This window comes from Halomonas borealis, assembly GCF_004798905.1.
GTDB classification, from domain to species: domain Bacteria; phylum Pseudomonadota; class Gammaproteobacteria; order Pseudomonadales; family Halomonadaceae; genus Halomonas; species Halomonas borealis.
In genome coordinates, this window is sequence record NZ_SDMO01000007.1 from 56,374 (window position 1) to 112,866 (window position 56,493).

52 protein-coding genes (2 of these 52 cut by a window edge) are annotated in these 56,493 nt (G+C 68.4%); 10 read left to right on the forward strand and 42 right to left on the reverse strand.

Annotation, left to right across the window (positions count from 1 at the left end; genetic code table 11):
- Positions 1 to 296, reverse strand: the 5' end (the start) of a protein-coding gene (locus ETC07_RS08715; RefSeq protein ID WP_136248123.1) for a response regulator. 850 nt of this gene lie to the left of the window's left edge; only the first 296 of its 1,146 coding nucleotides appear in the window; its start codon is at positions 294 to 296; its stop codon lies off the left edge, out of view.
- Between the two features lie 109 nt (positions 297 to 405).
- On the opposite strand from ETC07_RS08715, the gene ETC07_RS08720 reads away from it, so the two are divergent.
- Positions 406 to 1,194 (forward strand): NRDE family protein, encoded by a 789-nt coding sequence (locus tag ETC07_RS08720; protein ID WP_136248124.1) that lies wholly within the window; start codon positions 406 to 408, stop codon positions 1,192 to 1,194.
- A gap of 12 nt (positions 1,195 to 1,206) precedes the next feature.
- Here the strand turns inward: ETC07_RS08720 and ptsP are convergent, their stop codons facing one another.
- Together ptsP and ETC07_RS08730 are read right to left on the reverse strand one after the other, a co-directional pair.
- A complete protein-coding gene (ptsP, locus tag ETC07_RS08725; RefSeq protein ID WP_136248249.1) occupies positions 1,207 to 3,471 on the reverse strand; it encodes a phosphoenolpyruvate--protein phosphotransferase in 2,265 nt (754 codons plus the stop codon).
- Positions 3,472 to 3,546: 75 nt separating this feature from the next.
- On the reverse strand, positions 3,547 to 4,041 hold the full coding sequence (locus tag ETC07_RS08730; RefSeq protein WP_136248125.1) for an RNA pyrophosphohydrolase: 495 nt from the start codon (positions 4,039 to 4,041) through the stop codon (positions 3,547 to 3,549).
- 150 nt (positions 4,042 to 4,191) lie between these two features.
- On the opposite strand from ETC07_RS08730, the gene ETC07_RS08735 reads away from it, so the two are divergent.
- Entirely contained in the window at positions 4,192 to 4,848 is a 657-nt protein-coding gene (locus tag ETC07_RS08735) for a histidinol-phosphatase (RefSeq protein WP_136248126.1), read from the forward strand.
- A gap of 130 nt (positions 4,849 to 4,978) precedes the next feature.
- Here the strand turns inward: ETC07_RS08735 and ETC07_RS08740 are convergent, their stop codons facing one another.
- The 10 genes from ETC07_RS08740 to yrfG all read right to left on the reverse strand — a co-directional run bounded on the left by ETC07_RS08740 (position 4,979) and on the right by yrfG (position 15,974).
- A complete protein-coding gene (locus ETC07_RS08740) occupies positions 4,979 to 5,953 on the reverse strand; it encodes a malate dehydrogenase (RefSeq protein WP_136248127.1) in 975 nt (324 codons plus the stop codon).
- Positions 5,954 to 6,109: 156 nt separating this feature from the next.
- On the reverse strand, positions 6,110 to 6,601 hold the full coding sequence (gene rsd / locus ETC07_RS08745; RefSeq protein WP_136248128.1) for a sigma D regulator: 492 nt from the start codon (positions 6,599 to 6,601) through the stop codon (positions 6,110 to 6,112).
- A gap of 90 nt (positions 6,602 to 6,691) precedes the next feature.
- Positions 6,692 to 7,243 carry a disulfide bond formation protein B gene (locus ETC07_RS08750; protein ID WP_136248129.1) on the reverse strand — a complete coding sequence of 184 codons (552 nt, stop codon included), beginning with the start codon at positions 7,241 to 7,243 and terminating at the stop codon, positions 6,692 to 6,694.
- Positions 7,240 to 8,871, reverse strand: coding sequence for a glutamate--cysteine ligase (gshA, locus tag ETC07_RS08755; RefSeq protein WP_136248130.1), 1,632 nt, complete (start codon positions 8,869 to 8,871; stop codon positions 7,240 to 7,242). The genes ETC07_RS08750 and gshA overlap by 4 nt, the downstream gene beginning before the upstream one ends.
- 126 nt (positions 8,872 to 8,997) lie before the next feature.
- Positions 8,998 to 11,358 carry a Tex family protein gene (locus tag ETC07_RS08760; protein ID WP_136248131.1) on the reverse strand — a complete coding sequence of 787 codons (2,361 nt, stop codon included), beginning with the start codon at positions 11,356 to 11,358 and terminating at the stop codon, positions 8,998 to 9,000.
- A 177-nt stretch (positions 11,359 to 11,535) separates the two neighbouring features.
- Entirely contained in the window at positions 11,536 to 12,033 is a 498-nt protein-coding gene (gene msrB, locus ETC07_RS08765) for a peptide-methionine (R)-S-oxide reductase MsrB (protein ID WP_136248132.1), read from the reverse strand.
- Between the two features lie 112 nt (positions 12,034 to 12,145).
- Entirely contained in the window at positions 12,146 to 13,699 is a 1,554-nt protein-coding gene (locus ETC07_RS08770) for a phosphoenolpyruvate carboxykinase (RefSeq protein WP_136248133.1), read from the reverse strand.
- A 239-nt stretch (positions 13,700 to 13,938) separates the two neighbouring features.
- Entirely contained in the window at positions 13,939 to 14,814 is an 876-nt protein-coding gene (hslO, locus tag ETC07_RS08775) for an Hsp33 family molecular chaperone HslO (protein WP_136248134.1), read from the reverse strand.
- A 105-nt stretch (positions 14,815 to 14,919) separates the two neighbouring features.
- Complete coding sequence (locus ETC07_RS08780) at positions 14,920 to 15,300, reverse strand: RNA-binding S4 domain-containing protein (RefSeq protein WP_136248135.1); 381 nt, start codon at positions 15,298 to 15,300, stop codon at positions 14,920 to 14,922.
- On the reverse strand, positions 15,297 to 15,974 hold the full coding sequence (gene yrfG, locus ETC07_RS08785; protein WP_136248136.1) for a GMP/IMP nucleotidase: 678 nt from the start codon (positions 15,972 to 15,974) through the stop codon (positions 15,297 to 15,299). Before yrfG ends, ETC07_RS08780 begins: the two co-directional genes overlap by 4 nt.
- Positions 15,975 to 16,090: 116 nt before the next feature.
- On the opposite strand from yrfG, the gene nudE reads away from it, so the two are divergent.
- Positions 16,091 to 16,678, forward strand: a complete 588-nt coding sequence (gene nudE, locus ETC07_RS08790) for an ADP compounds hydrolase NudE (RefSeq protein ID WP_136248137.1) — start codon at positions 16,091 to 16,093, stop codon at positions 16,676 to 16,678.
- A gap of 66 nt (positions 16,679 to 16,744) precedes the next feature.
- Here nudE and ETC07_RS08795 read toward each other — a convergent pair whose 3' ends face one another.
- From ETC07_RS08795 to nrdR, 11 genes are all read right to left on the reverse strand, one after another.
- Positions 16,745 to 17,839, reverse strand: coding sequence for an oxidoreductase (locus tag ETC07_RS08795; RefSeq protein WP_136248138.1), 1,095 nt, complete (start codon positions 17,837 to 17,839; stop codon positions 16,745 to 16,747).
- Between the two features lie 174 nt (positions 17,840 to 18,013).
- Complete coding sequence (gene ilvD / locus ETC07_RS08800) at positions 18,014 to 19,858, reverse strand: dihydroxy-acid dehydratase (RefSeq protein ID WP_136248139.1); 1,845 nt, start codon at positions 19,856 to 19,858, stop codon at positions 18,014 to 18,016.
- A gap of 207 nt (positions 19,859 to 20,065) precedes the next feature.
- On the reverse strand, positions 20,066 to 22,495 hold the full coding sequence (gene lon, locus ETC07_RS08805) for an endopeptidase La (protein WP_136248140.1): 2,430 nt from the start codon (positions 22,493 to 22,495) through the stop codon (positions 20,066 to 20,068).
- 78 nt (positions 22,496 to 22,573) lie between these two features.
- On the reverse strand, positions 22,574 to 23,812 hold the full coding sequence (locus ETC07_RS08810; protein ID WP_136248141.1) for a DUF945 family protein: 1,239 nt from the start codon (positions 23,810 to 23,812) through the stop codon (positions 22,574 to 22,576).
- 50 nt (positions 23,813 to 23,862) lie between these two features.
- The gene (locus tag ETC07_RS08815; RefSeq protein ID WP_136248142.1) at positions 23,863 to 24,336 is read right to left on the reverse strand and encodes a phosphatidylglycerophosphatase A family protein; all 474 of its coding nucleotides are present in this window, start codon (positions 24,334 to 24,336) and stop codon (positions 23,863 to 23,865) included.
- Positions 24,333 to 25,286, reverse strand: a complete 954-nt coding sequence (thiL, locus tag ETC07_RS08820; protein ID WP_136248143.1) for a thiamine-phosphate kinase — start codon at positions 25,284 to 25,286, stop codon at positions 24,333 to 24,335. The genes ETC07_RS08815 and thiL overlap by 4 nt, the downstream gene beginning before the upstream one ends.
- 13 nt (positions 25,287 to 25,299) lie before the next feature.
- Positions 25,300 to 25,800 carry a transcription antitermination factor NusB gene (gene nusB, locus ETC07_RS08825; RefSeq protein WP_136248144.1) on the reverse strand — a complete coding sequence of 167 codons (501 nt, stop codon included), beginning with the start codon at positions 25,798 to 25,800 and terminating at the stop codon, positions 25,300 to 25,302.
- The gene (gene ribH, locus ETC07_RS08830; RefSeq protein ID WP_136248145.1) at positions 25,800 to 26,288 is read right to left on the reverse strand and encodes a 6,7-dimethyl-8-ribityllumazine synthase; all 489 of its coding nucleotides are present in this window, start codon (positions 26,286 to 26,288) and stop codon (positions 25,800 to 25,802) included. Before ribH ends, nusB begins: the two co-directional genes overlap by 1 nt.
- 85 nt (positions 26,289 to 26,373) lie before the next feature.
- Positions 26,374 to 27,540, reverse strand: coding sequence for a bifunctional 3,4-dihydroxy-2-butanone-4-phosphate synthase/GTP cyclohydrolase II (ribBA, locus tag ETC07_RS08835; protein ID WP_136248146.1), 1,167 nt, complete (start codon positions 27,538 to 27,540; stop codon positions 26,374 to 26,376).
- A 186-nt stretch (positions 27,541 to 27,726) separates the two neighbouring features.
- On the reverse strand, positions 27,727 to 28,866 hold the full coding sequence (ribD, locus tag ETC07_RS08840; protein WP_136248147.1) for a bifunctional diaminohydroxyphosphoribosylaminopyrimidine deaminase/5-amino-6-(5-phosphoribosylamino)uracil reductase RibD: 1,140 nt from the start codon (positions 28,864 to 28,866) through the stop codon (positions 27,727 to 27,729).
- On the reverse strand, positions 28,863 to 29,348 hold the full coding sequence (gene nrdR, locus ETC07_RS08845) for a transcriptional regulator NrdR (RefSeq protein ID WP_136248148.1): 486 nt from the start codon (positions 29,346 to 29,348) through the stop codon (positions 28,863 to 28,865). The genes ribD and nrdR overlap by 4 nt, the downstream gene beginning before the upstream one ends.
- Before the next feature lie 120 nt (positions 29,349 to 29,468).
- On the opposite strand from nrdR, the gene dsbG reads away from it, so the two are divergent.
- On the forward strand, positions 29,469 to 30,218 hold the full coding sequence (dsbG, locus tag ETC07_RS08850; protein WP_136248149.1) for a thiol:disulfide interchange protein DsbG: 750 nt from the start codon (positions 29,469 to 29,471) through the stop codon (positions 30,216 to 30,218).
- Between the two features lie 43 nt (positions 30,219 to 30,261).
- On the opposite strand, the gene ETC07_RS08855 is transcribed toward dsbG, so the two are convergent.
- The 7 genes from ETC07_RS08855 to ETC07_RS08885 all read right to left on the reverse strand — a co-directional run bounded on the left by ETC07_RS08855 (position 30,262) and on the right by ETC07_RS08885 (position 40,643).
- Positions 30,262 to 32,004 carry a SulP family inorganic anion transporter gene (locus ETC07_RS08855; RefSeq protein ID WP_136248150.1) on the reverse strand — a complete coding sequence of 581 codons (1,743 nt, stop codon included), beginning with the start codon at positions 32,002 to 32,004 and terminating at the stop codon, positions 30,262 to 30,264.
- Positions 32,001 to 33,266 carry an NAD(P)/FAD-dependent oxidoreductase gene (locus ETC07_RS08860; protein WP_136248151.1) on the reverse strand — a complete coding sequence of 422 codons (1,266 nt, stop codon included), beginning with the start codon at positions 33,264 to 33,266 and terminating at the stop codon, positions 32,001 to 32,003. The genes ETC07_RS08855 and ETC07_RS08860 overlap by 4 nt, the downstream gene beginning before the upstream one ends.
- A 42-nt stretch (positions 33,267 to 33,308) precedes the next feature.
- A complete protein-coding gene (locus ETC07_RS08865) occupies positions 33,309 to 34,178 on the reverse strand; it encodes an MBL fold metallo-hydrolase (RefSeq protein WP_136248152.1) in 870 nt (289 codons plus the stop codon).
- A 211-nt stretch (positions 34,179 to 34,389) separates the two neighbouring features.
- The gene (glyA, locus tag ETC07_RS08870) at positions 34,390 to 35,655 is read right to left on the reverse strand and encodes a serine hydroxymethyltransferase (protein ID WP_136248153.1); all 1,266 of its coding nucleotides are present in this window, start codon (positions 35,653 to 35,655) and stop codon (positions 34,390 to 34,392) included.
- Between the two features lie 155 nt (positions 35,656 to 35,810).
- On the reverse strand, positions 35,811 to 37,223 hold the full coding sequence (locus ETC07_RS08875) for a hypothetical protein (RefSeq protein WP_136248154.1): 1,413 nt from the start codon (positions 37,221 to 37,223) through the stop codon (positions 35,811 to 35,813).
- A 145-nt stretch (positions 37,224 to 37,368) separates the two neighbouring features.
- Positions 37,369 to 39,930: an ABC transporter permease gene (locus tag ETC07_RS08880; protein WP_240724601.1), complete on the reverse strand. Its 2,562-nt coding sequence runs from the start codon at positions 39,928 to 39,930 to the stop codon at positions 37,369 to 37,371.
- Entirely contained in the window at positions 39,927 to 40,643 is a 717-nt protein-coding gene (locus ETC07_RS08885; protein WP_240724602.1) for an ABC transporter ATP-binding protein, read from the reverse strand. The genes ETC07_RS08880 and ETC07_RS08885 overlap by 4 nt, the downstream gene beginning before the upstream one ends.
- Between ETC07_RS08885 and ETC07_RS08890 the strand changes: the two genes are divergently transcribed.
- Positions 40,642 to 41,406, forward strand: a complete 765-nt coding sequence (locus tag ETC07_RS08890; protein ID WP_136248156.1) for an arylesterase — start codon at positions 40,642 to 40,644, stop codon at positions 41,404 to 41,406. The genes ETC07_RS08885 and ETC07_RS08890 overlap by 2 nt on opposite strands.
- On the opposite strand, the gene ETC07_RS15675 is transcribed toward ETC07_RS08890, so the two are convergent.
- From ETC07_RS15675 to ETC07_RS08900, 3 genes are all read right to left on the reverse strand, one after another.
- The gene (locus ETC07_RS15675; protein WP_168709205.1) at positions 41,393 to 41,533 is read right to left on the reverse strand and encodes a hypothetical protein; all 141 of its coding nucleotides are present in this window, start codon (positions 41,531 to 41,533) and stop codon (positions 41,393 to 41,395) included. The genes ETC07_RS08890 and ETC07_RS15675 overlap by 14 nt on opposite strands.
- 107 nt (positions 41,534 to 41,640) lie before the next feature.
- Complete coding sequence (locus ETC07_RS08895; protein WP_136248157.1) at positions 41,641 to 42,531, reverse strand: DMT family transporter; 891 nt, start codon at positions 42,529 to 42,531, stop codon at positions 41,641 to 41,643.
- A gap of 50 nt (positions 42,532 to 42,581) precedes the next feature.
- The gene (locus ETC07_RS08900) at positions 42,582 to 42,851 is read right to left on the reverse strand and encodes an Rdx family protein (RefSeq protein WP_136248158.1); all 270 of its coding nucleotides are present in this window, start codon (positions 42,849 to 42,851) and stop codon (positions 42,582 to 42,584) included.
- A gap of 230 nt (positions 42,852 to 43,081) precedes the next feature.
- On the opposite strand from ETC07_RS08900, the gene ETC07_RS08905 reads away from it, so the two are divergent.
- From ETC07_RS08905 to ETC07_RS08925, 5 genes are all read left to right on the forward strand, one after another.
- Complete coding sequence (locus tag ETC07_RS08905) at positions 43,082 to 44,164, forward strand: YkvI family membrane protein (protein ID WP_136248159.1); 1,083 nt, start codon at positions 43,082 to 43,084, stop codon at positions 44,162 to 44,164.
- A gap of 66 nt (positions 44,165 to 44,230) precedes the next feature.
- Positions 44,231 to 45,544: an MFS transporter gene (locus ETC07_RS08910; protein WP_136248160.1), complete on the forward strand. Its 1,314-nt coding sequence runs from the start codon at positions 44,231 to 44,233 to the stop codon at positions 45,542 to 45,544.
- Between the two features lie 130 nt (positions 45,545 to 45,674).
- A complete protein-coding gene (locus ETC07_RS08915; RefSeq protein WP_136248161.1) occupies positions 45,675 to 46,109 on the forward strand; it encodes a PAS domain S-box protein in 435 nt (144 codons plus the stop codon).
- A 133-nt stretch (positions 46,110 to 46,242) separates the two neighbouring features.
- A complete protein-coding gene (gene ettA / locus ETC07_RS08920) occupies positions 46,243 to 47,904 on the forward strand; it encodes an energy-dependent translational throttle protein EttA (protein WP_136248162.1) in 1,662 nt (553 codons plus the stop codon).
- 225 nt (positions 47,905 to 48,129) lie between these two features.
- On the forward strand, positions 48,130 to 49,470 hold the full coding sequence (locus ETC07_RS08925; RefSeq protein WP_136248163.1) for a DUF2254 domain-containing protein: 1,341 nt from the start codon (positions 48,130 to 48,132) through the stop codon (positions 49,468 to 49,470).
- Here ETC07_RS08925 and lpxL read toward each other — a convergent pair.
- The 8 genes from lpxL to truD all read right to left on the reverse strand — a co-directional run.
- Positions 49,464 to 50,378 carry an LpxL/LpxP family Kdo(2)-lipid IV(A) lauroyl/palmitoleoyl acyltransferase gene (gene lpxL, locus ETC07_RS08930; RefSeq protein ID WP_136248164.1) on the reverse strand — a complete coding sequence of 305 codons (915 nt, stop codon included), beginning with the start codon at positions 50,376 to 50,378 and terminating at the stop codon, positions 49,464 to 49,466. The two genes, ETC07_RS08925 and lpxL, sit on opposite strands and share 7 nt — an antisense overlap.
- A gap of 9 nt (positions 50,379 to 50,387) precedes the next feature.
- Positions 50,388 to 51,497 carry an alanine racemase gene (alr, locus tag ETC07_RS08935; RefSeq protein ID WP_136248165.1) on the reverse strand — a complete coding sequence of 370 codons (1,110 nt, stop codon included), beginning with the start codon at positions 51,495 to 51,497 and terminating at the stop codon, positions 50,388 to 50,390.
- Between the two features lie 208 nt (positions 51,498 to 51,705).
- Positions 51,706 to 52,692, reverse strand: a complete 987-nt coding sequence (rpoS, locus tag ETC07_RS08940) for an RNA polymerase sigma factor RpoS (RefSeq protein WP_136248166.1) — start codon at positions 52,690 to 52,692, stop codon at positions 51,706 to 51,708.
- Positions 52,693 to 52,807: 115 nt separating this feature from the next.
- On the reverse strand, positions 52,808 to 53,932 hold the full coding sequence (locus ETC07_RS08945) for a peptidoglycan DD-metalloendopeptidase family protein (RefSeq protein WP_136248167.1): 1,125 nt from the start codon (positions 53,930 to 53,932) through the stop codon (positions 52,808 to 52,810).
- A 7-nt stretch (positions 53,933 to 53,939) separates the two neighbouring features.
- The gene (locus ETC07_RS08950) at positions 53,940 to 54,902 is read right to left on the reverse strand and encodes a DUF368 domain-containing protein (protein WP_136248168.1); all 963 of its coding nucleotides are present in this window, start codon (positions 54,900 to 54,902) and stop codon (positions 53,940 to 53,942) included.
- Positions 54,903 to 55,020: 118 nt separating this feature from the next.
- The gene (locus tag ETC07_RS08955) at positions 55,021 to 55,713 is read right to left on the reverse strand and encodes a protein-L-isoaspartate(D-aspartate) O-methyltransferase (RefSeq protein WP_136248169.1); all 693 of its coding nucleotides are present in this window, start codon (positions 55,711 to 55,713) and stop codon (positions 55,021 to 55,023) included.
- On the reverse strand, positions 55,700 to 56,446 hold the full coding sequence (gene surE / locus ETC07_RS08960; RefSeq protein ID WP_136248170.1) for a 5'/3'-nucleotidase SurE: 747 nt from the start codon (positions 56,444 to 56,446) through the stop codon (positions 55,700 to 55,702). The genes ETC07_RS08955 and surE overlap by 14 nt, the downstream gene beginning before the upstream one ends.
- Positions 56,421 to 56,493: the 3' end of a tRNA pseudouridine(13) synthase TruD gene (truD, locus tag ETC07_RS08965; protein ID WP_136248171.1), read on the reverse strand. 1,070 nt of this gene lie beyond the right edge of the window; the window shows 73 of its 1,143 coding nt (coding positions 1,071–1,143); its start codon lies off the right edge, out of view — the gene reads right to left on this strand; the stop codon is at positions 56,421 to 56,423. Before truD ends, surE begins: the two co-directional genes overlap by 26 nt.

The following is a 56,493-nucleotide window of genomic DNA, read 5'->3' on the forward strand; positions in this document are numbered from 1 at the left end:
TCCTCCAGCCGCTTACCGAGGCGGACGAAGGCCGCCTCGAGCCTCGCCTCCTCGCCACGCAGGCGCTGACGCAGCAGCACCAGGAACGCCGTGAGATTGAGGCCGCTGCCCACCATCAGGACCAACAGCCACCAGAAGGTATCGCCCCAGGAGGCCGGCGCCAGCACCAACCAGCGGCCACTCAGTCCGACCGCCAGCCACAGGCCCAGCAACACCACCTGCAGCGCCAACAACGGCCACAGGATCGGCGTCACCAGACGCGACCAGCTACGCTCCTTGTCTGTCTTGACTCTCATCGTCATCCCTGCACCGCCTCGATTATCGTCGACCCGAGTGTACGATGCCGGGCAAGCCCTGTCATGGCGGGCCTTTCCGCGTGGCGGCGAGCGGGGTAGGCTGGCGACCATGTGCCTGATCGCCCTCGCCCACCATCCCGATTCCCCGGTCGTGTTGCGCCTGGTGGCCAACCGCGACGAGTCCCACGCGCGCCCCACGGCGGCGCTGGACGCCTGGGAAGACGCGCCCGACATCATCGGCGGGCGCGACCTGCAAGCCGGCGGAGGTTGGCTCGCCGTCCATCGCGACGGACGCTTCGCCGCCGTGACCAACGTGCGCGACCCTGGCTTGCCGACGCCCGCACGGCCCCCCAGTCGCGGCGACCTGGTGCGCGCGGCGCTGGAATGCGACGATCCGGCCGCCTGGCTGGGCGAGCTCGCCGATGGCGGTGCCCGGCGCTACGCTGGCTTCAACCTGCTGACCGGCGATGGCCGACGGCTGTGGTGCCTACACCGTGGCCGCGAGCGAATCACCCTCGAACGCCTGCCCGCCGGCCTGCACGGCCTCTCCAACGCCGAGCGCAACACCCCCTGGCCGAAGCTGATCGCCGCACGCCACGGCCTCGCCGACAGCCTGCGCGAGGGCCGCTGGCCCGATGACGCCCTGGCCGTAATGAGCGACAGCCGCGAGGCCGAGGACGCTCGACTGCCGGATACCGGCATCGGACGGACACTCGAACGCCGCCTCTCGGCGGCGTTCATCGTCGGTCAGGAATATGGCACTCGGGCCACCAGCTGGTTGGAATGGCGCGCCGACGGCCGGCTGAGCATCGGCGAGCGGCGTTTCGGGCCGAACGGCATCATGCTGGGCGAGCATCAGCTGACGCTCGCCACGCCCTCGCTACCGAGCGTGTCATGAACCTGAGCGGCCTCAGGTGTCCTTGGGCGGCAGCAGATGCGTGAGCTCCCACTCATTCATGCGCGCCTCCAGGCAGCGCCGCACACCCGTCGGCGACGTCTCGGCCAGGACCTCATCGACCAGCGCCGCGGCCGACGCGTGGCTGACGCGCCGGATACCGGCACGCACCTTGGGCAGGCTCGGGGCGTTCATCGACAGCGCCTCGAAGCCCATTCCCATCAGCAGCAGCGCGCCGGCCGGGTCGGCGGCCAGCTCACCGCATACCGAGGTCGGCACCCCCAGCGCCCGCGTCTCGCTGGCCAGGCGCGCCATCGCCGAGAGGACCGCCGGATGGCAGGCATCGTATAAGTCCGCCACCCGCGGGTTGTTACGATCCACCGCCAGCAGGTACTGGGTCAGGTCGTTGCTGCCCACCGAGAAGAAGTCCACCCGCTCGGCCAGCGCATCGAGCTGATAGAGCGTCGCCGGCACCTCGATCATCGCGCCGACCCGGGGCCTCACCACCTCGACACCGTCCTCGCCGAGCTCGCGGATGGCCCGCTCGAGCAAGCGCAGCGCATCGTCGACCTCGTCGACGTTGGTGATCATCGGCAGCAGGATCTGCAGGTTGTCGAGCCCCTGGGAGGCACGCAGCATGGCCCGCAGCTGCACCATCAGCACCTCGGGATGGTCGAGGGTCACGCGAATCCCCCGCCAGCCGAGGAAGGGGTTGGCTTCCTCGATGGGGAAATAGGGCAGGTCCTTGTCGCCGCCGATGTCCAGCGTGCGCATCACCACCGGCAACGGGGCGAAGCCTTCGAGCTGTTCGCGATAGAGCTTGGTCTGCTCCTGCTCGCCGGGAAAGCGCTCGGCGACCATGAACGGCACCTCGGTGCGATACAGCCCGACCCCGCCGATGCGCGACTTGAGCGATGCCATGGCATCGACCGTCAGGCCGGTATTGACCAACAACGGCATGTCGTAGCCGTCCGGCGTGCGGCTGGGCAGGTCCTGCTCGTGTTCGAGCAGCTCGGCGAGCGCCCGCTCCTCTTCGATCAATCCCTGGTAATGGCTCTCGACATCGGCACTCGGACGCACGAACAACCGCCCGCGATGGCCATCGAGCACCAACCGGGCACCGTTCAAGCGCGGCAACGGCAGGTCGACCATGCCAAGCACGGTGGGAATGCCCATGGCCCGCGCGATGATCGCCACATGAGAGGTGCTCGATCCACGCACCGAGACGATGCCCGCCAGCTTGTCGCGCGGGACCTCGCCGAGCATCGCCACGCTGATCTCGTCGCTGACCAGCACGCAGTGATCCGGATACACCGCGGGCGTCGAGGCGGTGTCCTCCTGGAGATGGGCGAGCACCCGCCGCCCCAAGTCACGCACGTCGGCGGCCCGCTCACGCAGGTAGTCGTCGTCGACGCGCTCCAGGTATTGCACGTGACGACGCACCACATCGGCCAGCGCTCCCGGCGCCCACTGGCCCTCGCGGATGCGCTTGACCACTTCCTGAGACAGCGCCGCCTCGCCCAGCATCTGCTGGTAGACGTCGAACAACGCCAGCTCCTGGGCCGAGATGCGGCTGGCCAGCCGCTCGCCCGCCGAGCGAATCTCGTCGCGGACCCAGCCGATCGCCTCCTTGAGCCGTGCGATCTCGTATTCTTCATCGGTGGGGATAAGGTCGGGCACGCTGTCGAGGTCGGCCGGCGGCGCGATCACCACCGCCTCGCCGATGGCCATGCCCGGCGAGGCCGCGACCCCGGTGAAGATCGCCTGGCCGCCAGGCAATGACGGCCGGGTCAGGCTGCCGGTAGCCAGGGCGTGGGCCAGCACGCCGCCCAGCTGAGCCGCCATGGTGCCAAGGAAGGCTTCATCGGCCTCATCGAAGCGCCGCTTGTCGGACTGCTGGACCACCAGCACGCCGAGCATGCGGCGCTGATGGATGATCGGCACGCCGAGGAAGCTGGAATAGCGTTCCTCCCCGGTAGCCTCGAAGTAGCGGAAGTAGGGATGGGCATGGGCATCCTCGAGGTTGAGGGGTTCCTCGCGCTGGGCCACCAGCCCGACCAACCCCTCCCCCACCGAGAGCGACACCCGCCCCACGGCCTGGGTACGCAGGCCGATGGTCTCCATCAACACCAGGCGATCGAGCTGAGCATCGAAGAGGTAGAAGGAGCATACGTTGGTGCGCATGGCCTTGCGGATGCGCCGCACCATGGTCGACAGGGCGGCGTCCAGATTGCGCGCCCCGTTGACCTCCAGGATGATACGACGCAGCACCTCGAGCATCGGCGTCTTGCTGTCCATTGTCGTCATGCCTCGCTGAGGGTGTCGCCGGGGCCACCCCCGACTTGTATCGGCGCGTCAGCCATGCCCCAAGGCCAGGCGCTGGGCGCGAGGCGACAGCTCACGCAACGCGCGCCGATAGACCTCGCGCTTGAACGGCACCACCTGGCCCAGCGGATACCAGTAACTGACCCAGCGCCAGCCATCGAATTCGGGCTTGGCGGTACCACCATCCATGCTGATACGGGTCTCGCCGCAGCGAATCCTGAGCAGGAACCATTTCTGCTTCTGGCCGATGCACACCGGCCGGGAGCGCGTTCTCACCATGCGTCGCGGTAGGCGGTAACGCAACCAGCCCCGGGTACAGGCAAGCACCTCGACGTCGTCGGCGGTCAGGCCGACCTCCTCGTAAAGTTCGCGAAACAATGCCTGTTGCGGTGTCTCGTTCGCCTTGATGCCTCCCTGGGGAAACTGCCACGCATTCTGCCCTACCCGACGCGCCCAAAGCAGTTGCCCCTGCTCGTTGGCGAGGATGATGCCAACGTTGGGGCGAAAGCCGTCTGCGTCGATCACGGACTTCACCTTATGAATCCAGTCTTCACTGCATTCTTCCACAAGGCCATGAATCGTATCAATACGCCATTATGGCCATGCTCGAAGGTGGCCGAGGCTTCTGACATACTCGCGGGCTCGATACGACCCCGACAACCATGGAGAGACGCCGTGAGCCTCGCCATCTTCGACCTGGACAATACCCTGCTCTCCATCGACAGCGACCACGCCTGGGGCGAGTTTCTGCTCGAACAGGGCGCCGTGGACCCGGTGGCCTACAAGGAAGCCAACGACCGATTCATGGCGGACTACGAGGCCGGCACCCTGGACATGGCGGAATTCCTGGCGGTGGCCCTCAAGCCGCTGACCGAGCATTCGCCAGCGCAGCTGGCGGCCTGGCATCAGCAGTTCATGGTCAGCAAGATCGAGCCGCATATCCTGCCACGCGGCGAAGAGCTGGTCGCTCGCCATCGGGCCAACGGCGACACCCTGCTGATCATCACCGCCACCAACCGCTTCATCACCGGTCCGATCGCCGAGCGTCTGGGCATCGACGAGCTGATCGCCGTGGAGCCGGAAAGGATCGATGGACGCTACACCGGCCGGGTCAGCGGCGTGCCAAGCTTTCGGGAGGGCAAGGTGACGCGCCTCACGGAGTGGCTCGAGCGACGCGCGCTCTCACTGCACGACACCTGGTTCTACAGCGACTCCCATAACGACCTGCCACTACTCGAACGGGTCGACCATCCGGTGGCGGTGGATCCCGACGCCTCGCTGCGCGCGGCCGCCGAGGCGCGCGACTGGCGAATCATCAGCCTGCGCGACTGATCCGGCCTTCGGCCGGTTCAGAGCCGTAAGCGATAAGCTGCCAGCACGTAAGCCCCACCAGCAAAAACCCCGCACAGGCATGGCCTGGCGGGGTCGTTGTGTCTTACCGCTTAACGCTTACCGCTGGGGTTCAGCCCAGCAGGTGCTCCACCGCGGCGCGCTCTTCGCGCAGCTCGGTTTCGGTGGCGGTCATGCGCTCGCGGCTGAAGTCGTCGACCGTCAGCTCCTGGACGATCTCGTACTGGCCGTTCTTGCAGATCACCGGGTAGGAATACATGATGCCCGGCTCGATGCCATAGCTGCCGTCGGCGGGGATGCCCATGCTGACGATGCCGTCGCTGCCCAGCGCCCAGTCACGCATGTGGTCGATCGCCGCGGAGGCCGCAGAGGCCGCGGAAGACGCGCCACGCGCCTTGATGATGGCGGCGCCGCGCTGCTGCACGGTGGGGATGAAGTCGTTCTCGTACCAGTCGCGCTCGACCAGCTCCAGGGCCGGCTTGCCGTCTACCTTGCAATGGGCCAGATCCGGGTACTGGGTCGCGCTGTGGTTGCCCCACACGACCATCGAGTCGACGTCGTTGACGTGCTTGCCGGCCTTCTGGGCCAGCTGCGTCAACGCACGGTTGTGATCCAGGCGCATCATCGCGGTGAACTGACCGGCATCGAGGTCCGGCGCGTTGCAGGATGCGATCAGGGCATTGGTGTTGGCCGGGTTGCCCACCACCAGTACCCGCACGTCGCGGCTGGCATTGTCGTTCAGGGCCTTGCCCTGCACGGAGAAGATCGCGGCGTTGGCCTCGAGCAGGTCCTTGCGTTCCATGCCCGGACCACGCGGGCGCGCCCCGACCAGCAGCGCGTAATCGGCATCCTTGAAGGCGACGTTGGCGTCGTCGGTGGCGACGATGTCCTGCACCAGCGGGAAGGCACAATCGTTGAGTTCCATCACCACGCCGTTGAGGGCTTCCAGGGCCGGCGTGATTTCGAGCAGCTGCAGAATGACCGGCTGGTCCTTGCCCAGCATGTCACCGGAAGCGATGCGGAAGGCCAGGGAATAGCTGATCTGACCGGCGGCACCGGTAATGGCAATACGGACGGGGTCTTTCATCGTGGCTCCTTGGGTTGTCAACGCGCGGGATGTCGCCATGAAGGTCGACCGGGGCGCCTGAGAGCGGCCCGGCCGATATCAAAACCGAGGGAAATGGTATGCCTGCGCTGCCGAAAACTCAATTCGCGCCGATGCGCCGACGCCGCGAAGCGGGGCTCAGGCCTCGCTGGAGGCCCGATTCGCGGGGTCATGGACCGCATGGAGCCTGGCGATCAGGCGATCCTCAAGGGCGAAGCGCTCGTCGAGCCCCTTGGCGAGGCGGTCCAGCCAGGCCGGCAGCCGGCTCAGGTAGTGCTGACAACGCACCGGAGTGGCGTAGTCTTCGTCGAAGGCCAGCACCAGCTCGGTGGACATCTCGAGGCGCTCGAGCAGGCGATCGGCGATCGCCAGGGCATCGTCATCCTCGAAGGCCTCGGCCTCGCCCCGCAGTTGAGGATAGATCTCGAAGTGCCCGGCACTGATGTAGTCCATCAGCAGCTCGCTGAAGGCATCGATCTGCGGCTTGGTGACCGCTTCCATGTCGGCGTCACAGGCCTCGCGGAGCGCGTCGAAATGCGTCTGCAACGCATGGCGCTCGGCGAGCCAACGGTCGATCAGCCTGTGCACGCTCCCCCAGCGCTCCTGGGCGCTCTTGCAGTCTTCCAGCATGGTGCATCCCCCCGGTGCTACCTGGCACGATGGCCGGCGTCACCCATCGCCGAGCCTGGAGGCACAGAGTCCTCCCTGGGGGAGGCACTGTCAATCCTGCGCCTCGCCCCCCGGCCAACGATAGCCGCGGGCAGGACGCAAGGCCCGCCACAGCAAGCCCAGCGGCACCAACATCAAGGCCACAAAGCCGATCAGCGTCCAGCCCGGCAGCGACAGGCCGAGCCAGTGTGCGCTGATCTCGGCGCATTCACCGGAGGCACCGAGCACCATCGACACCACCTGCTGCAGGGGCAGCACCTCCATCATGTAATCGAGGCCCGGCCCGCAGCTTGGCACTTGGTCGGCGGGCAGCGACTGCAACCACAGATGGCGCCCGGCCAGGCCGATGCCGGCGGCCACCGCGAGCAGCGAGAGCAGCCCGTAGAGCGCCGCGCCTCGCCGGCCTTGCGGGTCATGCAGGGCCGCCACCGCCAACACCACGCCCGCGGCGATCACCGCCACGCGTTGAAAGATACACAGCGGGCAGGGGTCGAGCCCGCCCAGGTGCTCGAGACCCAGGGCCACGGCCATCATCAATACACAGCCACCGAGCCCCACCAGGCTCCAGCCACGCACGCCGGCCCCACGCAGCCGATCGATCATGACGATGCTCCTTGATGCAACGGCGACAGGGCGCGGGATTCCCGGGCCCGCTCGAAGTAGTCGCTCAGGAAGTCGGCGAAGGACTCGACGTCGGCGGCCTCGATATCGCCCTGCTGCTGGAGGGAGGTTTCCACCAACTGGTCGAGCAACGCCTCCCGGGCGCGCCCGATGGGCGCCTCACGTAAGCCTTCGGCCTGCTCATCGGCCAGCGAGCGGATCGCCTCGATGAATTCCTCGTCGCGGCTCTGCAGGCGTGCCAGCAGCCGCCCGGACGGAGTCTGCGACGGATCCTCGAGCCGCGGGGCCAGCGCAGCCAGCGCCTCGCCGTGCGGCGTGCCATCCTCGAGCCGGTCCAGCAGCGTGGCGACCTCGGCAAGCTCGGCGAATATTTCTCCGCCCCAATCGGCGATGCTGCGCTTGCACCCGTGATGGTCCAGACGCAGCTCGGGATCGCGGCCCCGCGAGACCACCAGGCGACGATTGTCATCCAGATGCTCGCACTCCTCATCCGAGATCCAGGGGCTCTCGCTGAGCAGACACCACATCAGGAAGGTATCGAGGAAGCGGCTCTGGACGGCATCGATGCCCAGCGGGTCGAAGGGATTGAGATCGAGGCAACGCACCTCGATGTATTCCACGCCGCGGGCTTCGAGGGCCTGGCTCGGGGTCTCGTCGTGACGCGCCACCCGCTTGGGGCGGATGTCGCTGTAATACTCGTTCTCGATCTGCAGGATGTTGGCATTGAGCTGACGCCAGTCGCCGTCCACCTGCACGCCGCGCTGCTCGTAGTCGCCCCAGGGGGTGGAGATGGCATGGCGCAGGGTATTGACGTAGTTGGACAGCGAGTTGAAACAGATCTTGAGCTGTTCCTGGACCTTGTTCTGGTAGCCAAGGTCAGACATCCGCAGGCTGGTGGCGTAGGGCGAGATCAGGGTCTCGTCACCATGGGGCTCGAGGCCTTCCGGCACTCGCCCGTCGGGCAGGAAGCTGCGGTCGACCGCCGGAGAGGCGCCGAACAGGTACAGCAACAGCCAGCTGTGGCGCCGGAAGTTGCGGATCAACCCGAAGTAGCGGACCGAACGATAATCCTGCATGGCCGTCTCGCCCTCACCGTCGAGCTCACGCAACAGCGCGAACAGGTCGTCGGGCAGCGAGACGTTGTAGTGTACCCCGGCGATGGCCTGCATGATCCGCCCGTAGCGCACGTCCAGGCCGCGACGGTAGGCGTGCTTCATGCGCCCGACGTTGGAGTCACCGTAGTCGGCGATCGGCACACTGTCGTTGCCATCGAGGCGCGACGGCATGCTGGCCGGCCAGATCCGCTCATCGCCCAGCCGGCGATAGCTGAAGCGGTGCAGGTCGGAGAGGAATTCCAGGGCATCCTCCGGGCGGCTATAGACCGGGGTGATGTATTCCAGCAACGACTCGGAATAGTCAGTGGTGATGTGCGGATGGGTCAGCTTGGCACCCAGCGCTCGGGGATGCAGGCTCTGGGCGATACGCCCCGCGCCATCGACGCGCAGCCCCTCCTTTTCGATGCCGCGGCGCAGACGACCGAAGCGCCCCTCGCTGGCCAGTCGGCCGAGGCGTTCGATGTCGGGGAAAAGCGATTCGGACAAGGTGATCACCCCATGTCGGGGACGCCGATGTCGGCATCCCGGTGGACGTTTCGGGCGCCGCGGCGCCCGTAAAGACCTCAGATTATGGTGCCGAAAAACGGCGTTTCAATGTTAGCCGGATAATCGTTTCTCGGTCTAGTGCCCCTTCTTGGCCTTGAGCAGCGCCGCGCCGAGGGAGCCCAGCTGGTCATCCTGTCGGCCGTCCGCCCCCTTGCTTTTGGCGCCACCGCCGCCCTGGCGCGGCGCCTTACGGCCCTGACGCTCCTGCGGGCCGCCGCGCCGGGTCGGCTGGCCGTCCTCGCCGGGCTGATCGTCCAGGCGCATGGTCAGCCCGACGCGGGCGCGCTCGAGATCGATGCTCATCACCTTGACCTTGACGATGGCGCCGGCCTTGACCACCGAACGCGGATCCTCGACGAACTTGTCGGACAACGCCGAGATGTGCACCAGGCCATCCTGATGCACGCCGATGTCGACGAAGGCACCGAAATGGGTGACGTTGGTGACGCTGCCCTCGAGCACCATGCCCGGCTCCAGGTCCTTGAGCGTCTCGACGCCCTCGCGGAACTCCGCCGCCTTGAATTCGGGGCGCGGGTCACGGCCCGGCTTGTCGAGCTCCTTGAGGATATCGCTGACGGTGGGCACGCCGAAGCGCTCGTCGGCGAAGTCCGCGGGTTTCAAGACCTTGAGGGTGGCGCTGTCGCCGATCAGCCCGGCCAGTTCGCGGCCGCTCTGCGTGGCGATGCGCTCGACCAGCGGGTAGGTTTCGGGGTGCACGGCGCTGGCATCCAGCGGGTTGTCGCCGCCCATGATGCGCAGGAAACCGGCGCACTGCTCGAAGGTCTTGGGGCCCAGGCGGCTGACGTCGAGCAGCTGGCGCCGGCTGGCGAAGGCGCCTTCGGCGTCGCGGCGCGCGACGATGTTGTCGGCCAGCCCCGCGTTGAGGCCGGCGACCCGTGACAGCAAGGCGCTCGAGGCGGTGTTGAGGTCGACGCCCACGGCGTTGACACAGTCTTCGATCACCGCCTCCAGGCTGCGCGACAGCTGCACCTGGGAGACATCGTGCTGATACTGGCCCACGCCGATCGACTTGGGCTCGATCTTGACCAGCTCGGCCAGCGGGTCCTGCAGCCGACGGCCGATGGAGATCGCCCCGCGGATGGTCACGTCCAGCTCAGGTAGCTCGCGGGCGGCATATTCCGATGCCGAGTACACCGACGCGCCGGCCTCACTGACCATCACCTTGGAGAGTCGGCGCTGACCGGCCAGCGCCTTGACCAGCTCGCCGGCCAGCTTGTCGGTCTCGCGGCTGGCGGTGCCGTTGCCTACCGCCACCAGGGCCACCCGATGCCTATCCACCAGGCGCGCCAGCACGGCCAACGACTCGTCCCACTGGTGGCGCGGCGCATGCGGGAAGATGGTGGCATGCTCCAGGAAACGCCCGGTGGCATCGACCACCGCCACCTTGCAGCCGGTGCGCAGCCCCGGGTCGATGGCCAGCGTCGCCTCCTGGCCCGCCGGCGCAGCCAGCAGCAGGTCCTTGAGGTTGGCGGCGAACACCTCGATGGCCTCGAGCTCGGCGCGCTCGCGCAGCCGTCCCATCAGCTCGGTCTCGAGGTGGGTATAGAGCTTGACCCGCCAGGTCCAGCGCACCACCTCGGCGAGCCAGCGATCGGCGGGGCGACCATGATCGGCGATCTCGAAGTGCTTGGCGATCGCCACCTGGGCGGGATGCACGGCGGCCTCTTCCTCGCCGGGCAGGCGCAGGGTCAGCGCCAGCACGCCCTCGTTGCGGCCGCGATACATCGCCAGCGCCCGGTGCGAGGGCGCCTTGGCCAGCGGCTCGTCATGCTCGAAGTAGTCGGAGAACTTGGCACCCTCCTGCTCCTTGCCGGCGATCACCCGCGAGGAAAGCTCACCGTCGCTCCACAGCCGCTCGCGCAGCCGGCCGACCAGCTCGGCCTCCTCGGCGAAGCGCTCCATGAGGATCTGCTTGGCACCATCCAGCGCCGCCTTGGTGTCCTCGATGGCCGGGATGTCACCGTCGGCGGCGCGTAGATACCGGGCGGCCTCGCGCTCGGGGTCGAGCGAGGCATCCGCCAGCAACGCCTCGGCCAGCGGCGCGAGACCGGCCTCGCGGGCGATCTGCGCCTTGGTGCGACGCTTCTTGCGATACGGCAGGTAGAGGTCTTCCAGGCGCTGCTTGGTGTCGGCGGCGCGCAGGCTGGCGGCAAGCTCGGGGCTAAGCTTGCCCTGCTCGTCGATGCTTGCCAGCACCGCCTCGCGGCGCTCCTCGAGCTCGCGCAGATAGCCCAGCCGCTCGTGCAGCTGGCGCAGTTGAGTGTCGTCCAGCCCGCCGGTGGCTTCCTTGCGGTAGCGGGCGATGAAGGGCACGGTGGCGCCACCGTCGAGCAGCTCTACGGTAGCCGCCACCTGGGGCGCGCGGACGCCGAGTTCCTCGGCGAGACGGTCGATGATCTTGGCTTGTGCGTCCATGTAATCCTTGGCAATCCGGGACAGACGATCGCGACAAGGTATCACACCGCCGTCGGCGCCGGCAGCTGGAAGCTGATGGCCTATCACACCGGGCGCAGCCCGGTCGGGTTTTCTTCAGGCCCCCGCCACGAAGCGACGCCCTTCCAGCTTCGAGCTCCCGGACGCGCCCCGGTCCGCCTATGCCGGGACGAAGCGCAGCGCCAGGCCGTTGTTGCACCAGCGCAGGCCGGTCGGCTGGGGGCCGTCGTCGAAGACGTGGCCCTGATGACCGCCACAACGCGCGCAGTGATACTCGGTACGCGGGATCAGCATCACCAAGTCCAACTCGCTGAGCAGATGCCCCTCGATATGGGTGAAGAAGCTCGGCCAGCCGGTGCCGGAGTCGTACTTCATGTCGCTGGTGAAGAGCGGCAGATCACAGCCGGCGCAGCGATACTCGCCCTCGCCGGTCTGCTTGTCGAGCGGGCTCGAGAAGGCCCGCTCGGTATCGGCCTTGCGCAGGATCTGGAAGCGCTCCTCGCTCAGCCGCTCGCGCCATTCGGCCTCGCTGAGCTCGAGGGGCTCGACCCCCGAGGCACGCTGCAGCTCGGGCTTGGGCCGCGCCGAGGCCAGTCCCGGCGCCAGTCCCGCCAGCCCGCCGAGGCCCAGGAGCCCCAGGAAATTGCGTCGTTTCATGATGCGCCTCCATTGATACGGGATATCCCTGTGTCGATCTTATCGCGGCATCCTTACGCCCACGGTAGACACCCTCGACACCGCGTTGGCTCGCCGCCTCGACACGACGGCCTCAGGCCGGCCGCGGCCCCGCCGCGACGATGCCCGGGCTCACGCCTTCGAACGCCGCGAAGTTGTCGACGAAGCTGGCGATCAGGGCGTCGCGCCGACGATCGTAGGCGGCCTTGTCGCGCCAGGTCTCACGCGGGTCGAGCAGGCCCGCGTCGACCCCGGGAACGGTGACCGGCACGGCCAGGTTCAACCCCGCGAGGTGGCGGGTCTTCACGCCACGCAGCGCACCGGACTGGATGGCATCGATGATGGCACGCGTGGTGGGAATCGAGAAGCGCGCCCCGCCCTCCCCGTAGGCGCCACCCGTCCAGCCGGTGTTGACCAGATAGACCGCGGCATCGCGCTCGGCGATGCGCTTGATCAACAGATCGGCGTAGACCCGGGCCGGGCGCGGGAAGAACGGCGCCCCGAAGCAGGTGGAGAAGGTCGCCTCCAGGCCCGAGGCGGCGCCCATCTCGGTGGACCCCACCTTGGCCGTGTAGCCGGACAGGAAGTGATAGGCGGCGGCCTCCCGGGACAGCACCGAGACCGGCGGCAGGACGCCGCTCATGTCACAGGTCAAGAAGACGATGGCGCTGGGCTCGCCGGCACGATTCGCGGCGACCCGCTTGTCGATATGCTCGAGCGGATAGGCGGCACGCGAGTTCTGGGTCAGGCGATCATCGGCGTAGTCCGGCGTCCGATGCTCGTCGAGTACCACGTTCTCGAGCACGCTGCCGAACCGGATGGCCTGCCAGATCACCGGCTCGTTCTGCGCCGAGAGATCGATGCACTTGGCATAGCAGCCGCCCTCGAGGTTGAACACCGTACCCGGCCCCCAGCCGTGCTCGTCGTCGCCGATCAGGTAGCGCGCCGGGTCGGCGGAGAGCGTGGTCTTGCCGGTGCCGGAAAGGCCGAAGAACAGCGTGGTCTCGCCATCCTCGCCGACGTTGGCACTGCAGTGCATGGGCAGCACGTCGACCTCGGGCAGCAGGTAATTCTGCACCGAGAACATCGCCTTCTTCATCTCGCCGGCGTAGCGCATGCCGGCGATCAGCACCCGCCGACCGGCGAAGTCGAGGATCACGCAGCCCTCGGAGTGGGTCCCGTCACGGGCCGGATCACAGGCGAAGCCGGGGACGTTGAGAATCCGCCACTCCGCCTTGGCCGAGGGGTTATAGACCTCGGGGCGCACGAACAGGGTACGCCCGAAGAGGTTGTGCCAGGCGGTCTGGGTGGCCACCCGCACCGGCTGGTAATGCGCCGGATCGCTGCCCACATGCAGCTCGGCGACGTAGTGCTCGCCGCCCTCGAGGAAGCGTTCGACGCGCTCCCAGAGGGCCTCGAAACGCACGGCATCGAAGGGCTGGTTGACGCGCCCCCAGTCGATGGCATCGCGCGATGAAGGCTCATCGACGATGAAGCGATCCCCGGGGGAGCGCCCGGTACGTTCGCCGGTATGGACCACCAGCGCCCCTTGAGCGGACAGGCGCCCTTCACCGTTGGCCAGGGCCCGCTCGATCAGCTCGGCGCGGGACAGGTCGTGGTGGGCCTGCGGGTGTCGTGTCGTCGTCATGGCGTTTCCTGGGCCTTGCGGCCCTGTTCTCGTCTCGTTTGCCGGGCTTGCGTGCCCCCTTCTCCCTACCCCTTCCCCTGGCCACCGCTCGACTCGTCGACACGGCGACCGGAACGCAGGTGGGCCAAAAGAGTATGGCAAACAACTCGAACGTCAGGAAACGTCGCCGAATCAACGGCGCACTCGTAACTTTACTAGCCTCCTCGGGATGCCGCGCTCCCCGTCGACAACGGCGAGCCTCAGTGCACGGTCGGCGCGGGCCCTTCGGGGTCTTCCAGCATCGTCTCCACCTCGGCGAGGGTGAACTCGTAGCGGGTATGACAGAAGTGACACTGGGTGGCGATGCCACCCTGTTCGGCGAGGATCTCGCGAAGCTCATCGGTGCCCAGCGACAGCAGGGCTCCGGCGATGCGCTCCCGGGAGCAGGTGCAGGCGAAGCGCAACGCCTTGGGCTCGAAGATCCGCACGGTCTCCTCGTGATACAGGCGATGCAGCAGTTCGTGCCGCTCCACGCCGAGCAGCTCGGCATCGCTCAGGGTCGCGGCCAGGTGGGTGGTACGCTCCCAGGCGTCATCATCCTGGTTCTGCGCCTCATCCGGCAGGCGCTGCAGCATCAGCCCCCCGGCACGCTGGCCATCATCGGCCAGCCACAAGCGGGTGGGCAGCTGCTCGGACTGGGCGAAGTAGTCCTCCAGACAGCCGGCCAGGCTGTCGCGGCTCAATGCCACGATGCCCTGGTAACGATGCCCGTCGCGCGGGTCCAGGGTGATGGTCACCTTGCCCTCGCCGACCAGCTCGGAGAAGCTCGCGTCCTCGGAGGGAATCGCCGCCTCTTCATCGAGCCGGGCGATGGCACGCAGGTCGCCACCCGGGTTGGATTCGGCCATCAGCATCGACAGCGGCCCCTGGCCGCGCACCTCGATGCTCATGGTGCCATCGAGCTTGATGGTCTCGGTGAGCAGGGCCACCGCGGCCAACAGCTCACCGAGCTGACGGGTCACCGCCGGCGGATAGTCGTGGCGCTCCATGACCTCGGCGCGCGCCTCTTGAAGGGTGACGATCTCACCGCGGACGTTGGTCGCCTCGAAGAGGAAACGCTGAATCTGGTCGCTCATGATGACTGCCTAAGATTGAGTGGTAAGAGATAAGAGAGAAGAGGAAAGAAAGCCAGGCTCTCTCGCCCGACGCCTTTCTTGCTTCCCTCTATCGCTCTTCCTTCTTCATTCGCCCCGCATGAAGCGCTTGATCTCGCGGCGCTGCTTCTTGTCGGGACGCTTGAGCGGATGCTGCATGGCTTGATTGGCCTGGCGGCGTTGCTCGGCCTCCTTGGCCCGGCGCGCCTCGCTCTGTGCGGTCTCACGGTAGAGCTCGCGGGCCTCGGGGGCGCCGCGGCGCTGCTCGGAGAGCGCCACCACCTCGACCTCCCAGGTGTCCCATCCCTGGGGCACACGAATCAGGGCGCCCACCTCCACGATCTTGCTGGTCTTGGCGCGCCCCCCGTCGTAGTGCACCTTGCCGCCTTCGATGGCCTTCTTGGCCAGCGCCCGGGTCTTGAAGAGCCGCGCCGCCCATAGCCACTTGTCGAGCCGCACTCCACTCATGTGTCCTCCTCGTCGCCGGGGCGCTCCTCGGGCAGGAGGGTGGCGAAACGGTCCAGGGCGATGAACTCCTCGAGCTCCTTCTCGGGTTTCTGGCTGTCGGGCCGCTTGATGCCTAGCAGATGTCGGATACCGAACTCCCGGGCGCTTTCCAGCACCGCCGGATTGTCATCGATGAACAGGGTACGTTCGGGGTCGAAGGGCTCGACCTCCTGCAGCGCGAACCAGAATTCCTGGGCCTCCTTGGGCACCCCCAGGTCGGCGGAGGACACGATGGCGTCCAGGTATTCCTCGAGCCCGGTCAACGGCAGCTTCAGCGCCAGCCCCTCGCGATCGGCGTTGGTCGCCAGCACCACCCGCGGATGGGCGCGCTTCAACCAGCGCAGGAAGTCCAGCGCATCGCCGCGCAGGCCGATCAGGTGCTGGACCTCACGCTTGAGCGACAACACATCGATGCCCAGCTCGCGGCTCCAGTACGCCAGGCTGTACCAGTTGAGCGTGCCCTGCTCGCGGAGGATCCGCGCACGGATCGTCTCCTGGCTCGCCGCGTCGAGCCGATGCAGCTCGACGTAGCGGCGCGGCAGGTGCTCAAGCCAGAAGTGGCTGTCGAAATGCAGATCCAGCAGGGTGCCGTCCATGTCGAGAAGGACGGTATCGATGGCGCGCCAGTCGATCATGGGATTCCTTTCAAGGGCCGTCGTGGGGCGACGCTACGCGCCCACCCCGAACAAGACGTGGTAGTGTACCCAAACGATGCCGAGGACGCATTCCAGTGCCCACGACCGGAGATCCCATGACGGACGAGCATGCCCCGCACAAGCCCCAGGTCCTGGCCCGCCGCAGCGTCGCCCGCAGCCGGCTGTTTCATGTCGAGGAGATGGAGCTGCGCTTCGCCAACGGCGCCGAGCGTACCTTCGAGCGGCTGGGCGGTACCGGGCGCGGCGTCGGCGCGGTGATGATCGTGGCCATGCCCGACCCCGAGCATGTGCTGCTGATCCGCGAATACGCCGCCGGCCTCGAGGACTACGCCCTAACCCTGCCCAAGGGGCTGGTCGATCCCGGCGAAGACCTGGTCACCGCGGCCAATCGCGAACTGATGGAGGAATGCGGCTTCGGCGCCCAGCACCTGGAGCCGCTGGTCGAACTGACCCTGGCGCCCAATTACATGCGCCACCGCATGCAGGTGATGCTGGCCACCGACCTCTACCCCAGGCGCCTGCCCGGCGACGAGCCGGAACCACTGATCGTCGAGACCCATGCCATCGATGAGATCGGCGCGCTGCTGGCCCGCGAAGACTTCCATGAGGCCCGCGCCATCGCGGCGCTTTACATCGCTCGCGACAAGATGCGCGCCGAGGCCAGCCGGCCCAGCCTGTGGTAGTGACGTAAACGAACGTGGGTCGCCTCGTGCCGGCCAAGCCGACGCGAGGCGACCCACGCGCGCGAATCAGCTCTTGGCGTTCAGTCGGCGCGGCAGGCTGCCGCCCTCCTTGATCTTGACCCAGCGCCCCTGGCGATAGCTGTCACGCCCGGCTTCCAGCAGGGTCATGATATCCACGCCTTCCTCGCCCGAGACCGGCGGCTGGCCGCCCTTGAGCAACAACGCCTCGCGGATGCCGGCATAGTATGCCGGATAGTTGCCCGGCACCGACGGGTATTCGCGGGTGACCAGCTCGGGGCTCTCGTCGCTGCCCTCGTTGAGGGTGACCCGGCCGGGCGAGGGATCCACGCCCCAGTCCTCGTGCGGCTCCCCGCCCGCCTTCATCCAGGCCTCCTGGGGATCGAGCCCGTGGATCGAATAACTGCCCTGGGTGCCGTGCAGCAAGAAGCGCGGGCTAGGCTCGGCCACCAGGGTGCTGGCCTGTAGTGTCACCCGCAGGCCGTCGTAATCGAGCATGGCGACGAACTCATCATCGACCTCGGACCCTTCGCGCACCGTCGCCTGCTCCAGCAGGATGGCTCGCGGCATGCCGAACAGCTCCCGAGCCTGATCCAGCAGGTGCGGGCCGAGGTCGTACCAGATGCCGCCGCCGAGCTTGTTGCGATCGCGCCAACGGTCGGTGACCTGGGGCCGATAGCGGTCGAACCGCGAGGTGAAGGAGACCAGCCGTCCCAGCCGCCCTTCATCGAGCAGCTTGCGCACGGTGAGGAAGTCGCTGTCCCAGCGGCGATTCTGGAACACGCTGAGCATCAGCTCGGAGCGATCGGCCTGAGCCCTGAGCGTGCGGGCCTCGGACAACGACACCGTGACCGGCTTGTCGACCACCACGTGTTTGCCGGCCGCCAGCGCCGCCTTGGCCATGGGGAAGTGATGTTCGTTGGGGGTGGCGATGACCACCAGATCGATGAGCCGCTCGGCGAGCAGTTCGCTGAGGTTGGAGACCACCTCCACCTCCGGCCAGTCGGCTTCCACCGCGGCGGGATTGGAACTGACCACCGCCATCAATTCCAGGCCGGTCGCCGCCTGGATCAAGGGTGCATGAAACGTCTTGGCGGCCATGCCATAGCCCACCAGGCCCACGTTCAGGGTCTGTGTCTTCATAGAGAATCCGTCGTCTTCCTGCTGCACATCCATGACCCGGCGGCCGGCGCTGCCGCCCGCCGGATCCCTTCTCAGGAGACACAGGATGAAGAACTACCAGCGATTAAGCGAGCTTAACTTTGCTTGATGCCGTCTCGCTACAGGCCCCGGCACACCACCCTCAAAGCCTCACGCTCAGTCGAGCTTGGTCACATCGCGCACCGCTCCCTTGTCGGCGGAAGTGGCCAACAAGGCATAGGCCTTGAGCGCCGCCGACACCTTGCGCACGCGCTGGATGTTCGGCTTCCAGGCCTCGCGGCCGCGCGCTTCCTCGGCCTCACGACGCCGCTCGAGCTCCGCCTCGGAGAGCTTCACGTCGATGGTGCGGTTGGGGATATCGATGCGGATGGTGTCACCGCTCTGGACCAGGGCGATGGCGCCGCCGGCGGCGGCCTCCGGAGAGACGTGGCCGATCGACAGCCCCGAGGTGCCGCCGGAGAAGCGCCCATCGGTCAGCAGGGCACAGCCCTCGCCCAGCCCCTTCGACTTCAGGTACGAGGTCGGGTAGAGCATCTCCTGCATGCCCGGCCCACCCTTGGGCCCCTCGTAGCGGATCACCACCACATCGCCCTCGACCACCTTGCCATCGAGGATGTGCTCCACCGCCTGGTCCTGGGATTCCACCACCCGGGCGGGCCCCTCGAAGACCAGGATCGACTCGTCGACCCCGGCGGACTTCACCACACAGCCGTCGAGGGCGATGTTGCCCTTGAGCACGGCCAGGCCGCCCTCCAGCGAGAAGGCATGCTCCAGATCACGGATACAGCCGGTGGCGCGGTCGCCATCGAGGCTCGGCCAGCGGGCATTCTGGGAGAACGCCGTCTGGGTCGGGATGCCGCCGGGGCCGGCGCGATAGAACTCCACGGTCTCGGGGCTCGGCGAGCGCATGATGTCCCACTCCTCGAGCGCCGCGGTCAGGCTATCGCCGTAGACCGTCGGCACCGAGGCATCCAGCACCCCGGCGCGGTCGAGCTCGCCGAGGATCGCCATGATCCCGCCGGCCCGGTGCACGTCCTCGATGTGGTACTTCTGAGTATTGGGGGCCACCTTGCACAGCTGCGGCACCTCGCGGGACAGGCGGTCGATGTCGTCCATGTCGAAGTCGACGCCGGCCTCCTGGGCCGCGGCCAGCAGGTGCAGGATGGTGTTGGTGGAACCGCCCATGGCGATGTCCAGGGTCATGGCATTCTTGAACGCCGCCTTGGCGCCGATGGCCCGCGGCAACAGATGTGCCTCGTCGCCCTCGTAGTAGCGCTTGGCCAGCTCGACGATGCGATGACCGGCGGTCTCGAACAAGCGGCGGCGATCGCCGTGGGTGGCCAGCAGGGTGCCATTGCCCGGCAACGCCAGACCCAGCGCCTCGGTGAGGCAGTTCATGGAGTTGGCGGTGAACATCCCCGAGCAACTGCCACAGGTCGGGCAGGCGCTGCGCTCGACCTCGCTCAGGGTCTCGTCGTCCACCGAGTCGTCGGCGGCCATGACCATGGCATCGACCAGGTCCAGGCCGTGGTCGAGCAGCTTGGTCTTGCCGGCTTCCATGGGGCCACCGGAGACGAAGATCACCGGCACGTTGAGGCGCATGGCGGCCATCAGCATGCCGGGGGTGATCTTGTCGCAATTGGAGATGCACACCAAGGCGTCGGCGCAGTGGCCGTTGACCATGTACTCGACGCTGTCGGCGATGATGTCACGACTGGGCAGCGAGTAGAGCATGCCGTCGTGACCCATGGCGATGCCATCGTCCACGGCGATGGTGTTGAATTCCTTGGCGACGCCGCCGGCCTTCTCGATCTCGCGGGCCACCAGCTGGCCCATGTCCTTGAGGTGCACGTGACCGGGCACGAACTGGGTGAAGGAGTTGGCCACCGCGATGATCGGCTTGTGGAAGTCGTCATCCTTCATGCCGGTGGCGCGCCACAGGGCGCGGGCTCCGGCCATGTTGCGACCGGCGGTGGTGGTGCGGGAGCGATATTCGGGCATGGTGTCCTCTTATATGCTGCTGCCGCCCGTGGTCCGGCGCGTGAGCACACCCTGCATGACGCATGGCAGCGCCGCGACGGTCCGGGCGATCTTGGTGTCCAGTCACTCCGATTCTGTCATGCCCCCGGGCGTCAGGCCAGCACCCTGCCACGGGATGCGCCGATCCGATGCCGGATCGGCGCAGTGCCCGCCGGCCGGCGTGGCCCGCTAGTCGAACACCACCCGGGCCACGTCGCGATAGTGGCTCGCGAAATGCACCGTGACGCCCTCCTTGAGGTAGTCGGGCAACTCCTCGTAGTCACGCCGGTTGGCCTCGGGCAGGATCGCCTCGAAGATCTCGCTGCGCCGGGCGGCGATGATCTTCTCGCGGATACCGCCCACCGGCAGCACATGCCCGGTCAGGGTCAGCTCGCCGGTCATCGCCAGCGACCGGCCGATGGGCTGGTGCCTGGCCAGCGACAGCAGCGCCGTGGTCATGGTCACGCCGGCCGAGGGGCCATCCTTGGGCGTAGCACCTTCCGGCACGTGCAGGTGCACGAAGGCGGAGTCGAAGAAGTCCGGATCGGCGCCGTACTCGCCGAGATGGCCCAGCGCATAGCTGTAGGCGATATTGGCGGACTCCTTCATCACATCGCCGAGCTGGCCGGTCAGCTTGAGGCCGCGGTCCAGGGCATGAACCTTGCCGGCTTCCACCGACAGCGTCGCCCCGCCCATGGCGGTCCAGGCAAGGCCGGTGACCACGCCCTCGCCCTTCATCACCTTCTCCTTGCGGAAGGTCGGCGCGCCGAGGAACTCCTCGAGGTTCTTCACCGAGACCTTGACCGTCTGCTGGTCGCTTTCGAGCAGCTTGACCGCCGACTTGCGCACGATGCGGTGTAGCTGCTTCTCGAGCTGCCGCACCCCGGCCTCGCGGGCATACCCCTCGATCACCTGGCGCAACGCGGCATCGGTGAGGTTGATGCGCTTCTTGGCGATACGGTCACGCTCGAGGAGCTTGGGCCACAGGTGATGCTTGGCGATCGCCATCTTCTCCTGGGCGATGTAGCCGGAGAGGCGAATCTGCTCCATGCGGTCGAGCAACGCCGGCGGAATCGCATCCAGGGTGTTGGCGGTACACACGAACAGCACCTTGGACAGATCCAGACGCACGTCCAGGTAGTGGTCGAGGAAGTCGACGTTCTGCTCCGGGTCGAGTACCTCGAGCAACGCCGAGGCCGGGTCACCCTGGAAGGACTGGCCGAGCTTGTCGATCTCGTCGAGCATGATCACCGGGTTCTCGACGTCGACCTCCTTGACGGCCTGCACCAGCTTGCCGGGCATGGCGCCCACATAGGTGCGGCGATGGCCCTTGATCTCGGCCTCGTCACGCATGCCGCCCACCGAGAAGCGATAGAACTCGCGCCCCAGCGCCTCGGCGATGGAGCGTCCCACCGAGGTCTTGCCGACGCCGGGCGGGCCCACCAGCAACAGGATGGAGCCGCCCACGTCGCCCTTGAAGGTGCCCTCGGCGAGGAACTCGACGATGCGCTCCTTGACGTCGTCGAGGCCGTCATGGTCACGATCGAGCACCTGCCGGGCGTGCTCCAGGTCGAGCTGGTCGTCGCTGGTCACGCCCCAGGGCAACGAGGTCAGCCAGTCCAGGTAATGACGGGTCGTGCCGTATTCGGGCGAGCCGGTCTCGAGCACCGAGAGCTTGTCGAGCTCGTCGTCGATGCGCCCTTGAACGCGCTCGGGCACCACCTTGTCATCGAGGCGCGCGCGGAAGGTGTCGACATCGTTCTCGCGGTCGTCCTTGGAGATGCCCAGTTCACGCTGGATGATCTTGAGCTGCTCGCGCAGGAAGAACTCCCGCTGGTGCTCCTGCATCTTCGCGTTGACCTGCTCGCTGATCTCGCTCTGCAGCCGTGCGACGTCGATCTCCTTGCGCAGCAGCGGCAACACCTTCTGCATGCGCTCCATCACCGGCAGGCATTCCAGCACGTCCTGGAGCTCCGGCCCCTTGGCCGAGGTGATGGCGGCGGCGAAATCGGTCAACGGACCCGGCTCATGGGGGCTGAAGCGGTTGAGGTAGTGCTTGAGCTCCTCGCCATAGAGCGGATTGATCGGCAACAGCTCCTTGATGCCGTTGATCAGCGCCATGGCGTAGGCACGCGTCTCCTCATCCTCGGCATCCACCGGCTCGCGGGGATAGCTGACCTCGACCAGGTAGGGCGGCTCGGTGGATAGCCAGCGCCGGATACGGAAACGGCGCATGCCCTGGGCGATGAACTGCAGTTGCGACTCCTCGCCCTGCAGCTTGTGCACCTTGACCGCGGCTCCCATCTCGGGGAAATCATCGGGGCCAAGATCCTCGACGCCGGCCTCGCCGACGAAGGCCAGGCCGACCATGTGGTGCGGCGTGTTGCCGACCTGACCGATGGTGTCCTCCCAGCGCTCGCGGTTGATCACCAGTGGCTGAACCTGGGCGGGGAAGAAGGGGCGATTATGGATCGGCAGCAGGTAGAGCCGCTCGGGGAGGGTGTCGCTGGCCGGCACCACCGCATGGCCGGCGCCCTCATCGAGGTTCAGCTCGCCGTCCTTGTCGGCCTCGAGCCATTCCAGGCCGCCCTGTTCATAACGCTGATCGTCTTCGCTCATGCCTACCTCATCCTGAAGGAACGGGACATCTCGACCCGTGATGTCTTCGGAATGCGGGCGACGGCGCCGAACTTCAAGTCATCGCCAGCGTTCGAGTACCGGAGGAAGCGGTCGACCGTTGATCCGCACCTCGCCACGCACCACATCGATCTGCAGTTCTCGGGTGTCCAGCGGCAGCCCCAGCCCGAGCGCGACCACCGGCGGCAGGTCCTGCCACAGGAAGTCGCCATCGAGCCGCTCGCGCCAGGCTTCGCGCTCCGCCTCGCGACCCAGCGACAGCGGGTGCAGCGCCGCGAGATCGCCGGCATCGAAGATCAGCACGCCCTCGCCATCGAGAGACAGCCCCAGCATGGGGCTCGCCAGGTCGACCTCGCGGATATCCAGCCGCGGCGAGTCGACCAATAGCCCGCGCAGCGCCGGGGCCAACGCCTCGCCTGGCGCGTCCTCGTCCGCGCCGCGCCCACGGGATACCGCTCGTTGCAGCTCGGCCGCCAGCTGGCGCAGGGCATCGGCATCGAGACGCGACAGTTCCCCGGCGAGCGTGCCGCTCAGCAGGATCTCGTCGGCGGAGCGCACCTCGCCGAGGTCCAGCCTCGCCTTCAGGCGCAGTTCCTCGGCATCCAGCACGGTACGGGTCTGCAGGCTCAGCTGCTCGGCATCGAAGGTCAGCTCCGGCGAGCGCCAGGCCAGGTTCTGGATGCGCAGCCGGTCCTGCTGATTGAAATGGTAGGCGCCCTGGGTATAGGAGAAGCGGCTCTCCAGGACCAATGGCCCGGCGCTCAGGTGGGTCTCGCCATCATCGAGGCGTAGCTCGCCCAGGCGGGCGCGCAGCCGCCAGTCGCCGATATCACCGTGAACGGCGATCCGGCCACCCTGCAGGGTCAGGGTACGCGCCTGCTGCTGGAAGACGATGGGGGCGAGTTCCAGGGTGCCGTCGAGGGTCGATGAGTAGGGGCGGAAATGGGCATCCCAACGTGGCGGAGTCGCGCTGACCGCGTCATGGTCGGGCTCATCGTTCGGCACATGGGGACGCAGGGTGCCGTCCAGCCGGGTCTCCAGCACGCCGTGCCGAGCCCGATAGACGATATCGAGATGCCAGGCATCGCCGAACAGCGGCGCCAGGTGAATCACCCCGCTCGACGTCAACCAGCCGTGCTCGACGTCGCTGCGCCGGGCCTTCAGCTCGCTGCCATCCTGCAGCTGGGCGAGGGTCCGGGTGAGCTCGCGCTCGAATAGCAGGCCGGCGAGGGTCTGGGCCACGGCCCAAGCCAGGGCCAGCGCCACCAGCACCGGCACGATCAAGCGCTCCTTGCGCATCGCTCACTCCTTGTCGACGAGACTCCCCTGCCCCGGCCGGCGCGTCGGCCTCAGTGGAGCCAGAACCACAGGTGCATGGTACACCAGGCGTAGGCACTGGCCAGGACGTCGTCGATCATGATCCCGAAGCCGCCGGCGACCCGGCGGTCGGCCCAACGGATCGGCCAGGGCTTGAAGACATCGAACACCCGGAAGAGCGCGAAGCCCCAGAGGGCGGCCTCCCAGGAGAAGGGGACAGCGGTCATGGTCAGCCAGTAGCCGACGAACTCGTCCCAGACGATGCCCGAGTGGTCGTGGACCCCCATATCGCGAGAGCTCTTCTCGCACAGCCAGACGCCCCACACGAAGGTGACGGCCACCACGAACAGGTACCAGCCGAGCGACAGCTCGGACATCAGCCAGTAGAAGGGAATGGCCGCCAGGGTGCCGACGGTCCCCGGGGCGAAGGGCACGGCACCGCTGCCGAAGCCGAAGGCCAGGAAGTGGACCGGCCGATGCCAGACGCTCTGAGGGGCGCGGTTCATGGCGTGTCTCCTGAGAAATGCTGCCAGCCCGTGGCGTCACCCGACGCCACGCCGGCGATACCGGTGGTCTCGCTCATTCGACCGATCGCGGTCAGCGCCAGGCCTTCGCGGGCCAGCCGCGCCCGGGCCGGCTCGAGGTGCGCCTCGGGCAGCGCCACCAGCAGCTCGTAGTCGTCGCCGCCACGCAGGGCCGCGTTCATCGCCGCCTGCTCGCCAAGCGCCGCCACCAGCCCCTCGGCCAGCGGCAATGCCTCGGGGGTCAGCACGGCCCCGACGCCCGAGGCCTCGCAGAGATGGCCGAGGTCGGCCAGCAGGCCATCCGAGACGTCGATCGCCGCCGACGCCATCCCGCACAGCATCTGGCCGGCGGCGAGGCGTGGTTGGGGGCGCAGGTAGCGACGCAGCAGGGCATCGTCGGGATCGCGCACCCCGGCCTGCCAGCGAGCCAGCCCGCCGGCGCCGCCGCCGAGGGCGCCGGTCACCGCCAGGATCTCACCGGGGCGCGCGCCGGCGCGGGTCAACGCGCCCGTCTCGGACACCTCGCCCATCACCGTCACGCTCACCGCGAGCTCGCCACGGGTGACGTCGCCGCCGGCCAGCGTCACGCCGCAGGCATCACAGAGGGCATGAAAGCCGGCCGCGAAGTCCGCCACCCAGGCCTCCTCGGCCTCGGGCAGGGTCAACGACATCAGGCACCAGCGCGCACGGGCGCCCATCGCGGCCAGATCGCTGAGGCTGACCGCCAGCGACCGATAACCGATGGCCGCCGGCGCGGCATCCGCGGGGAAATGCACGCCGGCTACCGAGGTGTCGACGCTCGTCGCCAGCCGCGTGCCGGGCGTCGGCACGAGCAGCGCGCAGTCGTCGCCGACCCCAAGATCGACTCCCGCATCGCGGGAGGCCGGCGCCGGGGCGAGATGGCGGGCGATCAGCTCGAATTCGTTGGACATCCGATCGAGGCCTTCAGCGACGCCGCGCGGAGACCTCGGCGCCGCGCAGCCTGGCGGCGAGCTTGTCGAGGATGCCGTTGACATACTTGTGCCCCTCGGTGGCGCCGAAGGACTTGGCCAGCTCGACCCCTTCGTTGATGACCGCCCGGTAAGGCACTTCGGGGCGCTTGGCGAGCTCATAGGCGCCGAGGCGTAGGATCGCCAGTTCGATCATGTCGAGGTCCTCGAGGCGACGGTCGAGCAACGGCGCGATCGAGGCATCCAGCTCACGGCGGTGGCGCGCCACCTCGTGCAGCAGATGATGGAAGAGGGCCAGATCGGCGATGCCCATGACCTTGTGCCAGTTCTCGTGATCCTCGAGGTCCTCGTCGGCGACCTGGGCGCGGAACTCGGCCTCCACGGCGGCGATCGGCTTCTCCGTCAGGTGCCACTGATAGAGGCCCTGAACGGCCAGTTCACGGGCCGCATGACGGCTCAACTGCGCCTTGGAAGGCTCGCGTCGCTGTTCGCTCATCAACTGTTCTCCCCGGCGCCGAAGCGACGCAGCAGCGAGACCATTTCCATCGCCGCCATGGCCGCCTCGGTGCCCTTGTTGCCGGCCTTGGTGCCGGCGCGTTCGATGGCCTGCTCGATGGAATTGACGGTCAGCACGCCGTTGGCCACCGGGGTGTCGAACTCCAGCTGCAGACGGCTCAGAGCCGAGTTGCACTCGCCGGCCACGTGTTCGAAGTGCGGGGTGCCGCCACGGATCACCGCGCCCAAGGCGATGACCGCCTCGGGACGCACCACCTGGAGCGCACGCTTGATCGCCAGCGGCAGCTCCCAGGCGCCCGGGGCATGCACGATGTCGATGTTTTCTTCATCGACGCCGTGGCGCGTGAGGCTGTCCACGGCGCCCTCGACCAGGCTGTCCACCACATGATGATTGAAGCGGCCGACCACGATCACGTAGCGGCCATCGACGTTGACGAAGCTACCTTCGACTTGGGAAATCGGTTGCATGATCTGTTTCCTGCTGAACCCGATGAAAACGGAATCGCCGGGGCGCGCGACGAACGGCGCCCCGGCGAGATGTCGGTTGGAGGCGTCAGGCGCCGTCGTCAGACTCGGCGACGGGCGATTGGCCGGGCTCGAGGCGTTCGATCACCTCCAGGTCGAAGCCGGAGAGCGCCGAGAACTTCCACGGCGAACTGAGCAGACGCATGCGGCCCACGCCCAGCTCGCGCAGGATCTGCGATCCGGTGCCGATGGTCAGGTAGTTGCCCGCGCCATCGGAATCGGTCGTGCGCGGCGGCCGGCGGCGTTCCAGGAAGACCTCGAGCAGGTCATGCAGCCCCTGGCGCGGACGGGCATCGTCGAGCAGCACGAACACCCCATGCTCGGCCTCGGCGATCTCGGCGATGGCCGCGTGGGCGGTCCAGCTCTCGTGATCGCCCCGCTGCAACGACAGCAGGTCACGCATCACATTGGCGAGATGCACCCGCACCGTGGTCAGCCCCTCAGGGTGCGGGCGCCCCTTGACCAGCGCCAGGTGATCGGCGCCCTGAATGCGGTCGCGGAAGACATGCAGGGTCAGTTCGCCATGCGGCGTCTGCACCGGCATCGACTCCAGCGGCTCGACGGTCTGCTCATTGTGGATGCGATAATGGATCAGGTCGGCGATGGTGCCCATCTTCACGCCGTGCTCGCGGGCGAAGGCCTCGAGCTCGGCGCGGCGCGCCATGCTGCCGTCCTCGTTCATCACCTCGCAGATCACGCCGCTGGGATCCAGGCCGGCCAGCGACGCCAGGTCACAGGCCGCCTCGGTATGCCCGGCGCGACGCAGTACTCCGCCGGGCTCGGCCATCAGCGGGAAGATGTGACCGGGCTGCACGATATCCTGGGCCTGGGCGTCGCGGGCCACCGCCGCCTGGACGGTGCGCGCGCGGTCGGCGGCGGAGATCCCGGTGGTCACCCCCTCGGCGGCCTCGATCGACAACGTGAACTTGGTGCCGAAGCCGGAGCCATTGTCGCGCACCATCAGCGGCAGCTGCAGGTGCTCGCAGCGCTCGCGGGTCATCGGCAGGCAGATCAGGCCCCGGGCGTGGCGAGCCATGAAGTTGATGTGCTCGGCCTCCACCTTCTCGGCGGCCATGATGATGTCGCCTTCGTTCTCGCGATCCTCGTCGTCCATCAGGATCACCATCCGCCCCTGACGGATGTCATCGATCAGCTCGGCGATGGGGGCCAGGCCCCCGGAGGAGGAGTGCTCCATGGAATCTCCATTGATGCTACTGCGGTCGTCGCGACGCAACGACAGCGGAGTCGCCGTCGAGCGTCGCCCGCTCGAAACCGCGTCAGGGTACCGTGGCGCGCCCCTCGGCGCCAGTCTCTTGAGGAGCCAGGGAAGCGCCCGCCGGCCGCGTGTCGGCTAGCCGCGCCAACGTCGGCGCCTGACGCCTCACGCCTGGTGCGCCGGCCGGGCGGTGATCCGCCAATCGTGGCCCACCGCGCGGATATCGAGGATCTCCAGCGGCCGCTGCTCGGCCATGCGCTCGAGCCCGGGCAGGGCGAACAGCGGCCGCGCCTCGCCACCGAGCAGGGTCGGGGCGACGAACAGCTGCATCTCGTCGACCAGCCCGGCGTCCAGCATGGCCCCGGCCAGGGTCGCGCCGGTCTCCAGCAACGCCTCGTTGATCGACTCATCGGCGGCGAGGTGGTCCAGCAGGGCCGCCAGATCGACGCGGCCGTCCTCGCCCGCCGGCAACACCCGCACGTCGGCCCCCAGCGCCTCGAGGCGAGCCCGGCGCTCGGCGTCATGGCCCTCGACGGTGGCCACCAGCGTGCGGCCCGGCTCGCGCAGGCAGGCCGCCGCCTCGGGCAGGCGCAGCCGCGAGTCCACCACCACGCGCAGCGGCTGGCGGCCGGCGATGGCCTCGGCATCCGGCAGCTCGAGCTGCTCGGCACGCAGGGTCAGGCGCGAGTTATCGAAGATCACCGACTCCACGCCGGTGATCACCGCGCCGGAGCGGGCCCGCAGGCGTTGCACCTGGCAGCGCGCCGCTGCGCCGGTGATCCACTGAGACTCCCCGGAACGCATGGCGGTGCGCCCGTCGAGGCTCATCGCCATCTTCAACCGCACGAAGGGCCGGCCGGCGGCCATCCGCGAGACGAAACCGGGATTCAGGTCATGGGCCCGCGCCGCCAACAGGCCGACCTCGACCTCGATGCCGGCCGCCTGCAGCCGGGCGATGCCGCGCCCCGCCACCTGCGGGTTGGGATCGCGCATGGCCAGGACCACCCTGGCGACACCGGCCTCGACCAGCGCCGCGGCACAGGGGCCGGTGCGGCCGTGATGGGAACAAGGCTCCAGGGTGACGTAGGCCGTGGCGCCGCGCGCGGCCTCGCCGGCCGCGCGCAGGGCATGGACCTCGGCGTGGGGTTCGCCGGCTCGTGCGTGCCAGCCCTCGCCGACCCGGCGCCCGTCCTTGACCAGCACGCAGCCCACCCGCGGATTGGGATGAGTGGTATAGAGGCCGCGGCGGGCCAGCACCAGGGCGCGCGCCATCCAGTGTTCGGGCGAGTGAGCCACGGCGCTCATGATTCGCCGGACTCGTCGGACTGGAAGCTCGGTTCCTGGGCCAGTCGGTCGATCTCGGCACGGAACTCATCGATGTCCTGGAAGCGGCGATACACCGAGGCGAAACGGATATAGGCCACCTGATCGAGGCGCTTCAAGGCATGCATGACTTCCTCGCCGACGTCGCGGGCGTGAATCTCGCGTTCGCCCCGGGCGCGCAGCGTCTGTCGAATGCGCTCCACCGCGGCCTCGATCGGCTCGGCGCTCACCGGCCGTTTCTCCAGGGCGCGCAGCATGCCGGCACGTAGCTTGGCCTCGTCGAACAGCTCCCGGGACCCGTCGCCCTTGATCACCCTCGGCATCACCAGTTCGGCGGTCTCGTAGGTGGTGAAGCGCTCGCCGCAGGCCGCGCACTGGCGCCGCCGCCGCACCTGATCGCCATCGACGACCAGCCGAGAGTCGGTCACGCGAGTGTCGGAGGCGCCGCAGAAGGGGCAGTGCATAAGCAAGGTTCCGGGGTCGAGGACGATGTCGCCATATTGTAACGGTTTTGGCGGCGTAGCCCCAGCGAACCCCGGGGCCACATCGTTGTCAGCTAGGAGACCCATTCAAGGAGGATCGCCATGCTCGCCCTGCCCCGCGTCCTGTTGCCGGCCGCCCTGCTGCTGCCGCTCACCGCCGCCGCCGAGGAACTCCCGGCCCCGCTACAGGCCCTCGAGGCCGACGGCCTCACCGTGCACGGCCGTTTCGAGGCCCCCACGGGGCTGACCGGCTACGCGGCCAGCGCCCAGGGCCAGCCGATGACGGTATTCGTCACCGCCGACGGCGAACATGCCGTGATCGGCAACCTGGTGGACGCCGAGGGCGAGAACCTCTCCCAGGCCCCGCTGGACCGCCTGGTGCGCGGCCCCAAGGATGCCGAGACCTGGGCCGACCTCGAACAGGCGGCCTGGATCCCCGACGGCGAGGCGAGCGCCGAGCGCAAGGTCTACGTGTTCACCGACCCCAACTGCCCCTACTGCCGGCAGTTCTGGCAGGCCGCACGCCCCTGGGTCGAGGCCGGGAAGGTCCAGCTACGCCACGTCATGGTCGGCATCCTGGCCGCCAAGAGCCCACGCCAGGCGGTCTCGATGCTGGCCGCCGACGACCCGGCCGCGACGCTAGCCGCCCACGAGGCCGGCACGCCGGTCGAGGTCCTCGATTCCCTGCCCCGCCGCTGGGAGCTGGCCCTGCAGGATAACCACACGCTGATGAACAGCCTCAGCCTGGTCGCCACCCCGGGCATCGTCTATCGACAGGACGGCCTGCTGAAGACCGCCCAGGGCATGCCGCGCGACGGCAGGCTAAACGAGATCCTCGGCCCGCGACCCTGAGGCCGACTGCCGTGCCGGGCTCCCCGGCCATGGAACCCGACGATCAGGCCTGCCGCTCGGCCACCGGGCGGCAGGCCTCGGCCCCATGCAAGGCCTGCCAGGCGTCGAAGGTACTCAGGAAGATCCGCCCCTCGAGCGCTTGGCAGAAGTCGGTCGCCGCCAGGCGGTCCATCACCGGCCCCTTGACCTCGGCCAGGTGCAGCGCCACCCCGGCGTCCTTGAGCCGGCGGTTGATGGCCTCCAGGCTCTCCAGCGCCGAGGCATCGACGATATTGACCGCCTGACAGGCCAGCACGAGGTGCTCCAGGCCCGGCTGGCGTGCCGCCAGCGCCATGACGGTGTCTTCCAGATAGCGGGCGTTGGCGAAGTACAGGCTCTCGTCGATCCGCAGGATGGCCAGGCGCTCGTCGGTCTCCACCTCATGGCGACGCACGTTGCGGAAGTGCTCGCTACCGGGCACCCGCCCCACCACGGCGCTGTGCGGGCGGCTGGTGCGATAGAGGTGCAGGCCCACCGACAGCGCCACGCCGGCCAGGATGCCGCTTTCCAGGCCCTGTGCCAGGGTCAGCACCAGGGTCGCCAGCATGGCCGCGCCGTCGGCCCGGGAATAGGCCCAGGTACGGCGAATGGCCGGCAAGTCGATCAGCCCGCCGACGGCGACGATGATGGTGGCGGCCAGCGTCGCCGTGGGCAGGAAGGCCAGCGGCGCGGTCAGGGTCAGGGTCGCCATGGCGATGCCAAGTGCGGTGAAGGCGCCGGCCAGCGGCGTGGCGGCGCCGGCCTCGAAGTTGACCACCGAGCGCGAGAAACCGCCGGAGACCGGCGCGCCGCCGCTCACCCCGGTGCCTACGCTGGCGAGCCCCAGGGCGATCAGTTCCTGATTGGGATCGATCCGCTGGCGGCGCTTGGCGGCCAGGGTCTGCGCCACCGATACCGACTCCACGAATCCCACCAGGCTGATCAGCGCCGCCGCGGAGGCGAGGCTCGACCACAGCCCCGGCTCGAGGCTCGGCAGCGCCGGCGACGGCAGCCCTCCCGGGACCTCGCCGATCAACGCCACGCCATGCTCCCCGAGCCCCAGGCGCCAGGCCAGCAGGCCGCTGACGATCACCGCCGAGATCGGGGCGGCCTTGGCGGCGAGCTCGGCGACCATGGCCGGCAGCCCCAGGCGGCCCAACCCGCCTCGGAGATAGCGCCGGCACCACAGCAGATAGCCCCAGGTGCCCAGGCCGATGGCCGCCGTGGCCGGATGCAACTCGCCCAGCGAGCCCACCAGCGCTACGCCCCGCTCCAGCATGTTGCCGCCCGCGGCCTCGATCCCCAGCAGGTGGGGTAGCTGGCTGACGGCGATCAGCAGCCCCGAGGCGCTGACGAATCCCGAGATCACCGGATGACTCAGGAAGTTGGCGAGAAATCCCAGCCGCAGCAATCCCATCGCCACCAGCAACGCCCCGGAGAGCGCCGCCAGCACCAGCGACGCCCCGACATACTCGGCACTGCCGGGCGCGGCGATGCCGCCCAACGCCGAGGCGGTCATCAGCGAGATCACCGCCACCGGCCCGACCGCGAGGGACGGGCTGGTGCCGAACACGGCATACAGCAGCAGCGGCAACAGGCTGGCGTAGAGGCCCATCTCCGGCGGCAGGCCGGCCAGCTGGGCATAGGCCAGCGATTGCGGCACCAGCATCAGGGTGACGATCAGCGCCGCCAGCAGGTCCCGGGCCAGGGTGTCGCGTCGGTAGCCGGGCAGCCAGCCGAGCAGTGGTATCCAGCGTGACGGCGTCATCGGTCGCTCGCGTTCCGGCGGGCCGGCCGAGCCAGCCATTCATGCCCCTTGAGCATCAGGTTCCAGTACAGCCAGGGCAGCTGCCTGGCCTTGAGCCACCAGGCCAGGCGGGTCGGTTGGGTGCCGTCGTTGAGCCAGCGCGGGAAGGTCTGTCGCACCTCGCCGCCGTAGACGAATTCGGCCAGCACGACGCGCCCGCACTCCACCGTCAGCGGGCAGGAGCCATAGCCGCTATAGGCCGCCGTCGGGGGTTCGTCGTCCAACGAGGCGATCAGGTTCTCGGCCACCACCGGGGCCTGGACGCGTACCGCCGCGGCGGTCTTGGCGTTGCCGGTGCCGCTGACGTCGCCCAGCCCGAACACCGCCGGGTAACGGGTATGGCGCAGCGTCTCGGGGGTCAGGTCCAGCCAGCCGCCCGGGTTGGCCAGCGACGACTCGGCGATGAAGGCCGGCGCACGCTGCGGTGGCACCACGTGCAGCATGTCGAAGCCGCGCTCCTCGATCCGCTCGCCGTCCTCGCCACCGACCACGAAACGCGCGGTGCGCGACGGCCCGTCCACCGCGACCAGGCGTTCGCCGTAGCCCGCCTCGATGCCGTAACCGTCGATATAGCGCTGCAAGGCCGGCACGTAGTCGGGCACGCCGAACAGCGCCGCGCCGGCGTTGCAGAAGCGGACCTCGATGTCGTCCAGCCGCCCTTGGCGGCGCCAATGATCGCAGGACAGATACATCGCCTTCTGCGGCGCGCCGGCGCACTTGATCGGCATCGGCGGCTGGGTGAACAGCGCCCGCCCCCGCCGCAGCGACTGCACCAACGACCAGGTGTAGGGCGCCAGGTCGAAGCGGTAGTTGGAGGTCACCCCGTGCTGGCCGAGCGTCGCCTCCAGGCCCTCGATAGCGCCCCAGTCGAGCACCAGCCCCGGCGCCACCACGAGCCGGGTATAACCCAGCCGGCGACCGTCGCCCAGGGCCACCTCACAGGCCTCGGGGTCGACCCGCTCGACATGCGTGGCATAGCGGGTCGCCCGCCGAGGAATCACCGCGTCCATCGGCCGGCGGGTGGCCTCGGGCGAGAAGATGCCGCCGCCGACCATCGTCCAGCCGGGCTGGTAGCTATGCATCTCGGCGGGTTCGACGATGGCGATGTCCAGGTCGCCGCGGCGTTTCAGCAGGCTCGCGGTGACGGCGATGCCGGCCGCGCCGCCGCCGATGACGACGATATCGTGGCGAAGCGCCGGGGATTCCATGGACGCATGGGGCATGACGGCCTCCAGATGGTGGCGTTGTGGGGAGCGAAGGGTGGCTCAGAGGCGGTCGAGCGGCACCTTGAGGTAGACCTGCCCATTGTCCTCGGCGGGCGGCAACCGGCCGGCGCGCATGTTGACCTGCACCGAGGGGATGATCAGCCGCGGCATGCCCAGGGTCGCGTCGCGCTCGGTGCGCATGCGCACGAACTCATCCTCGCCGACGCCTGCGTGTACATGGCGATTATGGTGGCGCTGCTCGGCCACGCTGGTCTCGTGGCGAAACGCCTCGCGCTCCGGCGTCTTGTAGTCGTGACACAGGAAGAGCCGGGTATCGTCGGGCAGCGCCAGCACCTTGTGGATGGAACGATAGAGGGCACGCGCATCGCCGCCGGGGAAATCGCAGCGTGCCGTGCCGTAATCGGGCATGAACAGGGTATCGCCGACGAAGGCCGCATCGCCGATCACGTAGGTCAGACAGGCCGGCGTGTGGCCCGGCGTGTGCAGCACCCGCCCCTCGAGGCCGCCGATGGCGAAGGTGTCGCCCTCCTCGAAGAGTCGATCGAACTGGCTGCCATCCCGGGCGAACTCGCTGCCGGCGTTGAAGGCCTTGCCGAAGATCTCCTGCACCTCGACGATGCGCGCGCCGATGCCGGTCCTGCCGCCGGTCGCCTCCTGCAGATAGGGCGCCGCCGAGAGATGATCGGCATGCACATGGGTCTCGAGCAGCCACTCGACGCTGAGCCCTTGCTCCTCGACGAAGGCGATGATCGCATCGGCGGAACGCACGTCGGTATGCCCGGCCGCGTAGTCGAAGTCGAGCACCGAATCGAGGATGGCACAGGCGCGAGACGCCGGATCACGGACCACATAACTGAAGGTGCTGGTGGCCTCGTCGAAGAAGGCCGTGACGATCGGGCGTTGAGTCATGGCATGCCTCCGTTGGCAGCGGGAATGGTAGGCCGGGGCGCGATGCCGGGCCGGCCGATGCCCGCATCATAACAAGGCATAAGGTTATATCATTATACTTATTTTTTATATTAGGAAGGTCGCTAGATAGCCGCGCGCCATAGCCGGCCCCAAACGCGAGCGCCCCGCCCCGGAAACCGGGACGGGGCGCTCCGCGCGGATCAGGCGCCGATCAGCGGTAGACCGGGAAGCTCGCGCAGACGGTCTCGACCTGGCCCTTGACCTCGGCCTCGATGGCCGCGGTGTCTTCGCCCTTGGCCAGCACGTCGAGGATGTCGCAGATCCAGCCGGCCAGCGTCGCACACTCGGCCTCGCCGAAGCCGCGGGTGGTCACCGCCGGGGTGCCGATGCGCAGCCCGGAGGTCACGAACGGGCTCTGCGGGTCGTTCGGCACGGCGTTCTTGTTGACGGTGATGTGGGCACGCCCCAGGGCGGCATCCGCGTCCTTGCCGGTCACGCCCTGCTTGACCAGCGACAGCAGGAAGAGGTGGTCCTCGGTGCCGCCGGAGACGATGTCGAAGCCACGCTCGATGAACACCCCCGCCATGGCCTGGGCATTCTTGACCACCTGCTGCTGGTAGGTCTTGAACTCGGGCGCCATGGCTTCCTTGAAGCACACCGCCTTGGCGGCGATGACGTGCTCCAACGGGCCGCCCTGGATGCCCGGGAAGACCGCGGACTGCAGCTTCTTCTCGATGGCCTCGTCGCCCTCGGCGGAGAGGATCAGGCCGCCACGCGGGCCGCGCAGGGTCTTGTGGGTGGTGGTGGTGACCACATGGGCATGGGCCAGCGGGCTCGGATAGGCCCCGGCGGCGACCAGGCCGGCGATGTGGGCCATGTCGACCAGCAGGTAGGCACCCACCGCGTCGGCGATCTCGCGGAACTTGGCCCAGTCGATGATCTGGGAATAGGCGGAGAAGCCGGCGATGATCATCTTCGGCTGGTGCTCGCGGGCCAGGCGGGCCACCTGGTCGTAGTCGATGCGGCCGTGCTCGTCGATGCCGTACTGCACGGCGTTGTAGTGCTTGCCGGAGAAATTCGGCTTGGCGCCATGGGTCAGGTGACCGCCGGCATCCAGGCTCATGCCCAGCACGGTGTCGCCGGGCTTGATCAGCGCCTGGAAGACGGCGCCGTTGGCCTGGGAGCCGGAATGCGGCTGGACGTTGGCGTAGGTGGCGCCGAACAACTCCTTGGCGTAGTCGATGGCCAGCTGCTCGACCACGTCGACGTACTCGCAGCCGCCGTAGTAGCGCTTACCGGGATAGCCTTCCGCATACTTGTTGGTCAGCTGGCTGCCCTGAGCCTCCATCACCCGGGGGCTTGCGTAGTTCTCGGAGGCGATCAGCTCGATGTGTGCTTCCTGACGCGTGCTTTCCTTGCGCATCGCATCGAACAGGGCATCATCGAAACCGGCAATCTGCATGTCACGGCTGAACATCGGCGGGAAACCTCGCATCAACGGAGAAATCGAAGGCCGTCATCATACCCCAGCACCCGGCGGCTTTCACTTGAAACCCCGTCATGTGGCGCCCCATGATTTCTCATCTCATGTTCAGAAATTCTGAAGGCAGGCCCACCGCCATGCCCACGCGATCAACGCGTCTCCACTTCCATCGACAGTTTGCTCGGCAGGCCCAGCGGGTCGGCGGTGAGCGTCCTGGCGTCGCTGGCAGCCGGCAGGGTCAGCCGTACCGTCAACTCGCTGGCCTGGCCTTCCATCATGTCCACCAGGCCATTCAACAGGCGGCCGACCCGCGGCCCGAGCATGGTGCCGAAGCCCTTGGCCTGAGTGCGTGCCTGCTCGAGCGCCTCGGCCTCGCCGATGCCGCGGCTGGCGGCCATCACCGCCGGCAGCCGAGCGAACAGCCCCAGCTCAGAGAGCGTCGTCTCGATGCGCCCGCCGAGCAGCGTCATGTCACTCGGGTCGGTCATCGTGGACAGGTAGGCCTGCGGATCCACGCCTTCCGGCAGGCGCACCGGCAGCTCGGTGTCGAACCGCCAGCGGAAGGCATCATCGGCGGTGACCATGCCCTCGCCCGTCAACAGGCTCTTGCGGCCCAGCGCCTCCCAGCCGCCATCGAACTCGCCGTCCAGGCGCAGCTGACCGCTGCCGCCGGTCAGCACGTTGCTGGCCAGGCGTAGCTGGGTCCGCTGCGCGGCCGGCGCCCGCTCGATCATCCGCGTCAGATCCAGGTCGAGGGCCTCGAAGCGCGCCCCGCCTTCGCCGTCACGCAGGTTGCCATCGACGCTCAGGCTCTCGAGATCGGCCACCAGGCGGTCGGACTCGATGGACAGCGCCTCGAGCCGCAGGCCATCCAGGCTCGGCCCCTCGCCGTCATCCGCCAGGCGTCGCATGCCGTCCAGCTCAAGCGAGGCCAGCGTGAGGTCGGCAACCCCCATCTCGTCGAGGCCTTCGCCGTGCCCCGCGATGCCATTCGCCTCCAGGTGGCCGATGGCCTGGGGCGACAGCTCGCTGGCCTGCAGCCGCTCTATCGTCAGCCAGCCATGGGGCGATGCTTGCCCCCCAAGGACCTTCTTGCCGTCGGCGGAGGTGACGGGGGCCGACTCGAGTTCCAGGCGCAGGCCCTCGGCGGTCAGCGCCTCGGCATCGAGATCGGCCCCGTTCCAGCGACCCTCGGGCCATGGCAGCGGCCCACTGGGCTTCTCGAGACGCAACCGCTCGACGCTGAACATGCCGGCCTCGCGGCCACCGCCTTCGAGCCTGACACCCTCCATGACGACCGCGTCGGGGGCGTCGTAGTCGCCCTCGACGACATACCGCGCCACTCGCACCCGGGAACCGTCGTCCTCGACGAAGCTCAGGTTCTCGGCGGTGGCATCCCCACCGAGCAGGCCGTCGGACAGCTCGCCGATCGTCAGCTCTCCCGGCGCAGCGGCGAAGCGCGCGCGGAGATCGGCTTCGAGGCGCTCGGCATCGGCCTGGGCCGCTGCCCACGGCAGAGCGGCCAGCATGGCGGCGAGCACGGCGGCTCGGGATGGATTCATGCGCATCGGGTTCACCTCCCTGGTGATGAGCCGCGGGGCATCGCAATGCCTCGCGGATACGGCAAGGGTCATGGTCGTCGATCTCGGGCGTTCGCGACGACCCGTCGAGTATGCCCCACTCCGCCGTCGATCGCTCGTCGGGGGCTCAAGTCTCGCCGAGCAACCCCAGGCTCTCCGCCGGCGCCCGGCGTCGAATGTCCCGCGACAACCACTGGCCGATGGCACCGACCAGCAGCGCTCCGCCCAGCGGCAACAGGCCCCATAGCCAGGGATGCCAACGCGGCGTCAGGTCCAGCCAGCCACCATACAACCCGGCCGCGGCCAGCTCGGCCAGCGCCGCGGCGAGCAGGCCACTGGCCAGCCCCAGCAAGGCATATTCGGCGCCCTGCACCCGCCACAGCAGGCGATCGCCGGCGCCGAACACCCGTAGCAGCCCGGCCTCGTGGGCACGCACCGGCAGGCTGGCGGCCAATGCGGCATGCAGCACGCTGATCCCGGCCAGCAGCACCAACACCAGCACCAGCTCCACGGCCCGGGTGACCTGGGAGAGCACCTCGCGGACCCGCTCGAGGATCGCCTCCACGTCGAGCAGGGTCACACCGGGGAAGTCGCGTACCAACCGGCCCAGCACCGCACTGTCGCCGGATTCGAGGTGGAAGGCGGTGATGTAGCTATGGCCGAAACGCTCGAGCACCCCGGGCGGGAAGATCACGTAGAAGTTGGGCCGGAAGCTGTCCCAGTTCAGCTCGCGCAGGCTAGTGATCTCGCCCGCCACGCTGGCGCTGCCGATGGTGAAGGTCAGGGTGTCGCCGAGCTCCAGGCCCAGCCGCCCGGCCAGCCCGCTCTCCAGCGAGATCGGCACCGGCGACGCCGCCTCGTCGCCCGAGACCGCGCCGGCGTCGAACCAGTCCCCCGCCACCAGACGATTGCCCTCGGGCAGGTCGGCACGCCAGGTCAGGTTGAGCTCTCGGCGCAGGGCGTTGTCGCCCCGCGCCTCCGGCGGCACCGACTCGCGGGGCGCGTCGCCGTCGATCGCGGTCAGCCGCCCCCGCACCATGGGATAGAGATCGCTACGGCCCTCGGCGGCCTCGCCCAGGGCGGCGGCGAAGGCGTCACGCTCGTCGGGCTGGATGTTGATGGCGAACTGGTTAGGGGTGTTCTCGGGCAGCTGCTCGCGCCAGGCATCGAGCAGGTCGCCGCGCACCAGGGCGATCATCGCCATGGCGAACAGCGCCACCGAGAAGGCCAGCAACTGGCCGAGGCTGGCCGCACGGCGCCGGGCCAACTGGCGCCCGCCCAGACGTAGCGCCTGTCGCGGCCCCGCCCCGCCGCGGGCCGGCAGTCGGGAGCACAGCGCCAGCAGAGCGCTCAGCAACAGCCCGCCCAGCCCCCACAGGATCGTCAGCGCCAGCCCACCACCCAGCAACAGCGCGCACGCCAGGATGGGGTCGCCGGAATACAGCCACAGCAGGGCGCCGAACACCAGCGCCGCGGCGCCCACCACCCACCAGGCGGAGGCCGGCAGCGGGTCCAGCTCACGGCGCAGCACCTTGAGCGCGCTGACCCGGCGCAGGCGCAGCAGGGTCGGGCCGGCAAACCCGGCCAGTACGGCCAGGGCGGTGAACACCCCAAGCGCCAGCGGCATCGGCCCCGGCGGCGGCAATTCCACCGCCAGCAGGCTGCCAAGCAACGCCAGCAGCAGCGCCTGCCCGGCCAACCCCAACAGCGCGCCCAACGCCGAGGCCGCCAGCGCCAGCCACAGCAACTGTAGGGCGAACAGCCGTACCAGCTCGGCCTGGCGCGCGCCGAAGCAACGCAACAGGGCCGCGGTGTCCAGGTGACGCTCGACATAGCGCCGGGTGGCCATGGCCACCGCCACCCCGGCCAGCAGCACCGCGGCGAGCCCGGCCAGGCTCAGGTAACGGTCGGCACGGGCCAGCGCGCTGCCGAGTCGCGGCCGGTCGCGGCGCACGTCGCGCACCTCCACCCCTTCGCCACGCAGCCGCTCGAGGCGTGGCGTCACGGCCTCTACCGCCGCAGGGGAGCCGGCGGCCAACAGCTCGTATTCGATGCGCGAGCCGGGCTGAATCAGGCCGGTGGCCTCCAGATCGGCGACGCGCACCATCAGCCGCGGGTTGAAGCTGCCGAAGCCGGCCGAGGGATCGGCCTCGCGCTCGATCACCCCGCTCACCTCGAGCTCGGTCTGCCCCAGCCGCAGCCGGTCGCCGATCTCGAGATCGAGTAGCATCGCAAGGCGCGGGGCGACCCACGCCGTGCCCCGAGCGGGGCCGCTGGGCCGCGCTTGCGCGCCCTCGCCGAGATCGACCACGGACTCGCCGTAATGCGGATAGGCGGCGTCCACCGCCTTGACGCTGACCGGCTGGAAGGCCTCACCAAAGCTGACCATCGACACCATGTCGACCTGATCGGAGAGCGTCAGCCCGGCGTCCTCGAGCGCACCGCGCAGCGAGGCATCGAAGGGCCGCGACTGCTCGAGGACCACGTCGCCGCCCAGCAGCTGCCCGGCCTGGCGGGTCAGGCCGCGCTCCAGGCGATCGAGGAAGAAGCCGATCATGGTGGCGGCGGCCACCGCCAGGGTCAGGGCCACGAACAACGCACGCACGTCACCGGCGCGCAGGTCTCGACGGAGCCCTTTCCAAGAGAGCCGCACGGCATGGCCGAGCGCCCGGTATCGTGGCCTCATCATGCGCCGACCTCCTCACGCGCGATCGGCTCGAGCCGGCCGTCGACGAGCCGCAGCGAGCGGTCGCAGCGCCGCGCCAGGGCCAGGTCATGAGTGACCAGCACCAGGGTGGTGCCGGCCTCACGATTCAGGGCGAAGAGGCTGTCGATGATACGCTCCCCGGTGGTGGGGTCGAGGTTGCCGGTGGGCTCATCGGCGAACACCAGCTCGGCGCCGGTGACGAAGGCGCGGGCCAGGGCCACGCGCTGCTGCTCGCCGCCGGAGAGTTGCTTGGGCAAGTGGTCGAGGCGCTCGCCGAGCCCGACCCGACCGAGCCAGTCGCGGGCGCGCGCCTCGGCGTCAGCGCCCGGGGCAAGCTCCAGGGGCAGCAGCACGTTCTCCAACGCGGTCAGGGTCGGCAGCAGCTGGAAGTTCTGGAACACGAAGCCGACCCGGCCGGCCCTGAGCCCGGCACGGCCGTCCTCGTCGAGCGCGCCGAGCGGCTCGCCGAACAGCTCGAGCTCGCCGTCGCTCGGCGCGTCGAGCCCGGCCAGCAGGCCGAGCAGGGTCGACTTGCCCACCCCGCTCTGGCCGAGGATGGCGAGACTCTCGCCGGGGAACACCTCGAGGTCGAGATCGTTCAGAATGGTCAGCGAGCGCTCGCCGCTCTCCACCCGCTTGTTCAGGTGGGCGGCGCGTAGAATCGGACCGGACATTGCTGGCGAGGAGTCAAACATGAGAAAGCGCATCCCTGTGGGTCGGGCACGAGGCATCCTGGCGCGACAGCTCATCCGGGCCCTGACGCTGCTGGTACTGGTGGCCGCGCCGGCCGCCGCCGACGAACGCCCGCGAGTGCTGGTGATGGGCGACAGCCTGAGCGCCGCCTACGGCATCGAGCGCGAGGCCGGTTGGGTCAGTCTGCTGTCTCGACGGCTGGAGGGAAAGGCCCGGGTCATCAACGCCAGCATCAGCGGCGAGACCAGCGGCGGCGGTGCGGCCCGACTACCCGACCTACTCGAGCAACACGCCCCGGACCTGGTGCTGCTCGAACTCGGCGGCAACGACGGCCTGCGCGGCCTGCCACCGGCACAACTGCGCGCCAACCTGGCGGGCATGATCGAGGCAAGCCAGGCCGCCGGCGCCGAGGTGCTGTTGCTCGGCATCGATATCCCACCCAACTACGGACCGGCCTACCGCGATGCCTTCACCGCGGTCTATGACGAGCTCGCCGAACGCTTCGGGGTCGCGCTGGTGCCCTTCCTGCTGGAAGGCGTGGCGCTGGACGATTCCTTGATGCAGGACGACGGCATCCACCCCACCGCGGCGGCCCAACCGACCCTGCTCGATAACGTCTGGCCCACGCTGGAGCCACTGCTGAAAGACGCCGGCATGGCGTTGGCGACAAGGGCTGACACGGCGCGCGCTCCACGACCCGCCACGGGCCTGCTCGTCGCCTTGTACGCCGGCGCCCCTCAGTCCCCTCGACTCACCGGGAGGTGAACAGGAACTTGGCCAGGCTCGCGATGCCGAGCCCCAGCAGCGTCAACAGGGCGATGCCGATCACCGGCATCGCCCACCCCATCGCGCCCATCATCATGCCGCAGTCGTTCGCTGTCATATGCATCATCAGGTGCCTCCATCGGCCATCGGTGATCAACCACGATGATCGCAGCCTGGTGCTGCACACAGGTCAATGACGCCGTCGATGAGGCATGTCAGGCCCGCCCTTGGGCCTCAGCTCGCGTCCGGCGAGGCCGGCGCCTTCTGCCATTGCTGCAGGGCCAGCCCGCCGAGGATCAGCACCAGCCCCACCAGGGTCGAGGGCCGGATCGGCTCGCCGACGACGACATACAGCAGCAATAGCGACACCGGCGGCGACAGGAAGATCAGGTTGGAGACCTTGGCGGTGCGCGACACCGTGCCCACCGCCATCTGCCACAGCACGAAGGCGATACCCATCTCGAACAACCCCACGTAGATCCCGGCGGCCAGCCCATCGACGCCGTGCCACTCGAACCCCGGCCCCAGCAGCAACAGCAGGGTCAGCACCGGCACCCCGACGCTGAAGTTCTGCCACTGAGCGACCAGCGGCGGGCGATGGTCACGCACATTGAACAGCCAGTAGAACGCCCAGATCAGCGTCGAGACCAGCGCCAGGCCGACGCCGAGCGGATCGGCGAAGGCCACCTCGAACACCTCGCCGCGGGTGGCGATCACCCACACGCCGCCGTAGGCGACCAGCCCGGCCAGCGCGTCCATGACGGTGAGCCGCTGGCCGAGGATCGGCACCGCCAGCAGTGCCATGGCCAGCGCCCAGGTGTAGTTGAGCGCCATCGCCTCCTGGCCCGGCAGGCGATCATAGGCGGCGAACAACACCAGGTAGTAGGCCACCGGGTTCATCAACCCGGCCCAGGCGGCGGTCCGCCAACCGCGCCTGAGCGCCTCGCCGAGCAGCCCACGGCGTACCACCAGCGCGCCGATCAGCGCCCAGGACACCAACGCGGCGAGCCACATCAGTTCCAGCGGCGTCATTCGTTCGAGCGCCACCTTGAAGGCGGTGGCCACGGTGGACCACAGCGCGACGGCGCCCAGCCCGTACAGCATGGCACGACGATCCGATGTCATGATGTCTCCCTGTCGTTATCGGGCGGCGACGAGCCGCCACCCGCGGCCGATTATCGGTCGATATGCCCCAGATCCCGCACCGGATCGAGGCGGTCGCGCACCTGTCGCTTGAGTGCCTTGACGTCGGGGAAGCCGCCATCACGCTTGCGCTCCCACAGGCTCTCGGCGCCGCAGAATATCTCGAACTCACCGCCATGGGACGGCACCAGGCTGACCTCCTCGAGGTCCTCGCCGAAGGTCGAGAGCAGCTCCTGAGCATACCAGGCGCTGCGCAGCAGCCACTGGCACTGGGTGCAATAGTGAATTCTGATATGTGACACGATCCTTCCCTGTCGCAACGCTGAGTGTGGACACCTCATCCTAAGGCAAGCGCGCGGCACTGTCTGCGCCGCCCCCCTCCTCGATGACCGCCCCCTCCCGCGCCCGCTCGGCCGCGCCTACCACCTTTGGCGAAGATACGCCGAGAAACCTCGTATCCTAAAATAAACCCCGTTGCCTATAAGAAATACATAGGCCCATCGACCTATATCAGCAAGGAATCCAGCGCATCATGTGGAAAATACTCAAACTGGCCAGCGCTTTCATCGGCGTCATCGTGGGGGCGGGCTTCGCCTCGGGCCAGGAGGTGCTGCAGTATTTCACCAGCTTCGGCCACTGGGGCACCGCCGCGGCGGCGGTCGCCACGGCGCTGTTCGCCTATCTCGGCATGATGCTGACGCGGCTGGGCAGCCGCCTTCACACCCGCTCCCATCGGGACGTGATCTATCGAATCAGCGGCCGCCATATCGGGCGCATCGTCGACTACGTGATCATCTTCACGCTGTTCGGCGTGGGCGTGGTGATGATCGCCGGCGCCGGCTCGATCCTCGAGCAGCAGTTCGGCCTTCCGCCCGCCGTGGGCAGCGTGCTGATGACGGTGCTGGTGGCCCTCACGGTGATGCTCGACGTCGAGCGGGTGGTGGCGATGATCGGCAGCATCACGCCGCTGCTGGTGCTGGCGCTGGTGGCGGCCTGCGGCTATAGCCTGCTCACCCTGGAGCGCGGCTTCGACGAGCTGGCACCGGTGGCCGAGGCGCTGCCCTCGACCCTGCCCCACTGGCTGGTCTCGGCGATCAACTATGTGTCGTTCAACATCGCCGTGGGCGCCGCCATGGCGCTGGTGATGGGCGGCGCCGAGGAAGACGAGCGCATCGCCGGCTGGGGCGGGCTGCTCGGCGGCGCGGGCATCGGGGTGCTGATCCTGGTCAGCCACCTGGCGCTGTTCTCCCGGGTCGAGGCGGTGGCGGGCTACCCGATGCCGATGCTCTCGATCATCGACGGCATCTCGCCGTGGCTGTCGACGTTCATGTCCTTCATCCTCTTCGGCATGATCTTCAGCACCGCCACCAGCATGTTCTACGCCTTCATCGCCCGCTTCGTGGCGCTGCGCACCCCCGCCGCCCGGCGCTTCGGCCTGGCGACGCTGGCGGTCGGCTTCGTGGCGAGCTTCGCCGGCTTCACCCAGCTGGTGGCGTTCTTCTATCCGCTGATCGGCTACCTGGGGCTGTTCCTGGTCGGCGCCCTGTTGCTGGCGCCGATCACCCAGCGTCGCGGGGCGCCGCTGGCCGCTAGGCCCGACGGCGGGCGCGGCTAGTCGAGGTGACAAGGGCCGGCGATGTCGCAACAATGTCGTTCATTACCGACGGCGAAAGGAGCGACCATGGCCGCCCCCGAGATCAGCCAGACCCGCCTCTTCGAACGGCTCACCGGTGATGAAGACAGCCGGATGTGTCGGGACATCCCCGACGAGGCCTGCCGGGAGCAGCCGCGCAACTTCTTCCTGCATCTGGTCGCGTCGCTCGGTAACAAGCTGGCCGATGAGCTGGCGAGCGCACGGCTGGTGCTGCCCTGGCTGCTCGGGGCGATCGGAGCACCGGTGTGGATGGTCGGCCTGCTGGTGCCGATCCGCGAGGCCGGCGCCCTGCTGCCCCAGGTCTTCGTGGCCGGTCTGATCCGCCGCCGCCCGGAACGCAAGGGCATCTGGGTGGCCGGCGCCATGTTTCAGGCCCTGGCCGCGGCCGCCCTGGCCGTGCTCGCGCTGTTCGGCCGTGGTGGGCTCGGCGGCACCCTGGTGCTCATCGCGCTGGTGGCGCTCTCGCTGGCCCGCGGGCTGTCGTCCATCGCCACCAAGGACGTGCTGGGCAAGACCATCGCCAAACGGCGCCGCGGCACCCTGATGGGCTGGAGCGGCAGCCTGGCCGGCGCCGCCACGCTGGCCGCCGGCGCCGTGTTGATGGGCTTCGGCGACCGTCCCGGCGAGCTCGCCCTGGCCGCGCTACTGGCGGTGGCCGCCCTGGGCTGGGCACTGAATGCCGCCTGCGCCGCGCTGATCCACGAGGTGCCCGGCGCGACCCAGGGCGGCGACAGCATCGCCTCGACGCTGCGCGAAGGCCTGCGCCTGCTGCGCGAGGACCGTGCCTTCCGGCACTTCAGCCTGTCTCGGGCGTTGCTGCTGTCGAGCGCCCTGGCGCTGCCCTACCTGGCCCTGCTCGGCCAACGTCAGGGCGATAGTGAGCTCGGCGGCCTGGGCCTGCTGGTGATCGTGTCCGGCGTGGCCGGCATGCTGGCAAGCCCCCTGTGGGGCAAGCTCGCCGATGCCTCGAGCCGCCGCGTGATGCGCCTCGCCGCCCTGGGGACCGCGGTATGCTGCAGCGCCGGGGCGCTGCTGAGCTGGCTACCCGGCGCCTGGACGGCCAGCGTCTGGCCCTATGCCCTGCTCTATGCGCTGCTGGTGATCGTCCACGCCGGGGCGCGGCTGGGCCGCAAGACCTACGTCGTCGACCTGGCCGGCGCCGAAGATCGCGCCCTCTGCGTGGCCCTTTCCAACACCCTGACCGGCGTGCTGATGCTCGTCGTGGGCGGCCTGGCCGGGGCACTGGCGCAATGGCTCGGCGGCGGCGCCCTGCTGCTGGCGCTGGCGGCCACGGCGCTGGCGGCCGCGGCCAGCACCATGCGGCTGCCGGAGGTCGAATGAGCCCGTCCGGCGTTGAAGGTCGAATGAGCCCGTCCGGCGTTGAAATCCCGAGCCCGGCTAGCCATGATATTCGGCCACGGGGCGGCGCCTGGCGCGCCGCCCATCACGCCCCCGCGACAGGAATGCCTCGATGAAACGCCCGCCCCTGATCAGCCCGGAGCTACTCGAACGCATGGTCGATGCCTCCGAGGACGGCATCGTCATCGCCGAACGGGAAGGCGACGAGACCATCCTGATCTACGTCAATCGAGGCTTCGAACGCCTGACCGGCTACGGCGCCGACGAGATCCTCTATCGCGACTGTCGCTTCCTGCAGAACGACGACCGCGACCAGCCGGCCCTGGCCTCGATCCGCCAGGCTCTCGCCGAGGGGCGGCCGTGCCGCGAGGTGCTGCGCAACTACCGCAAGGACGGCACCCTCTTCTACAACGAGCTGTCGATCACCCCGGTCTTCGACGAGCAGGACGCGCTCACCTACTTCATCGGCGTGCAGAAGGATGTCACCGAACGCGTCGAGGCCCAGCAAGCGCTGGCGCGGCTCAAGGCCGAACATGGCCTGCCCTGAAGGCCCACCACCGCATGCCCGGGCCAACACGACTAGCCTTTGCGCAGCCCGGGCTCTATCATCGTGGGCCTACGGATTCTGCTATCAGAACCTCCAACCCGCACTCCGCTTTTCAAAACATTAGTGAGATTCCATGGCGCAATACGTCTACACCATGAATCGGGTGGGCAAGGTCGTTCCCCCCAAGAAACAGATTCTCAAGGACATCTCGCTGTCCTTCTTCCCGGGCGCCAAGATCGGCGTGCTCGGCCTCAACGGCGCCGGCAAGTCGACCCTGCTGCGCATCATGGCCGGCGTCGACACCGAGTTCGAGGGTGAAGCCCGTCCGATGCCGAACATGCAGGTCGGCTACCTGCCCCAGGAGCCGGAACTCGACGACGAGAAGAACGTCCGCGAGACCGTTGAAGAGGCGCTGGGCGCCATCAAGGAGGCCCAGGAGAAACTCGACGGCGTCTATGCCGCCTATGCCGAGCCCGACGCCGACTTCGACGCCCTGGCCGCCGAGCAGGCGCGCCTCGAGAACATCATCGAGGCCTCCGATGCCCACAACATCGAGCGCAAGCTCGAGGTCGCCGCCGAAGCCCTGCGCCTGCCGCCCTGGGAGGCCCAGGTGGGCAACCTTTCCGGCGGCGAGCGCCGCCGTGTGGCGCTGTGCCGCCTGCTGCTCTCCGGCCCCGACATGCTGCTGCTCGACGAGCCGACCAACCACCTGGACGCCGAGTCCGTGGCCTGGCTCGAGCGCTTCCTGCACGACTACAGCGGCACCGTGGTGGCGATCACCCACGACCGTTACTTCCTCGACAACGTGGCCGGCTGGATCCTCGAGCTCGACCGCGGCGAAGGCATTCCCTTCGAGGGTAACTACTCCGGCTGGCTGGAGGCCAAGGAGCAGCGCCTCGCGCAGGAGGCCAAGCAGGAGGCCTCGAAGAACAAGGCCATCAAGCAAGAGCTCGAGTGGGTGCGCTCCAACGCCAAGGGTCGACAGGCCAAGAGCAAGGCGCGCCTCAACCGCTTCGAGGAGATGCAGTCCGGCGACTTCCAGAAGCGCAACGAGACCAACGAGATCTACATTCCGCCCGGCCCGCGCCTCGGCGACAAGGTCATCGAGTTCCACGGCGTGTCCAAGGCCTTCGACGACAAGCTGCTCTACGAGAACCTGGACTTCGCGCTGCCGCCCGGGGCCATCGTCGGCATCGTCGGCGGCAACGGCGCCGGCAAGTCGACGCTGTTCAAGCTGATCACCGGCCAGGAACAGCCGGACAGCGGCGAGGTGGTCCGCGGCGAGACCGTCGACATCGCCTATGTGGAACAGCTGCGCGACGCCCTGGACAACAAGCAGACGGTCTGGGAAGCGGTGTCCGACGGCCAGGACATCCTCAACATCAACGGCTACGAGGTGTCGTCGCGAGCCTACGTGGGACGCTTCAACTTCAAGGGCAACGACCAGCAGAAGCGCCTGTCGGACCTGTCCGGCGGCGAGCGCGGTCGCCTGCAGCTGGCCCAGACCCTGAAGCAGGGCGCCAACGTGTTGCTGCTCGATGAGCCGTCCAACGACCTGGACATCGAGACCCTGCGTGCCCTCGAGGAGGCCCTGCTGGCCTTCCCCGGCTGCGCCCTGGTCATCTCCCACGACCGCTGGTTCCTCGACCGCATCGCCACGCACATCCTCGCCTTCGAAGGCGAGTCCCACGTGGAGTTCTTCGAGGGCAACTACACCGAGTACGAGGCGGATCACAAGAAGCGCGTCGGTGACGAGACCCCGCACCGCATGAAGTACAAGCGCATCGACGCCTAAGCCGCACGCCTTGCGCGGCACGCTCGACAAGACCCCACGGCCGCAAGGTCGTGGGGTCTTTCTGGTTGGGCCCTGGCGCCGACGGTCGGCGAGCGTTGGCTCCGAGGCTAGACAGCGACGCTCGAAGCCGCCATAAGAAGAGCATGGCGAGTCGCGGGGCGCCGCGCCCGCCTGTAGCGGAGTCGACACGGCTTCGATGCCCCCCTGGCCGCGCGAGGACCGGACATGTCGCCGACGCTCCTGCTGCACCCCCTTCAGCTCATCCGCAGCTTCACCAGCAGCATCGCCTACCTGCCGACGCTGGCCGCCGCGAGTTACGGCCTGCTGGGCCTGCTGATCCTGCTGAGCACCACCCTCGACATCGGCTTTCCCGACGGCCTCGCCCCCTGGATCCCGGAACTGCCCGACGGCGCCCGCTCACTGCTGGCCGCGCTGCTCGGCGGCATGATCTCGCTGATGGTGTTCAGCTTCTCCATGGTCATGTCGACGCTCTCTCAGGCCGGCGGCAACTTCTCCCACAAGCTGGTGTTCGGGCTGGTCAGCGAACGCCGCCATCAGTGGGTACTGGGCCACTACCTGGGGACCATCCTGTTCCTGCTGCTACTGATGATGGCACCGGAAGAGGCACGCGGCTGGATGGGCCCAGCCATCTATCTGGCCTGCCTGCTGGTCGTCCACTGCCTGGGGCTGTTCGTCTATTTCATCCACAACGCCTCACAGTCGGTACAGATCGATGCGGTGATCCGCGGCCTGCATGGTACGGCGCTGGCGGCCATGCGCCGTCAGCAGGCACGGCGGCGGCAAGGCGAGCACTGGCGCTGCCTGGACCCGCGCCCGCTGCCACGCACGCCCTGCCACGAGATCACGATGCGTCAGGAAGGCTATGTCCAGAACGCCGATATCGCCGCCATGGCGGACCTGGCGAGACGCCTGAACGGCCGGCTGCACCTGAGCTTTCGCTTCGGCGACTACCTGATCCGGGGCGCTCCGCTGGCCATCCTGGAGGGTGCCGAACCCCCTGATGCGGCCTGGCAGGAGGCGCTGCAGGATTGCCTGGTGCGCCTGGACGGCGAATCGGTGAGCGAGCACTACATGCACGGCATGACCCAGCTGATGGAAGTCGCGCTCAAGGCCCTGTCGCCGGGCATCAACGACCCGGGCACGGCACGCCTGTGCCTGCACCGCCTGACCGACCTGCTGAACCAGCATCTGGCCTGGCAACCGCCCAATGCGCGGCTCGACGCGGAGGGACGACTACGCGTCACCTGGCCGCTGGAGCCCTTCGACAGCCTGCTGCATCGGCTGTTCGTGCCCCTGCTGCACTACGGCGGCGACGACCAGAGCGTGCTGTTGGGCCTGCTCAAGGCCCTCAAGGCGCTGTCACGCGAGGCCAGCGGCGAGCCTCTCCGCGCCCTGCAGGCCATGGCCGAGCGCGTCGTCGCGCGGCTCGACCGACTGTCTGACCATCCCATGGATCGAGCCTTCGTCGGCGACCGGCTGACCCGAGGCCGCCATCGACTGGCGCTGCCCGGCGAGCTGCCGCCCGCCGGCGGCGACGCTCAATAAAGCTTCGACTCGCCCTTGGGGCGGGTCTTGAAGCGCCGATGCAGCCACAGGTACTGCTCGGGGTGGCGACGAATGGCGTCCTCGATGACGGCATTGATCCGGGTGGCATCGGCCACCTCGTCGCCGCTGGGGAAGTCCTCCAGCGGCGGCAGGTATTCCAGGCTATAGGTGCGCCCATCGGGATTGCGGTGGAAGATCAGCGGCATCACCGGCGCCCCGGTCATGCGGGCGATCTTGGCGGTCAGCTTGATGGTCGCCGCCTCGACGCCGAAGAAGGGAGCGAACACGCTGGCATCGCGGCCGAAGTCCTGGTCCGGCGAGTACCAGACGTTGTGCCCCGCCTTGAGCCGACGCACCGCGCCACGCAGGTCATGGCGATCGATGGCGCGGCCGAAGACGCGCGAACGCGCCCGGGTCATGAAACGCTCGAACAGCGGGTTATCGTGGGGCCGATAGACCGCATCGGCGGGGAAGAACAGCGAGTGCAGGGCCCCGCCCAGGTCCAGGGTCGAGAAGTGCACGCCGATGATCAGCACCCCCGTGCCCTGGGCCTGGGCACGGGCCATGTGCTCCTGCCCCTTGAAGGTCACGCGATGTCGCAGGTGTTCGGGGTCCCGGCACCAGCCGGTGGCCGTCTCCAGGATGCCGATGCCGTTGGCGATGAACGACTCCCTGACGAGGCGCGCACGTCGGGCCTCGTCCAGCTCGGGGAAACACAGCCGGATATTGGTCTCGGTGATGTGTCGGCGCCGCCCGGCGAAGCGCCAGGCGGCCAGGCCGATGGCTCGGCCGATCCACAGCTTGAGCCGCCAGGGCAGCCAGGCGGAGACGCGCATGGCGGCGATGGACAACCAGGTCGGCCAGTAGCGGGGATGGGCGAAGGAGGTCGTGGTCTCGTCCTGGGACATGGGGCACTCTTACTCGGGTTCCGCCCCATGATAGCGCCTCGGCACCCTGGGCAGCACCCCGGTGAGCAACGTATAGCTGATGGTATCGCAGTGGCGGGCCACCTCATCCACGGACAGCGTCTCGCCGCCGGAGCCGCGCCCCCACAGCACCACCTCGCTGCCGATGCCGGCCTCGGGCAGCGCGGTCAGGTCGACGATCAGCATGTCCATGGAGACCTTGCCGGCGATCGCGGTACGCCGACCATCGACCAGCACCGGGGTACCGTCGGCGGCGTGGCGGTCATAGCCGTCGCCGTAGCCACAGGCCACGATGCCGACACGCGAAGGCCGCGGCGCCGTCCAACGGCCGCCATAGCCCACCGGCTCACCCTCTTCCAGCTCGCGCACGGCGATGATCTCGGAGCGCAGCGTCATCACCGGCGCGAGGCGCCGACTGGCGGCATTGGCGTGCTCCAGGGGGTCGCTGCCATAGAGCATCACCCCCGGGCGATTCCAGGCGCCGTGGGCCTCGGGCCACGCCAGGGTCGCCGGCGAATTGGCCAGGCAGGTGGGCGCGCCCAGGCGCCCGGCGAGCTCGGCCAGCAGCGCCGACTGGCGGTGGAAGTAGCCGCTATCGACGGCATCGGCGGTGGCGAAGTGGCTCATCAGGTGCAGGTCACAGGCGTAGTCAGGCGCCGCGCGCAGGCGTCGCCAGGCCGCCTCGGCCCGCTCGGGTGGGAAGCCCAGCCGGTGCATGCCGGAATCCACCTTGAGCCATACCGGGATCGGCCTCGTCGGACGCCACGCCAGCAAGGCATCGAGCTGCCAATCGCTGTGCACCGCCATCCACAGCCCCAGGGCCTCGACGCGGGCGAGCTCTTGGCTCTCGAAGATGCCCTCCAGCAGCACGATGGGTGCACCGATGCCGGCCTCGCGCAGGGTCTCGGCCTCCTCGAGACACGCCACCGCGAAGGCCGGGGCGAGCCCCTCCAGGGCTCGGGCACAGGCCACCAGGCCATGGCCGTAGGCATCGGCCTTGAGCACCGCCACGGACCGGCTGTCGGGCGCGAGATCACGGGCCAGGCGATAGTTATGGCGCAGGGCGTCCAGGTCGATGTCGGCACGCAGCGGTCGGGCCATGCGGGGAGTCTCCGGATACGAGGGAAAGGGCCCTATTATTTTTCAATCCTGAGGCTTTTTCACGCCACTAACGACCAAAATATTTCTGCATTGCGAGATTTATCTCTGCATTTATATCGGCGGGCAGGATATATCTCCCACCCACCCCTTCCAACGCAAAAAGCCAGGGCTCGGCCCTGGCTTTCGGTCAAGGATAGCCTCGGCGGGCTCACTCGAAGATGGCATCCAGATCGAGCCCCTGCTTGTCGAGCAGCCGGCGCAGCTTCTTCAACGCTTCCACCTGTATCTGGCGCACCCGCTCGCGCGTCAGGCCGATCTCCTCACCGACCTGCTCCAGGGTCGAAGCCTCATGGCCACGCAGGCCGAAGCGTCGTACCACCACCTCGCATTGCTTCTCGGTGAGCTCGGCCAGCCAGTCATCGACGTGCTGCTTGACGTCGCCGTCCACCAGGGTCGACTCGGGCCCCTGCTCGTGATCGTCGGCCAGCGTCTCGATCAGCGGCTTGTCACTCTCACCGCCCACGGGGTAGTCGACCGACGAGACCCGTTCGTTGAGCCCCATCATCTTCTTGACGGTCGCCACCGGCTTGTCGAGGTGATCGGCGATCTCCTCGGCGGTGGCCTCGTGATCGAGCTTCTGGGTCAGCTCGCGGGCCGCCCGCAGGTAGATGTTGAGCTCCTTGACCACATGGATCGGCAGACGAATCGTGCGGGTCTGGTTCATCAGCGCTCGCTCGATGGTCTGGCGAATCCACCAGGTGGCGTAGGTCGAGAAGCGGAAACCACGCTCGGGATCGAACTTCTCCACGGCACGGATCAGCCCCAGGTTGCCTTCCTCGATCAGGTCGAGCAGGGTCAGGCCACGGTTGAGATAGCGCCGGGCGATCTTGACCACCAGGCGCAGGTTAGACTCGATCATGCGCGATCGACCGGCGGGGTCGCCATCGCGGGCGAGGCGGCCGTAGAAGACCTCCTCCTCCGGCGTCAGCAGCGGCGAGAAGCCGATCTCATTGAGATAGATCTGGGTGGCGTCGAGGCTGTGATGGTTATGGCGGTCCTCGCGACTCAGCGCCTTCTCGAAGGCCGCCGCATCGCCAGCGTCGGGCGCGGCGTCGCCGAGCTCGACCTCTCGCTCCCCCGCTTCTGCGGCCGACTCCATGTCCACCTCGTTCAGGTCCCGTTCAAGCATGCTCATCGATGGCTGCCCCTGGTTGTATCGAGCATCGTGTCATGCTCGAAACGATCGCTGTCAGAGATTGTCATTGTATGGTGTTGCGTGGCTGACACGAGCGGCTTGGCGACCCTTTCCTTCAACGCTTCGGCAGGTACTCCAGCGGATCCTGAGGCTGGCCGTCCTTGCGCACCTCGAAGTGCAGCCTGACATCCTCGGCGTCGCTGTCGCCCATACTGGCGATCACCTCGCCGGTCTCGACGACATCGTTTTCCTTCACACGCAGGCTGTCGTTATGGGCGTAGGCGCTCAGGAACTCGTCGTTGTGCTTGAGCAGGATCAGGTTGCCGTAGCCGCGCACCCCGCTGCCCGCATAGACCACGATACCTGGCCCGGCCGCCTTGACAGATTGCCCCTTTTGCCCATCGATATCAATGCCAGCGGTGATGCTGCCTCCCGTGCCGAAATTGCCGACCACCTCGCCGTTGGCGGGCCACTGCCAGGGCACCTCGTCCACCGGCGTGTATTCGCGTGTCTCGCTGCCGCCGGTCTCCGGCTCGCCGGCCACCTGGGTCCCGGCATCGGCCTCGGGTTCCGTGCCGGTATCGGCCTGAGCCCCACCCGCATCGGCACCGTCGTCGACGGCGGGCGCCTGCTCGGTGGCTGTCTCTTCGCCTGCCGACGCCGCCTGCTCTTGCTGCTCGCGGCTCTGGCGCTCGGCCTGGTCGGCCTCGCTCAGCGTCCCGTCGGCGCCCGGGCTTTCGGGGTCGTAGACCGGCCCCGGGCCTTGGGTGCTGGCCTCGGCGCTGGCCACGGCCTCGCTGTCGACACTGGCTTCACCACCGCTGCGCTCGGTGCTGCCATCGGGCAGCAGCCACTCCATCGAACCATCGCCCTGATCATCGCCGCCGAGACCGGTCGCCACGGCGCCGGCGCCCGCCGCGGCTCCGGCCGAGCTCGCCGCCGCAGCCGATTCACCACCGCCGGCGCCACCACCGCTGCCACCCAGCGACAGCTGCTGTCCCGGCTGAATGTTATAGGGCGGCTCGATACGGTTGAGCCGCGCCAGGTCGCGATAGTCCATCTCATGGCGCCAGGCGATGCCGTAGAGCGTATCGCCGGCCTCGACGGTATAGGCGGCCGGGCGGTCGCCCGCGCGGCTGGATGACAGGTCCTGTACCTGTACCGGTGGCGGCGCCTCCTGGGAGGCGGCACAGCCGCCCAGAGACAGGGCCAGCCCTGAAATCAGCAAAACCTTATGCATTGAATGCTTACTCCTTGTCCTCGTGTCGGCCGCCCAGCGCGGCGGACTGACCGCCGCCCTGGTTCCTGCCGATGCCCCACACCAAGGCGGCACCGGCCAGCATCAGCGCGACCACCGCCACCAGCTGGGCGGGATCGCCGGTGGTCTCGGTGAACGCCGACGGCGTCAAATAACGGTAATCGAGGGGGATCATCTGGCCATCGGCGCCGAGCTGGTAACTCACCAGCTCGCGCCATGGCCACAACACCGGCAGCGAGCCGAGGATGAACCCCACCAGCAGTTGCAGGGTCGCGGTGTGAAAACGCACCAGCAACCAGCACAACAACCGCGAGAAGGCGAACAATCCGATCAGACAGCCGCCGCCGAACAGCGCGATCGCCCCCAGGTCGAACTCGCGGATCGTGTCCATCACCTTGCCATAGAGGCCCATCGTCAGCAGCAGGAAACTGCCCGATACCCCCGGCAGCAGCATCGCGCTGATGGCGATGGCACCGCCCACTACCAGGACCAGCTCGGGGCTGCCGAGCCGACCGATCAACGGCATCAACGCCGGCAGCGCCTGGGCCAGCAGCAGGCCGATGGCCAACGGCAGCAGGTGCCACACGCGCCAGTCGGCGGGATGCCGGCCGACCACCAGCGCCGATGCCGCCACCAGGCCGAAGAAGAAGCCGCGCAGCAACAGCGGCTGATCCGCCATCAGCCACACCACCAGGTGGGCGACGCTGATCAGGCTGGCGGCGATGCCCGCCAGCAGCGGCAGCAAGAACCCCAGGTTGAGATGCTCGACCAGCCCGGCCCCACCGCCACGCCGCCAGGCCCCGATGGCGCTGGGGCCGAAGCGGCGCACCGTCAGCAGCAGTTCTTCGTAGATGCCGGTGATGAAGGCGATGGTTCCTCCGGAGACACCGGGCACCGCATCGGCGGCCCCCATCCCCATGCCCCGTAACAAGAGGCCTAGTTGACGCTTCAAGAACTTACTCCCCAGAAAACACTGATGTATGACGACGCTTGCCATAGGGCCTCACGACATAAATCAACGCTTTCGTTGTCCCGCATCCGCCACTCCACCTGGCCCTTCCAGCTCCGGCCTAACGGATGACGCCCTCCAGCAACGGCACGAAGCGTACCGTTTCCAGGCGCTGCGTCTCGAACCGCGTTCCTTCCCGACGCACCCGCACCAGCCGCTGCGTGCCATCCTGCTCGGCCAGCGGGGCGATCAGCACCCCGCCATCGGCCAGCTGGGCCAGCAACGGCTCGGGCAGCGTGCTGGCGCAGGCGGTCAGCAATATGGCATCGAATGGCGCCGCTTCCGGCCAGCCGTGTCCGCCGTCGGCCAACCGCAGGCGCGCGTTGTGCGCACCGAGCAGCCTCAGCCGTTCGCCGGCGCGGCGATGCAGGGCATTGATGCGCTCCACCGACCAGAGTTCCGTCACCACCCTGGCGAGCACCAGGGTCTGGTAGCCGGAGCCGGTGCCGATCTCCAGTACCCGCGTCGGCGCCTGCTCGCGGAGCAGCTCGGTCATGCGCGCCACGATCCACGGCTGGGAAAGCGTCTGACCATGACCGATGGGCAACGAGGTGTCCTCGTAGGCACGATGCGCCAGGGCTTCGTCGAGGAACAGATGGCGCGGCTCGCCGGCCATCACCTCCAGCACCCGGTGGTCGGCGATGCCCTGGCGGGCGAGACGCTCGACCATGCGGTCGCGGGTGCGCTGGGAGGTCATGCCGACTCCCTGCAACCACTCGGGGCGAGGGTAGCGGCGAGTATCAGGTGAGCGCATCCAGCCATTCCTGCACGTCGTCACGAGCCGCATGCCGAGTCAGGTCAATCTGCAGCGGGGTGATGGACACGAAACCGGCCTCCACGGCGGCGAAATCGGTATCCGGTCCGTCGTCGGCGCTCTCACCCGCGGCGGCGATCCAGTAACGCTTGCGACCGCGCGGGTCACGCACTTCCAGCGGTTTCGCCGCCGGGCCTCGGTGTCCCTGACGCGTCACCCGCAGGCCGCGGATCTCCTCCCAGGGCAGGTCCGGCACGTTGACATTGAGCAGGCTGCGCGGCGGCAGCGAGAGCCGGTCGGCGGCACCGACCAGGCTCGCCGCCACCCGCCCGGCGGTCTCGAAATGATGCCTTCCGACCAGCGACATGGCGATCGCCGACATGCCCAGGTTGCGGCCCTCCATGGCGGCGGCCACGGTGCCCGAATAGAGCACGTCGTCGCCCAGGTTGCCGCCGTGGTTGATGCCCGAGATCACCAGATCGGGGCGCTCTCCCCAGACCCCGTTGACGCCCAGGTAGACGCAGTCTGCCGGGGTGCCGTCGACGCTGTAGAAGCCGTTATCGAGGGTCGACAGCGCCAGCGGCCGGGTCAGGGTCAGGGAGTTGCTGGCACCGCTCTTGTCGCGGTCGGGAGCCACCACGCGCAGCCGCGCGTGGGCCGCCAGGGCATCATGCAGGGCACGCAGGCCCGGGGCATGCACTCCGTCATCATTGGACAGCAGCAGTCGACGCATCCGCGGCTCCTTGCTCGGGCCCCGATCGGGGCGTATGGAAACTCAGG

Bases quoted from the DNA above. Each gene is read 5' to 3' on its own strand.
- ETC07_RS08720 (WP_136248124.1), top strand. From the start codon at position 406: ATGTGCCTGATCGCCCTCGCCCACCATCCCGATTCCCCGGTCGTGTTG.
- ptsP (WP_136248249.1), bottom strand. From the start codon at position 3,471: ATGCTCGAGGTGCTGCGTCGTATCATCCTGGAGGTCAACGGGGCGCGC.
- ETC07_RS08740 (WP_136248127.1), bottom strand. From the start codon at position 5,953: ATGAAAGACCCCGTCCGTATTGCCATTACCGGTGCCGCCGGTCAGATC.
- rsd (WP_136248128.1), bottom strand. From the start codon at position 6,601: ATGCTGGAAGACTGCAAGAGCGCCCAGGAGCGCTGGGGGAGCGTGCAC.
- ETC07_RS08750 (WP_136248129.1), bottom strand. From the start codon at position 7,243: ATGATCGATCGGCTGCGTGGGGCCGGCGTGCGTGGCTGGAGCCTGGTG.
- ETC07_RS08760 (WP_136248131.1), bottom strand. From the start codon at position 11,358: ATGGACGCACAAGCCAAGATCATCGACCGTCTCGCCGAGGAACTCGGC.
- msrB (WP_136248132.1), bottom strand. From the start codon at position 12,033: ATGAAACGACGCAATTTCCTGGGGCTCCTGGGCCTCGGCGGGCTGGCG.
- ETC07_RS08770 (WP_136248133.1), bottom strand. From the start codon at position 13,699: ATGACGACGACACGACACCCGCAGGCCCACCACGACCTGTCCCGCGCC.
- hslO (WP_136248134.1), bottom strand. From the start codon at position 14,814: ATGAGCGACCAGATTCAGCGTTTCCTCTTCGAGGCGACCAACGTCCGC.
- ETC07_RS08780 (WP_136248135.1), bottom strand. From the start codon at position 15,300: ATGAGTGGAGTGCGGCTCGACAAGTGGCTATGGGCGGCGCGGCTCTTC.
- yrfG (WP_136248136.1), bottom strand. From the start codon at position 15,974: ATGATCGACTGGCGCGCCATCGATACCGTCCTTCTCGACATGGACGGC.
- nudE (WP_136248137.1), top strand. From the start codon at position 16,091: ATGACGGACGAGCATGCCCCGCACAAGCCCCAGGTCCTGGCCCGCCGC.
- ETC07_RS08795 (WP_136248138.1), bottom strand. From the start codon at position 17,839: ATGAAGACACAGACCCTGAACGTGGGCCTGGTGGGCTATGGCATGGCC.
- ilvD (WP_136248139.1), bottom strand. From the start codon at position 19,858: ATGCCCGAATATCGCTCCCGCACCACCACCGCCGGTCGCAACATGGCC.
- lon (WP_136248140.1), bottom strand. From the start codon at position 22,495: ATGAGCGAAGACGATCAGCGTTATGAACAGGGCGGCCTGGAATGGCTC.
- ETC07_RS08810 (WP_136248141.1), bottom strand. From the start codon at position 23,812: ATGCGCAAGGAGCGCTTGATCGTGCCGGTGCTGGTGGCGCTGGCCCTG.
- ETC07_RS08815 (WP_136248142.1), bottom strand. From the start codon at position 24,336: ATGAACCGCGCCCCTCAGAGCGTCTGGCATCGGCCGGTCCACTTCCTG.
- thiL (WP_136248143.1), bottom strand. From the start codon at position 25,286: ATGTCCAACGAATTCGAGCTGATCGCCCGCCATCTCGCCCCGGCGCCG.
- nusB (WP_136248144.1), bottom strand. From the start codon at position 25,800: ATGAGCGAACAGCGACGCGAGCCTTCCAAGGCGCAGTTGAGCCGTCAT.
- ribH (WP_136248145.1), bottom strand. From the start codon at position 26,288: ATGCAACCGATTTCCCAAGTCGAAGGTAGCTTCGTCAACGTCGATGGC.
- ribBA (WP_136248146.1), bottom strand. From the start codon at position 27,540: ATGGAGCACTCCTCCTCCGGGGGCCTGGCCCCCATCGCCGAGCTGATC.
- ribD (WP_136248147.1), bottom strand. From the start codon at position 28,866: ATGAGCGCCGTGGCTCACTCGCCCGAACACTGGATGGCGCGCGCCCTG.
- nrdR (WP_136248148.1), bottom strand. From the start codon at position 29,348: ATGCACTGCCCCTTCTGCGGCGCCTCCGACACTCGCGTGACCGACTCT.
- dsbG (WP_136248149.1), top strand. From the start codon at position 29,469: ATGCTCGCCCTGCCCCGCGTCCTGTTGCCGGCCGCCCTGCTGCTGCCG.
- ETC07_RS08855 (WP_136248150.1), bottom strand. From the start codon at position 32,004: ATGACGCCGTCACGCTGGATACCACTGCTCGGCTGGCTGCCCGGCTAC.
- ETC07_RS08860 (WP_136248151.1), bottom strand. From the start codon at position 33,266: ATGCCCCATGCGTCCATGGAATCCCCGGCGCTTCGCCACGATATCGTC.
- ETC07_RS08865 (WP_136248152.1), bottom strand. From the start codon at position 34,178: ATGACTCAACGCCCGATCGTCACGGCCTTCTTCGACGAGGCCACCAGC.
- glyA (WP_136248153.1), bottom strand. From the start codon at position 35,655: ATGTTCAGCCGTGACATGCAGATTGCCGGTTTCGATGATGCCCTGTTC.
- ETC07_RS08875 (WP_136248154.1), bottom strand. From the start codon at position 37,223: ATGAATCCATCCCGAGCCGCCGTGCTCGCCGCCATGCTGGCCGCTCTG.
- ETC07_RS08880 (WP_240724601.1), bottom strand. From the start codon at position 39,930: ATGATGAGGCCACGATACCGGGCGCTCGGCCATGCCGTGCGGCTCTCT.
- ETC07_RS08890 (WP_136248156.1), top strand. From the start codon at position 40,642: ATGAGAAAGCGCATCCCTGTGGGTCGGGCACGAGGCATCCTGGCGCGA.
- ETC07_RS08885 (WP_240724602.1), bottom strand. From the start codon at position 40,643: ATGTTTGACTCCTCGCCAGCAATGTCCGGTCCGATTCTACGCGCCGCC.
- ETC07_RS15675 (WP_168709205.1), bottom strand. From the start codon at position 41,533: ATGATGCATATGACAGCGAACGACTGCGGCATGATGATGGGCGCGATG.
- ETC07_RS08895 (WP_136248157.1), bottom strand. From the start codon at position 42,531: ATGACATCGGATCGTCGTGCCATGCTGTACGGGCTGGGCGCCGTCGCG.
- ETC07_RS08905 (WP_136248159.1), top strand. From the start codon at position 43,082: ATGTGGAAAATACTCAAACTGGCCAGCGCTTTCATCGGCGTCATCGTG.
- ETC07_RS08910 (WP_136248160.1), top strand. From the start codon at position 44,231: ATGGCCGCCCCCGAGATCAGCCAGACCCGCCTCTTCGAACGGCTCACC.
- ETC07_RS08915 (WP_136248161.1), top strand. From the start codon at position 45,675: ATGAAACGCCCGCCCCTGATCAGCCCGGAGCTACTCGAACGCATGGTC.
- ettA (WP_136248162.1), top strand. From the start codon at position 46,243: ATGGCGCAATACGTCTACACCATGAATCGGGTGGGCAAGGTCGTTCCC.
- ETC07_RS08925 (WP_136248163.1), top strand. From the start codon at position 48,130: ATGTCGCCGACGCTCCTGCTGCACCCCCTTCAGCTCATCCGCAGCTTC.
- lpxL (WP_136248164.1), bottom strand. From the start codon at position 50,378: ATGTCCCAGGACGAGACCACGACCTCCTTCGCCCATCCCCGCTACTGG.
- alr (WP_136248165.1), bottom strand. From the start codon at position 51,497: ATGGCCCGACCGCTGCGTGCCGACATCGACCTGGACGCCCTGCGCCAT.
- rpoS (WP_136248166.1), bottom strand. From the start codon at position 52,692: ATGAGCATGCTTGAACGGGACCTGAACGAGGTGGACATGGAGTCGGCC.
- ETC07_RS08945 (WP_136248167.1), bottom strand. From the start codon at position 53,932: ATGCATAAGGTTTTGCTGATTTCAGGGCTGGCCCTGTCTCTGGGCGGC.
- ETC07_RS08955 (WP_136248169.1), bottom strand. From the start codon at position 55,713: ATGCGCTCACCTGATACTCGCCGCTACCCTCGCCCCGAGTGGTTGCAG.
- surE (WP_136248170.1), bottom strand. From the start codon at position 56,446: ATGCGTCGACTGCTGCTGTCCAATGATGACGGAGTGCATGCCCCGGGC.